The organism is Paenibacillus sp. sg306046, from assembly GCF_059821225.1.
Window position 1 is genome coordinate 1 of sequence record NZ_JCAMRT010000003.1, and the last position, 57,671, is coordinate 57,671.

Below are 57,671 nucleotides of genomic sequence, written 5' to 3' on the forward strand. Positions count from 1 at the left end.
GTTCGATAGATTCTATCTAGAGTATACCATACAGGAAAATATAGTAACGTTATTTTAGGTTCTTTGTACTAGCAGATCATCGTACAGAAGAAGCACTCGATCCGAATCTCTCCGCGCCAGTCGCTGCTGGCTGTGGGCGCGGTCCAGCGCGTTAACACCAGCTCTTTCGTCATTCACTCATCCATGTGAAATCAAACGATTTAACGACTGTACAGATAAATCTTTGTGGAAAGGGCTCAATACGGTATAGATATCGTTTTGCCCAAGTCCTTGAAAATTATTTTTAACGAAGTTTGCAAGCGTTCCCGACGGTCCTAAATCAATAAAACGCTTCTTCTCCCCGGGCGGCAGCGATTTCAAGGCGCTGCGAAAGCGAATCGGTTCCCTGACGACATGCCAAAAATAGTCCGGCTCGAAATCGCTGACGTCTCCTCCCGTCAGACCCGAAATAATGGGGATCTCGTGATTTTTGAACAAAATGTTGTCTATGTAACGTTTGTAGGGCGAAGCTGCTGCATCGATCCACCTGGAATGGAAGCCGTAGTGAACCGGCAGGTTTTGGTATGGAATTCTTCTTTCCTTTAGATAAGCTTCCAGCTCCGAAAGCCCCCCCGCTTCCCCCGATACGACGAAATGAGATTCGTAATTAAGCAAGGCGTATTCGATCATAAATATGGATGGGTGCGTGAACGCCAGGCGATCGAAGGTTTTACCGATCTGATTTTTATCTGCGTAAAGCTCATTAATGACCGATTTGCCGGAAATATGGTAATAGCATTCATCCAGATGACGCATCCAATGGCGGAACACCGGTTGATGATGATATAATTCCCTGCCCATCTGATAGTATTGCGATCCTTGACCGGAAAACAAAAAGATGTTCGTTTTTTCCATCTGCTTATCACCTCTGGTTTAACGAAAATGCAACGCGTTTTTCTGCTTCGCCCTCATTCGAAAAGCAACAAAATGAGGCATGGAATTGTCTCTCCTATTTGTTCTGGAAAAATAAGAAACTCCCGGTTAGGACAGTTCGGATATCTGAACCGTCTTAACCGGGAGTACGCCATCTCGTGCTTAATCCATCACAGTTACCTTATTCCCGTGCAGCTTTTTGGCTTTGTTTTTAAAGGTTTGGAGAAATCTGCCGGTCATCCCTTTTCCGGCATACAGTTTTTCACAAAATTCGTAAATCGTCTCGGAGGCCTGAGGCTCGGATAGCAGCACCATATGATTGGAGACATCAATATCAATCATGTGCAGGTTAGGGAATTGCCGCTCCCACTCCTCCCAATAGTTAGCGCGATCCAAAGCGGACGAATCCTCTATTGTGGAGAAATAGGGCTCCAGCTCCCCAAAAATCAATCCTCGTTTATTACGGAAATAGTAGCAGGTCACCGCATCGGCGTCGGGAAGCGGCATGACCGAAAACCGGTCAAACTGATAAGCATGCTGGATCTTGATGTTGGCCTCGATCATGGAAACGATCTGTTCCTCGGTCTTTGTGAGCCCACGGCTGTTTCCAAGCTCAATTAGCTGTTTGAGCAGCAACTCTTCTCCTACGTTCAAATCGAGTTCATCCCGATGAATGAGGGTTTGCACGAATTTCTCCGGTTCTTGAAAATGCTTGGACGCCAGTGCCAGATTCACGGCCTGCAACACCGCTGACTGTCTGGAGATAGCGCCTTGCTGAAACTCGATGCCATAAGGCGAATCCAGCATCACAACGGTCCTGACGGTTTTCCCCAGCTCCTGTAATTGACGTATGACCTCATAGGCCAGAACGCCGCCCAAGGAATATCCCCCCAGATCGTAAGGCCCTTCGGGTTGGACCGTTTGAATAATATGCGCATAGTAAGCGGCCATCGCACCAACCCCTTGCAATGGAGACCGATCCGTCAGCCAACCTCTGGCCTGGATGCCGTAGAACGGCCTGCGGCTTTTTTGGGCAAGCGTTTGATACATTTCCACTCCGCCAAGCCCTCCGTGAAACCAGAAGACCGGCGCTCCTTCGATGCCTTTATGAAGAAGAATGAGCTCGGGAAATTGCGTCCAACCAGCTGAGGTCGTAAGGCTCGTCGGCTGCGTCAGTTGTAACAGTTGCTCCTTGTCATGCGGGAATACCTTGTCCATAATGTCCTGCAGTGTCCTGCATTCCAGCAGTCCGGCCAGATCGAAATCCGGATTAATTCGATTTTGCAATTGCTGAAGCAGCTGCATAAGCAAAATAGAGTCAAGCCCGTATTGGTTCAGCGGCGTATCCGGATGTATGTCATCCGGCGCCATCCCCAATATGCGGGATACGATATCCGTAACACGACTGTTTACAGAAGCAGACGCGGTTTCAGCAAGGCTGACACGCTCTTCTTTAATTGAGCGCCCGGGCTGTTCGGCAATTGCTTCAGTCACAGGCTTAGGTCCGGGCCAGCATCGTCTGCTCTCAAATGGATAGGTGGGCAAGGAAAGTGTACGGGCTTCTTCCCCCTGATGGAGAAGCTCCCACGGAATTTTGCCCCCCTTCGTCCAATACAAGGCCAGCTCCTCAAGATTCGGTTCCGCCAGAAGCGCTTCTACCTGACCTTCCCCGGTCCTGCTTTCCCCATTGCTTTTTGTATCCCCCACAAACATAGAAATCGAGGGACTCGTTCCCATATCCTTTTCAAAAGCCGGGTCCTCGCTTAGAGCGTTGAGGAATTGCCGGAAGCCATGGATCAGCTCCTCCCTGCTGCCCGCCGCAAACGCCAGCCGCGATTCCATCGGTTCCCTTCCAACCTGCAGCGTATACGCGAAATCCGCCAAAGAAAGCTCCGGCTCATTTTCCGCGAATGCAAGCATCTGCCGGACAGAAGCCTCCAAGCGATCCGGATTTTTCGCCGAAAGCACCACCAGCTGAGGTTTGGCGGACGACGCTGCCGGAACGCTTTCCTGGGCAGGGACATATTCTTCGAGTACGACATGAGCATTCACACCGCCAATGCCATAGCTGTTAATGCTTGCCCGGCGCGGGAGCACCTTGCCCCCGGTATCGGTTAATGAGTCCCAATCGTGATGCTCGGAGGTCATGCGCAGCGAGCTTCCCTCTAATGAAATATGCTCATTCGGAGCTGTAAATCCCGGAATCCCCGGAATAAGCTTATGCCTTATTGCCTGAACGGATTTAATCAACGCCCCCATGCCCGAAGCGACTTCCCCGTGACCAATGCCCGGCTTCAAGCTGCCGATATAACATGACCGCTCCGGTTGTATTTCAGACGGGAAGTACGAGGCGATCTCCTGATAACCCGATTTCAGGGCATTAATTTCAATACCGTCTGCGATCGGAGAAGCAATCCCATGCGCCTCGATGTAGGACACGGTTCGCGGATCGATTCCCGCGCTCTTGAAAGCCTGATTCATGGCCGCTTTCATTCCTCCGGCATTGGGAGAAGTCAAGGACATGCCCGAGCCGCCGTGGGAAACTCCGGTCCCTCTAATCACCGCATAAATCCGATTGTTATCTGCTATAGCTTTTGACAAGGGCTTGATCAGGACTGCACCGACGCCTTCGCTCCGCACGAATCCGTCTGCTCCGGCCTGAAACGATTTCGCCTTTCCTTCGGGACTCAAATAGCCCATAGCATCGAAACCGGTGAACCCGACAGGAGCTAGCAGCAGATTAACGGCGCCTACAAGCGCTTGTTCGCATTCCCGGTCGCGAATTGAGCGGACCGCCCGGTGCAGTGCCACGAGTGTGGAAGAGCAAGCCGTTTCATAGTATTCACTCGGCCCCTGCAGGTTCAGCGTATACGAAATCCGGTTCGGAATCAGGGATGGGACTACCCCGGTCATTGCCTGCGGATCTCCCAGTGAATTGGACACCGTGTTCATATAATCCCCTGGACCGGCAGCGACGAAGACGCCTGTAGGGCGCCTGGTTAAAGATCTAGGAGCAATGCCTCCATCCTCAATCGCTTTCCAAACCTGCATCATTAACAGCCGCTGCTGCGGGTCCATGATTTCCGCTTCTCTCGGAGAAATACCGAAAAACAGCGGATCAAATGCGTCGACGCCATCAATGAAGCCTCCCCATTTAACGCCGGTTTTCATTTGTCCCTCCGCAAGGCCGCCAACGTTTTCTCTCCAGTCCCAGCGCTCCTTCGGAATTTCTTCGATGCAAGATTTTCCAGCCACAATGTTGCTCCAGAACTCATTCACGTTACTAGCCATTGGGAATAAACCGCTCATTCCTACGATCGCAATAGGTTCGGCCGCCGCCGCTTGTGCAGACTGCATGGGCGGAGCTTCTTCGATAGCCGGTCGGGTACGCCGCTTCTTAAAATGGACTAACTCTTCCCTTACTTCCATGTTTACCTCTTCAGTTGGTTGAGGCTGTTGCACTGCAGCAATCATCGGCTCGGCTATCGCATGCGTTTCTACAATAAAAGAAGCCTGATGCTCTTCCAGCAAATAACCGGCAACATCGTTCAGCGTTGTATGTTCAAAGAATAAGGTAGGCGTCAAATCAAGCTTGTACTCATCATTGAGCATGTTGGCAAACTGTGTCAGCGATATGGAATCGAATCCGTAATCGCTTAATTCCGAATGAATGTCAATATCCGCCAACTTGACCTTGAGCAGCTTGGAAACGGCCTGCATTAAGGCCGACCGGATTTTGTCCAGCAGAACCTCGGGATCAGCCTCGCGAGTGACATGGGAAGCGGCTTCGGATACTTTAGACGGTTTAGTTAAAGAGAGCGCTGACGGAAGCATTCTGGCCTTGATGCGCGACAGTATGCCTGCCATGACAACGACCTGAGCTTTCCCCGAAGCAAAGCCACGGTACAATGCCTGGATGCCGGCTGAAGTTGGCATCGGAACGGTCCCCAAGCTGCGCAGCATGATGTTCTCCACTTCCGCATCGACGCGCATCCCCCCCTCCTTCCAGAGCGGCCAATTGACGGCGAGCATACGCCCATGCCTCATCTTCCCAACGGCCAGTACATTGCGATACGCAGCATAAGCATCCATGAAAGCGTTGGCGACGGAATAATCCGTCTGGCCCGGATTCCCCGTCACCCCGGCCACAGAAGAGAAGGCGATCAGGAAATCCAGCGGCATAGCTTTGCTGGCTTCGTCCAGGTTCACCAGTCCGGCTACCTTGGATGCCATCACTTCCCGCAGCTCATCCACTGTTTTCTTGACGATCAGATTATCGCGAATGATCCCTGCCCCGTGAATGATTCCATGTAGGGCTCCGTACTCTTCGCGAACGCGCTCAAGCAGACTCGAAACCTGTGTTTTGCTCGTGACATCCGTTTGACTGTACGCCACCCTGGCTCCAATTGCCCGCAGCTTATCCAACTCGGCTTCCTTATCCTTGGCAAGCGGAGAGCGTCCGGTGAGGATCAATGTCGGTTGCTTCACCTTCTCCGCAATTTCTTTTGCAAAGAGGATACCGAGCCCGCCTGCCCCGCCTGTGATCAGATAGACCCCGTTATCCTTCCATGGAAGAGCCGCTTCTTGAGGCATAATCAGCTCATCCCAACCCGCGACCCAACGTTTGCCGTCCCGGTATCGAATGTGCGGATTCGACGGATACCGGCTGCATTCCATCAACTTGACCGCAATATCGCCGGCATTCGCTTCGATTTCAATGATTTGACCGACCAGCCTGGCGTTCTCCGACTGAGCTGCCTTCAGCAGACCAGCGAGTCCGGCAAAAAGCTGGTGCTCTTGATCAGAGGGAATAACAACCTGTACAAGGACTTTATCCTTCGGCTTATCTCCGAGAACACTCTTGATTTCTTCGAATACCCGGGCCGAGTAGGTCATGAAGCGTTCCGCAATGTCCTCCTGCCGAGAATCCAGTTCAACAAAGCGAGCTTCGCCAATTTGGTTATCCAACTGCGCCCTCATAGCCGGATCGGTTTCGCAAAGGAACACAAGATGCTTGACATACGCTAGAGATGCGGCAGCCGGTTCTATGGCATGTTCCTTCCAGACGGGTTCCAGCATCAGCACTCCGGGAGACTCCGCCGCTCCGGATGACGAACCGGCTTCCCCGTCAAGAATGCGGGTTGAAAATCCTTTCATCCGCACATGGACGGTACCGTAATCGTCGCATAGGTCGATGTCGAGCTTCTGAACCTTGCTGCCGGCCTTATTGCCTTCACTATACCGAATGAGCGCCCACATATCGGTAGAGCAGCTGTCGAGCACTTCAAGCTCCTCCAATGCGAAAGGCAGCCCGGGCTTCAAAGCCTGGGAAGCATGCGGATCTGTGCTCATCATGAAGGCAATCGTCGCCTGCAAGGCCGAATCCATCAGAGTCGGGTGAAGGCTAAACAACTCTTTGGTCCCCAAAGCACTGGAAGGAATCGCCAGCTTCGCCAGCACCCGGTCCGTTCCGACGTACACGTTCTCAATACCTTGATGCGCCGGGCCGTAATCAATGCCCATGGCCTTATAGGTGTTATAGATCCGGTCGGGCGCAATGACACCTTGATTGCATTCAGCCATCAGCCCTTTGACATCCAATTGCGGCAATGGTTCCAAGACGCATCGTACAGCGCTTCCCTGGCTATGCAGCACAGGCTCCGCGTCCAACTCCGCTGCATCGGTGTAAATTTGATAGCCGATCTCACCGTTGTTTTCGGGGATAAGATCAACATGCACCTGAACCGGTTGTTCGCTTATTGTAATAGGCCGGGCCCAAACGACGTTCCTGATCCGTACAGCTGTCCGGCCATTCTCCAAAGCGGCTCCGGCCTGCTCTACAGCTGCCCGTGCCATTTCCAAATAAGCCACGCCAGGCAACACCGGCTGCCCTTTCACAACGTGGTCCGCAAGGAAAAACTCACGTCCCGTAAAGACCGAGCTGAAGCGCACACCAGTAAGATCGGACGTATTCCGGTGAAGCAACGGATGAATCGCAGATGACTTCATAATTTCTTCGCTTACGCCGGCTTCGGCCGAAGCTTCGATCTCGGGCACCCAGTATGGTTCCCCGGCAAAAGGATAAGCAGGCAAGCTTATGCGTCCGGGTCCATCATCGCCATAGAAGGCGTTCCAGTCCACTTGCAGTCCTTTCACCCATAGCTGGAGAAGCTTGGCATGCTTTCCTCGCTGAATCCATTTGGAAACCGCTTCCTGTATTTCCTCATCCGCATCGAACATTGACATCGTTTCCTTATTGCGCTTGACCCCTCCGCGAAACAGATCGCGGACAGGAGACCTGCCGTCCATAAAATCGGTCAGCTTATCCTCAAGCTCCTTGATCGAGCCGACGATGACTGCGAGGCGTTCTTCCATCGCTTCGCGCCCGACCTGAAGCGTAAACGCGACATTAGCCAGCTCGGCATCGGACAATGCTCGTTCCCGGATCGCGGACAATAACCGCGCTGCCTGCTCCCGAAGCCTGTCTTCATTTTTGGCCGATAAGACGATCATTTGCGGGCCCGTAGCAATTTGTGGAAGTGAAGCTTTCCGCTGCTCCGGGACGTATTCCTCGATAACCAGATGGGCGTTGGCCCCTCCCGCGCCAAAGGAAGAAACTCCCGCTCGCCTCGGAACCTCTTGGCCGCCCACCTCGGGCCGCTTCCAATATTCTGCTTTATCCTGCACGACAAAGGGGGTCCGGCCGAAATCAATGTTGGGGTTCAAGCCATTCCCGTGCATCACATTTTTCACTAAAGTCTGATGCTTGAATTGCAATAGCACCTTGGTCAGCTGAGCGATTCCGGCTGCCGCTTCCGCATGGCCGATATTCGATTTCACGGAGGAAATCGAGCAGTATCCCGTTTCTTCCGTATATTTGCCATATACATCCGTCAACCCTTTGATCTCGATAGGATCACCGAGCGACGTCCCGGTCCCGTGTGCTTCTATACAGCTGACGGTTCTCGGATGAATCCCGCTCTGCTGCAGCGCCGTTTCAATAGCGAGAGATTGGGAGACCGGACTCGGGACGGTATAACCGTTCGTTCTGCCTGCATGGCTGACGGCAGTTCCTTTAATAACCCCGTATATAAAATCGCTATCCTTGATCGCTTCCGGCAAAGGCTTGAGGAGCACGGCCCCGACCGCCTCTGCCGGAACATACCCCGTCCCCCCTTCCGAGAATGCCCGGCAACGTCCGTCCGAGGCGCTGAATTGGCCTTGGGCCAACGTAATATATTTGCTTGGATGCAAAGAGAGATTAACCCCGCCCGCAATAGCCATGGAGGATTGCCCGTTCCGAATACTTTCGCAGGCCAGGTGAACCGCATAAAGCGACGATGAACAAGCCGTATCGACCGTTAGGCTAGGGCCGGTAAAGTTCATCACATAAGAAACCCGGTTGGCGATGGAAAACATTTGGCTTGGCGCCATATACGCAGCCTGCTTGGCGCGTCCGGCTGCTTCTGACATAAACAGCTGATAGTTATTGAAGGTAGCGCCTGCAAATACGCCGATTCGATTCCCGTATCCGTCACGTTTCAGCGACTCCCTCGTGTATCCGGCATCCTCCATGCAGCTCCAGGCGATCTCCAGAAACAATCGTTCCTGCGGGTCCATATACATGGCCTCAAGCGGCGAAATGTTGAAAAAGAGCGGATCGAAATACTCGATGCGGTCCAGAAAGCCGCCCCATTTGCTGTAGGAGAGCCCTTGCATCACGGCTTTTGTCCGATCCGGCTCGAAGAAGCCTTGCAGCGGCCAACGATTTGGCGGAATTTCTTCGATGCAGTCTCTTCCATCCACCAAGTTACGCCAGAATTGGTCCAAGTTATCCGCCTTCGGATACTTACCGGCGACCCCGATAATTGCAATATCCGTATGTGTGCGGATGTCACGAGCAGATGGAGCCGCATTTTTGGCAGCAATTCTCGCTGAACGGGCAGAACCTGAAGTAGCCGTAGCGCCGGGCATCGACGCTTCCTTCAAGCTCCGCACAGCTGCTTTTGGCGCCGTTCTCACCGTCTGTAAGGATATCGTGTCTTTGTAAGCCTCGGCCAAATAAGCGGCCATCGCCTTGACGTTGTTGTACGTGTAAAACAGCGTCGCGTCCAGGCTGCCTACCCATTGTTCGATTTTCTTGTTAAGAGAAACGATCATGAAGGAATCCAGCCCCAGCTCTTCAAAGGATGCGTTATCCTCCAGCCTGTGGCCCGGAATTCCGGCAACCTCTTCCAGCAGCTTTTTGAGCCGCTCTGCTGCAGCGTCCGCCAGCGCTTTCGAATCGAAGTCTCCGGAAGGTTCGTTTTTAACTGCAAGCGGCTGCTCGTTCTCTGCCGGGTACCGCTCGATCTCCTCCATCCATAGGCATTCCTGCTCGTCGTATTGTTCTTCGCCTGCTTTCACCCAGTAAAGCTCCCTCGCGAAAGGGTAGGTAGGCAGCTTCGCCTTGCAAGGTCTGATCTCGCCGAACAGCAGGTTCCAATCCATGTCATATCCCTGACAGTAAAGGTCCGCCAGAGCGCAAATCGTTTCCTGATACGGGTCCTTAACAGCCAGCACAGTCCGGCTCTTCGCAACAAGCTCGCGGGCATACTGCCGGATCGCCCCTTGGCCGCTGAAGTCTCGTGCGACTCTGCCCTCAAACAAGTAAGGCAGCTTCTCCCCACTGCCTATTCGCTTTAATGCTTGTAGAGTGTCTTCACGATCCTGAACGACAATGGCGCAGCGATGGTTGAAATGCTGCCGCCCTGTTAGCAGCGTATAGCTGATGTTCAGCAGTTCCTCTTCGCTGAGCGCCTTACCTTGGAGCAGCTCCGCCAAATCCCGGACCTTCTCTGCCAGCGCCTCCCCGGTTTTGGCCGACAAGGCAAGCAGATAGTAAGGAGGACGCTCTGCGTTCGCACCGCTCTCCTGTCTCCGGTAGCTCTCAAGCACCATATGGGCATTCGTTCCGCTCATTCCGAAAGCATTTACGGCGCCGATCCGCGGTTTCCCTTCTTCGGCAATCCAGGGCTTCCCTTCCTTATTGACATAGAATGGACTGTCCGTCCACAGGATATATCCGTTTTCCTGCTCGCAGTTAAGGCTGGCGGGAATAAATTCATGACGCATGGCGAGCACCAGATTGATGAGGCTGACCAGGCCGGAAGCGGCAAAGCTGTGTCCAAAATTCGTCTTGGAGGAGGTGAGCGCGCAAAAGCGCTCTTTGCTTGTAAACGCTTTAAACGCATCGTTCAAAGCATTAACCTCTACAGGATCTCCCAGCTTCGTGCCCGTCCCGTGGGTCACAATATACGCGATTTCTTCGGGATTGATTTGATACTGATTGTATACTTCTTTGTAAAGATTGGCTTGAGCGACGCCGCTTGGGGCCGTAATCCCGTTCGTTTTGCCGTCGTAATTGACGCCGCTGCCGCGGATGACCGCATAGATCGGGTCTCCGTCCGCTTCCGCTTGCGACAGCCGTTTGAGCACGACGACGGCGACCGCTTCACCGGGAACCGTGCCGCTGGCCCGATTGTCGAACGCATAGCAATTGCCGTCCTCAGACAAAATGCCCGCCTGGCTTATCCCGGCAAAGGCATCGGGTGTAAGCATCAGATTGACTCCGGCAGCGATGGCCGTGTCGCTTTCTCCGCTGCGCAGGCTCATACACGCCTGGTGGACAGCAACCAAGCCGGATGAGCAGGCGGTATTGATCGCCATATTAGGGCCCGACAAGTTCAGGAAATAGGACAACCGCGCCGCCAGAATCGCGCTATGATTGGAGGTTATGCTGCCTTTGTCTTTCACCAGCAGGTGATAATCGCCATCCTCCACGCCTACGAACATGCCGATTTTGCCTGTTTTCAGCTGATCCGGCCCGTACCCGGCATCCTCCAACGCCTTCCATGCCTCTTGAAGCAGAAGCCGTTGCCTTGGGTCCATTGTTTCCGCTTCCTTAGGTGAAATTTCGAAGAACATCGGGTCAAATTCGCCAGCTCCGGGAACCGTACCGCACCATCTGCAGTTGACTGTTCCGGACTCCTCATCCCCGTCCCGATCATAACGCCGCCAATTAAACCGCTCTTCGGGCACTTCGCTGACCGCGCTTTTCCCTTCGGCAAGAATCGCCCACATCTCGTCCAGATTTCTGGCTTCCGGAAAGCGGCCGCTCATCCCTATGACTGCAATCGGCTCGTGAACGAGGGCTCGATTTTCCTTGTGGGCCGACTTGCTTTCCCTGAATGCCCGCCATTGTGTTGTCGGGATTGTCGGGTTCGCAGAAGGAACGGAAACGCTTGGAGTAGCCGTCTGTTTTGCCGAGCTTTCCCGATAAAATTCCTTTACCATTTCCCTTTGTTCATCAGCAAAGTAACGAATCAGCTTGGCGATCGTAGAATGTCCAAAGAACAACGAAGGCGTAACAGCGATCCCGTAGTGCCCGGCCAACAAGGCAGCGAACTCTGCCAGACGGATCGAATCGAAGCCGAAATCGGCCAGATTTTCCTCGATATCCAGCTTATCATGGGGAATTTTCAGCATCGTGCTAACCAACGCTTTAAAGTCCCATTCCAGACACTGCTCCAGGTTCAAGCCCTTCAGCTCGACACGCCAGCCCTTGCCCGCAGCAACATTCGAAGCGTTCGCGTCAACTGGCGCAGCCGTATCCAGGGAAGGGCTAAGATTGGCCAATCCAAGGAAGCGGTGCGCACGGCTGCGCTGTCCCGCCAGCACCAGATGCTGTACAGAACCGCAAGAGAGCATTCGTTCGAAGATGTCCAAGCCCTCTTCGGCTTCAAGCAGACGCTGGCCGCTTGATTTCAGGTACATCTTCATATTCTCATGATCGCTAAAGCCCATGCCGCCATCTTTCCAGAGCGGCCAGTTAATAACCAACGATCGTCCGTTCAAATTCCGCTCGGTCCGGTAAGACGCATAGGCCATTTCGAAACGGTTGCCGACCGCATAATCGCAAGCCCCGAAATCTCCTAATATGGCTGAAGAAGAGGAGAAGTAACAGATAAAGTCCAGCGGATCTGCTTGCGTTTGCTCATCCAGCGCCAATGTTCCTGCGATTTTAGGGGCCAGTACGTTTTGAAAATCGTCGATTTCCTTATCCAGAATCGTGAGGCTCCCCGATACTCCGGCTGCGTGAATAATCCCATGAATAGGTCCGAAACGATCTCTAGCCGTTTCCAATCCTTCCTTCATCTGCTGCTCATCGCAAATATCCGCTTGCACGTATAAAACCTGGCTGCCCAAGCCGTTCAGTCGATTGATCCGGAACTGCTTGTCCTCATCTATCGGCGATCTCCCCGTAAGGATTAGGTTGGAAGCATATTTTCCGGCCAAATATTCGGCAAACAGCAGCCCCAGGCCTCCGCAGCCGCCTGTTATCAGGTACGTCCCCCCTTGCCTGAGCAAGCTGTCGCCCGGCTCGACTGCGACCGGCTTGACCCGGCAAACATGCCGCTTTCCTCCAACGTACAGCACGCTTTGCCCATGGCTTACGAAGAGCTCTGCCCCTAGCATCTGCATCGCATCCTTCACGGCCGCTTCCCGCTTCCGTTCCGGAGCTCCGTCTCCGCGCTCAAGTATCGCTACGGTCACCCGCATGTTCGGCAGCACCAGGCTCAGCGAACGTTCAAAACCAATCCACGAATCCAGATGGCAGCGTTCCAGCGGGTTCTCATACAGACCGGCAAGCAGTAAACGCTCAGGCTTCATACCTGTGGCGGCCATTGCCTTTAGCAGCCGTACAATCGCGGAATAGTCCTGGACGTACTTGGCCTCTTCGACAGCCCATGCATACAGTACGGCATCGACCTTTCGATAATCTTCCTTAATACTGCCCATCGCCTGCTCATACGAAGCTTGATCCGCATCCGAAATGCAGTACTCCTGCGGGGCGTTTTTGGCATAGCCTGTGCCGCTTGAAATGAAAATGATCTCCGTGTTTGCTCCAAAAGCCTGCACAGCTTCCAAAGCGGCCAGCTTGCTGTCCATATGGGAGAGAAAGCAAACTACAGTCTTCACTTCTCCGACGGAACTTTCGTCCAACGCCTGCTCATCCCATACCTCTTTAAATGTCATCAGCTCGTACGGCTCATCCGTTGTACGGGTACGGTCATCTGGCGTTCTCTTGTCGATTGAAGCTGCCGAAGCCTTCGCCTGCTGTTTCCCGTTTCTGATCCGCAAGCCTGCTCTCCCCGACACAGTACGTCCTGATGATGCTTTTTTCTCCAATATCCAATAATGTTCTCTTGCAAATGGATACGTCGGCAATGAGATGAGGCGCGGCATCAAACCTTCATATAAATCGTTTCCGTCAATCTCATAGCCTTGGCAGTAAAGAGCCGCTGCCGCATAGAGGGTTTCACGGTATTTGATCGAGTCGCTCCGTAACGATTGAGCCTGGCTCAGAAGCTCCTTAACATAGTGCTGGAGCAAGCTTTGTTTAGTGAAATCCCGGGGCACCTTCTCCGCGAACAGGTTCGGCAGGCTTTCCTTGGCGCTGATTGCTCCGCTTAAAGCGTATATCGCATCCGCCCGGTCTCTTGCTACGATGGCGATTCGGTGGTTGAAATGCTGCCGGCCCTCCAGCAGCGTATAGCTGACATGCAGCAGCTCCTCATCCCGCGAGTTTTGCAGCATGGACGCCAAGTCCCTCCGTTTATCTTCCAGCGCCTCTTTCGTTTTGGCCGAGATCGCCAGCAGGAAATATGGAGGTCTGCCCGAAGGAGCTTCTTCCGATTGCGCTCCGGAGTAGCTCTGCAGCACCATATGTACGTTCGTACCGCTCATGCCGAATGCGCTTACGGCGCCTAGCCGGCCCTTCTCTGCACGGCTTGGCCATGGCCTGTTCGTCGTATTAACGTAGAAAGGACTGTCCTTCCATTGGATATGCTCGTTTGCCTGCTCGAAATTCAAGCTTCCTGGAATCGTTTCATGGCGGAAAGCCTGCACAAGGTTAATCAAGCTAACCAAGCCTGAAGAAGCGAAGGTATGGCCGAAATTCGTTTTATTCGACGTAATCGCACAATAGCCCAGCTTCTCCGTATAGCCCTTGAATGCGTCATGCAGCGCGTGTATCTCAACTGGATCTCCCAGCTTGGTCCCCGTACCGTGCGTAACGATATAGTCGATGTCGCCCGGATCAACCTTATATTGATCGTAAATCGATTTCAGCAGCTCCGTTTGTGCGGTTCCGCTGGGAGCGGTAATGCCGTTTGTTTTTCCATCGTAATTCATGCCGCTTCCGTGAATAACCGCGAGGATCGGATCTCCGTCCGCCTCGGCTGAAAACAAAGGCTTGAGCACGACGACGGCAACGGCTTCCCCGGGAACCAATCCGTTAGCCCGCTGATCAAAGGTAAAGCATTGACCGTCTCTGGATAGCATGCCGGCCTGGCTCATTCCGATATACGGCTCGGGCGTAAGCATCAAATTGACCCCGGCCGCAATTGCGGTATCGCACTCGCCGATCCGCAGACTAAGGCATGCCTGATGCACAGCCACTAGCCCCGAGGAGCAAGCTGTATCCATCGCCATCACAGGACCGCTCAGATTCAGAAAATAGGACAGCCTTGCCGCCAAAATTGCGTTGTGATTGGATGTAATACCGCCTTCTCCCTTGGTCAGAAGCTGGTAGTCTCCTTGTTCCGCACCGACAAACATGCCGATTTTCCTATCCTGAAGCTTCCTCGCTCCGTATCCCGCATGCTCCAATGCCTTCCAAGCCTCTTGAAGCAGCAGCCGCTGCCTTGGGTCCATCGTTTCCGCTTCCTTAGGCGAAATTTCGAAGAAAAGCGGGTCAAATTCAGCTGCGCCCGGGATACAACCGCACCATTTAGAGTCGGTTTTGTCAGGCGTTTTACCGTTCTCACTGTAATAGGTCCGCCAATCAAAACGATCGGCGGGAATTTCTTTGACCGCACTGCGGCCTTCTGTAAGGATCGCCCACATCTCCTCGATATTTCTGGCATCGGGGAATCGTCCGCTCATGCCGATGATGGCAATAGGTTCGGGAACATCTTGCGGCACGTTTCTTGCCTTAGTTTTCATCACTCGGGACTCACGGCTCACGGACGGTGCGCGGACCGGAGCCTGCACAGTCTCTTCAAAGTAAAACTCCGAAACGGCATTCCGATGCTCTTTCATTAAATAGCGTGTTACCTGTTCAATCGTCGAATGTCCGAAGAAGATGGCCGGCGAAATTTCGATTCCATAATGTTTGGTAAGATGGGCTGCCAAATTGGCCAGACCGACCGAATCAAAGCCGAAATCCGCAAGATTTATTTCGATATTTAGACGATCCAGAGGAATTTGCAGCAGGCTGCCGATTGCCTCCTTCAAGTCCCATTCCAAACATTGCTCCAAGGAGAGGCCCTTCATTTCCGGTCTTCGTCCCTTTCCCGCAGACCTTCTCTTGGCGTATACCGCCAAATCGGTATCCTCTGCGATCCTGTTCCTTTCCGGACGGAGCTTATCGGGTGTTCTGTCTTTCTCTGCGATAAAGTAGCGTTCCTTGGCAAACGGATAAGTCGGCAGACTGATACGCCGGGGTTTATTCTCCTTATAAAGCCGATTCCAGTCAAAGCCTAACCCTTGTACCCAAAGCTCCAGTATATTCCCGTACTCGCCACGCTCCATCCATCGGTCAACCGCGTTTTTCACGTCCGACTCCCATGCCGCTGCGGCTTCTTTATTTGGTCTGGCCTGTCCTCTGTACAGACCTGCTGTGTACAGACCTGCTGTATCGTCCCGAATTTCCACGAAACTCTCCAGCTTGGCTTGCAGCTCAGTCATCGAGCCCGCAACGAAAACGAGCCGTTCCTCCATCGCCTCGCGCCCGACCTGGAGCGTGTAAGCGATGTCAGCCAGACTGCTTTCCGGCCATTCCTCCGTGCGGATTGCCTCCAGCAGCTGCTCCGCCTGCTTCTTCAGCCCGGCTTCGTTTCGAGCCGACAGCGGAATGATCGCCGGATTTTCATGCGTAATGACACAACGAGGCTGGCTGACTTCTGCAGGCCTATACTCCTCCAGCAGCACGTGCGCGTTGGAGCCCCCCGCTCCAAAGGATGAAACGCCTGCGATTCTCGGATGTTCCCAGCTCTTGCCGTTTAGCTGGAGGAGCGGCCTTTTCCATTCCTCCAGCTTTTGTTGAACGACAAAAGGCGTTTTGGGGAACTGAATATTCGGATTCGGTACCTTGGCGTGCAGGCTGGGCACAAGCATCCGGTGCTTCATTTGCAGGACGATCTTCGTTATCCCGGCAATGCCTGCCGCCGCCTCCAAATGGCCGATATTGGATTTGGCGGAACCGATCGTACAAAATCCGGTCTCATCCGTATCTTTGGCAAAGGCCTGGGTCAGTCCGGTAATTTCAATGGGATCGCCCAGATCGGTCCCTGTTCCGTGAGCTTCCATATAAGTGACCGCCCTGGCATTAATACCGGCCTTGTCCAGAGCGGCTCGAACGAGCTCTCCTTGCGCTGCCGGATTCGGCACCATGTAACCGTTGGTTTTCCCGCCGTGATTAATGCTTGTGCTTCTGATCACCGCATAGATAGGGTCCTCATCCGCAATGGCGCGGGCTAGAGACTTCAGCACAACAACGCCGACCCCCTCGCCGGGTACAAAGCCATTGGCCCCTTCTCCGAAGCTTTTGCACCTTCCGTCCTTCGAAAGCATCTTCTGTGCGCTCAGAAAGTAATAGTTCGACGGGTGCAGATACAGATTCACCCCGCCAGCGATCGCCATTTCGCATTCGCCCAAATAAAGATGCTCGCAGGCCTCGTGAATCGCAGTCAAAGAGGAGGAGCACATCGTATCTACCGGCATGCTGGGTCCGTTCAAATTCAGGAAATACGATACCCGGTTCGCCACAGAGCTGAACGATGTGTAGGGATGACCGGACTCCCCTTGCTCCCGCAGCTGCGGGCCGTACAGATCGTAGCCGGTCTTCGTAATCCCGGCAAACACGCCTACACGGCGGCGATGCCTTACCGCAAGCAGCTCGCGTGTATATCCCGCATCTTCCAGCGCCTCCCAGCAGGACTGAATGAACAATCGCTCCTGAGGGTCCATCGACATGGCTTCGCGGGGAGATATGTTAAAAAATAACGGGTCGAAGTCTGCGAACGATTCCAGAAAGCCTCCCCATTTGCTGTAGCTCATGCCCTGCGCCACAGCCTCCTGAGGATCCGAGTCATAGAAGCCGTCTAAAGACCAGCGTTCCTCGGGAATTTCAGTAATACAATCTTTGCCGGATTTTAAATTCTCCCAGTACGCCTTCAGGTTATTCGCTTGAGGATATTGTCCACTCATACCGATGATGGCAATCGGCTCTCGGACGTTGCGGCCCTGCTCCGCTTCAGGTTCAGGCTCTGACTCTGGCATCTTGGAAATAAAGCTGGAGGGCCGCTTCTTCCGCTCTTTTAACGAAACCAGTACAGGGAAATCCGCCTGGTGCGCCGGTTGATGTGCCGAAACCGGAGAGCCATCGGCGGCTGGACCCGGAATCTCCCCCGCTTGCTCGCCGAGTCCGGTCCATGCGACGCACTTCTCCGGCAGCTCCGCAATGAGATATTCAATCAATTCCCCCAACGTCTGATACTCGTAAAATAACGTTTTGGAAAGCTCACCGAAAATAGGCTCCAGCCTTCGGTTTAACTCGTTTATTATAATCGAGTCGATGCCGTAGCTTTCGAGGGGTTCTCTCAGATCAAGTTTGGAGGCATTCATGCTTGTTATCTCGCCGAATAGCTGCTTGAACCGATGACCGGTCCGCTCTTGAAGCAATGCCGGTTCTACTGCCTGCGTGCTCTTCACCACATTGCGGCTCTTCGGCTTTTCGGCTGCATCCGAAAGCAGTTTTTTCCTTATGTCTGGTACGTTCCCCGAGACGACAAGCACCTGATCGCGGCCGGAGGCCAGTCCCTGGTAAAATGCCTGAATGCCGGAACCTGTCTCCATCGCAGTCATCCCCCAGCTTCGCTGCATCAGGCGTTCCGTCTCCTGGTCCACCTGCATGCCGCCTTCTTTCCAAAGTGACCAGCCGACAGATAACGTCTGTCCCCGGCGCCGTCCATCTGCGGCAAGCGTATTGCGATGCTTCGCATATGCATCCATAAAAGCGTTGGCTGCGGCGTAATCGGCCTGTCCCGGATTTCCAAGGCTGCCTGCGGCTGAAGAGAAGCAAACGAAGAAGTCAAGCGGAAGCGCTTGACTGGCAAGATCAAGATTGACCAGCCCCGAAACTTTCGGGGCCAGTACCTCTTGCAGTTCCTCCTCGGCTTTTCTCAGCAAGAAGCCGTCACGGATCACACCCGCGCTGTGGATAATCCCATGCAGACCGCCAAACTCCTGCTTGATGCCTTGGATCAGCTTTTCTACCTGGTCCCTGCGGGCCACATCCGTTTGCCTGTAAGCAATCTCCGCGTCAAGTTCTCGTAATCTGTCAAGCTCCATCTCCTTCTGCTTGCTTAATGGGGAACGGCCGGTAACAATAAGAATCGGCTGACGGACCCGACTTGCGATTTCTTTGGCAAAAATAAGTCCCAAGCCTCCTGTACCGCCGGTAATCAAATAAATTCCCCGGTCCTTCCACGGCACAACAGCCTCTTCCCGCATGGAGGAGGCTTCCGTAACATCCTTCCACCCTGCGGCCCATCTTTGTCCCTCTTGATACCGGATTTTGCCTGCCGTCATGCTCCGGCTGTCCGCAACGAGTCTGACTGCCAGCTCTTCGACCGTCACAACCGGCTCCACTTCAATCCATTGCCCCCGTATACGGGGGTTTTCCCAATGGGCCGTCTGAAGGATCGCATAAAGACCTACGAATAACCGCTGCTCCTCCTGATTAGAAGCCACAAGCTGGATCAGCACGCCGCCCCGCGGTTTCTCTTCAAGCACTCTTTTGACCACCGCCACGATCTGCACAGCAAGAGCTTGATACCTTGCATCAAGCTCATTGAATGTATCCTGCAGCGCTATAAGCTCTGCTCCTTTCATCAGATTTCGCATGCTTTCCCTGTCCAGCTGATCCAGACCACAAAGCAGGACAAGATGCCGCACATGATCGGGTGTCCCCGCAGCTGTCTCTGCCCGTTCTTCTTCCCAATCAGGCGCTAATAGCAAGGTTCCGTTAGGCGCCGCAATTTCATTCGTATTGAAATCTGATAGAAAGTCCGGTATCCTCATCCTTTATCGCTCCCATCTTTATTTTAAATCGTGCTGAACGAAAGCCTCCTTGTTGGCCGGAATCGGTATTCTGGTTCTTAATCCCTTCATTCTTGCGAATCGCTTGCCTTCGTGGTCATAAAAATCCATATCGAGCTGCTTATCCTTGTCACTGTGACGATAACTTGCGCTGAATTTGATGATCACCCATATTTGCCTATCGGCTGCTCCGGTTATCTCAAGCTCTTGCAGCGCAAGAGGCGCCACCGGCTGAAAGAAATCGCTGCTGCTTCCATATTTCTCAGCCATCATTAATGCGACGGACGCCTGTAGAGCCGAGTCTGTCAAACAAGGATGCAAGATAAACCGACTGTCCGTATTTCGGATGGAAGCAGGCAAACTCAGCTTTGCCAAAACCTGCCCCTCCCCGACAAACAGCGCCTCCACGCCTTGATGCTCCGGGCAAAATACAAGTCCTTTAATTGCGAATGATCGGTACCACTCTTCTCTGGTAAAGGAGATCAGATTGCATTGAGAGCGTAAGGCGGTCCAATCGAAGGTTACAGCTTCTGCCGCCGCTATAATCGTTGCCGTTCCCTGATTGTGAATGATTGTTTCTTTACCGTTCTTATCTCGTTTACTATAAATCTCATAGGAAATCTCTTTGTCCGATTCCGGGAAGAGGTCAATGTGGACTTGATCTTCACCGATATGCATCGGGCTTGCCCAAACGACATCCTTAAGCCGGATTCCCTTGCGTCCCTCCCATAAGGAGCTGCCTGACGTTTCCACGGCGGCCCGCGCCATTTCGAGATAAGCCATCCCAGGTAATAAGGTTAGGCCGCGCTCCGCATGTGAAGCCCAAACATATTCACTGCCGGAAAATGAAGAGCTGAACCGTACACCGGTAAGGTCAGACGTATTGCGGTGCAGCATAGGGTGGATGACGGCCATTTGCTCAGTAGCCCCGGTTCTGGGAATGCTTGCCTGTACGTTCTTGTCCCCTGGCACCCAGTACCGTTCGTCGGCAAAAGGATAAGTCGGCAGCGAGACGATCGCATACTGTCCGGCTGCGAATAACGGTTCAAATTCCAGCGCATACCCTTGTACAAACAGCTCCGCAGCCATGGTTAGCCGTTCCAAATATTCGCCAGGCTGCGTGATGTCAGAACATTCCTGTATGCACTGATTCCCGTAACGTTTCAACGCGAGCTGTTCAGGGCGGTCATTCTCGTACTGCTCCGAGGCAAAAACTTGCGGCACCTTGCCGCCCTTTAGCCATTGCTTCAACAATGAGGCAAGCTCATCCTCATGACGGACAACAAAGGCGATCCGGCTGTTAAAGTGTTTTCTCCCCAACAGCAAGGTATAGCTCATATTGCCGCAATCCAAATGCCTGTTCTGTTCGCTGTATTCGGCTAGCTGATTCACTTGCTTACGCAGCTGCTCCGGAGAACGGGCCGATAATACGAGGAGGTATCCCGGCTTTCGGGTATGCCGTCTTGTCATTTCCGGCGCTTCCTCAATCACAATGTGAGCGTTGGTGCCGCTGAAGCCGAAAGAGCTTACGGCCCCGCAACGCTTGACATTCGGTTCGGTTTTCCACTCCTTGAGCCTCGTATTTACGTAGAACGGGCTGTCCTGGAATGGGATGTTCGGATTTCCCGTATTGAAATTCAGCGAAGCCGGGATCTGTTTATGCTTCATGGATAGCAGGATTTTGATCATGCCGGCCACTCCCGCAGCATGTGCGGCATGCCCGATATTCGTCTTGATCGACCCTATTGCGCAATAGGCTGTTTTGTCCGTATATTTCCGGAAAGCTCTCGTCAACGCTTGATACTCGATCGGATCTCCCAGCCTGGTGCCGGTCCCGTGCGCTTCAATCACCTGGATTTGATCAGGATCAATACCGAACGAGTCATATACGCCGCTCTCCAGCCTTTCCTGGGAATTGGCGCTCGGCGCCGTAATCCCGTTGGTCGTACCGTCCTGGTTGATTCCCGAGCCCCGTATCACGCCATAGATATGGTCACCGTCCGCTATTGCATCGTGAAGCCGTTTCAGCACGACCACACCGACGCCTTCACCGGGAACGAAGCCGTCCGCCCGTTCGTCAAACGTATAGCTGTGTCCTGTCGGTGACAGCATTCCCGCCTTGTTCGTACGCAGGTAATACCAGGGGGTAGACTGGACGAACACGCCGCCGGCCAACGCCAACTCGGTCTCACCTGACCACAAGCCTTGGCTGGCAAGATGGATGGCGACGAGCGAGCTTGAGCAGGCCGTGTCAACGGCTATTGCCGGACCCTTCAGGTCCAGATAATAAGCGATCCGGGCCGGGGTCACCGATCCGGCGCTGCCCCAGAACGCTTGCGGCGGTGCATCCTCGCCGACCAATTGCGCGTAGTCACCTGCGCCGCCAAGGCATCCCACGTATACGCCGCATTGGCGTCCTTGAATCCGTGCCCCGGCATAACCGGCGTCCTCCAGTGCCTTCCAGCCTTCCTCCATGAACAGCCTCTGCTGCGGGTCCATGTAGCTGGCTTCCAATCCGTTAATATTAAAGAAGAACGGATCGAATTTATCAATATCGTCAACAAATCCTCCGCGGTCGCAGAAGTCGGCATCCTTCGGATAATAATCGGAAAGCTCCCAGCGCTGCGCTTTCTCAATAAGCTCTGAGCCCTCTGACAGATGCTCCCATAATTCATTCACCGAGCTCGATTTTGCAAACCTGCCGCTCATTCCGATAATCGCTATAGGCGCCTTCTCCATGGGGGCAAACCGCTCCGAATACGTATTCGCTCCAGATTCTTCCTTACGTTCAGAGATCGTCTCGAAATCTGACTGTCGTCCGCCGATTTCGCCAGCCGCCGCCGCAGTTCCCGCCAATGGCTTGTAGGCCTTGGCGACGCCATCCCGGTGATCCGCTAAAATATAAGCGGTAAGGCGGTTGACCGAGCTATAATCAAACAAGCTTGTCGTATCGAGTTCAATCGAAAGGGATTGATTAAGAACCTGCACCAAATGAACGCCAATAATCGAATCCAGGCCGTAATCGGCGAACGACTCGTCTGCATCAATATCGTTTTTGCCCACCTTCAAGGCTTCCGACAGCTTCTGAGTGATCGTCTCCTTCACATGTTCTGCCAGCAATTGATCTGTCATGCCGGTCTCTTGAGCCGCTTCTGCAAGTTGGACGACCTGTCTAAGGCTCGGCTTCGGCAGCTTATCTTGTGCAGACTGTGCGGCGATGTTCCTGCCGCCCGAGGTTTCTTTAGCCATGCCCGCTTCCCCAACGTTTGCTTTACCCGCTTGTCCGGCTTGTCCCGCTTGCTTACGCCGTACAACTCCATCACTTCCGGCCGCGATGATCTGTTGTCCCAATTCATGCGCTTCCTGCGCCGGGAAAAACACAGGTCCGAATCCTTCGGATTCCAATACCGCCTGCCAGGTTGCGGGATTTAACCCCGGACATCCCGTCATGCGTAACCCGGCATCCTCGTACAGCCACCATCCCTCCAAAAGTCCGAACGTCAGATGGGTTAACAAACCCGGACGGCTAAGCTCATTGATCAGCACCATACCGTTATGCTTTAATAGCGCTTTGGCATTCCGCAGCGTTTGACGAATATTCCGGGTTGCGTGAAGCACATTGGTTGCCACCACAATGTCAAATAGGCCCGAAGGAGTGCCCGGTCCCCCGAACGACGGAGCTTCCACATTGAAAATTTTATAGGTCAAAAACGGATTTTCGGGACCGTATTCCTTTTCGGCATAATGCAAAAACGCTTTGGAAATGTCGGTGTAGCAATATTCCTCGATATGCGCCCGATAAGGCTCCAGCTTCCGGAACAGCATGCTGCTGGTTCCCCCGGTGCCCGCCCCGATTTCAATGATCCTCAGCTTGGCATGCGAATTTTCCGTCAGTCGTTCTTCGATATATGCCAGCAAAGTATCGGCAAGCGCTTCATTAAAGTAATCCGCGACCGGATTGTTTTTGTAGATCCCTTCCACCAGGTTCATCGAAGAATTGGGGAACAGGATATCTGTGGCAAGCCTTCTTCCCGTCAATATTTCCGGTAAAGCGCGCAGTGCGGTTTCGGCCAGTTGCGTCCAGGATCTCAAATTGGGGTCATCGAGCCAGACCGATTTAATTCGTTCCCATTCGTTCCAGGCGGCATCCCGATCAGCCCTTGCGATATCGGCCACATCATAGCTTTCACCGTCCCGATACAAATAACCGTTCTGCTCCAGCACCTGAATGCTTTGCTTGAGCCATCTTCCGTACATAACGGCAAGCCCGTTCTGTGCCTCCTCACCTGCCGCTGGCGTAACCTCTTTCCGGAATAATCCCAGAGACGAAAGCTCGCCGATAAGTATCCGCGAGAGAAGCTCGTCCAGCGCCTTATGCTGACTCATTCCGTGCTTCATGCGTTGAATTTGCGCATTTCTTTCGGGGATACGCTTCCTTATATGGTGATCATGAACCGAGATGCCGCTTGCCGGGCGGATATGGATACGCTCTAGAGGGTTCATACCTTCGATGATCAACGGCTTCGTCGTTTTCAGCATCGCCAGCTGATCCAGCGGTCCGGAAACGAGCATTTCCAGAGCATCCATTCCTTCAGCGGGCTCGATGAGCCCCATGCCGATTCGAGCAAGCTGCCGGACATCCTCCGAAGCGGCAGCCTCGTCGCTGCTCCAATACCCCCAATTCATGATCTTCACCTTGCAAGGCCATTCGCCGGACAGCCTATGCGCGAACGCATCCTTAAAGGCGCTTCCGGAAGCATAATGGCTTTGCTTCGGGTTTTTGATAAACGCAATCAAGGAGGAGAAAAACAACGCGAAATCGAGCGGCTCCTCCCGAAAAACCTGGGCCATTCGAACACTCACATCGACTTTGGCCGAAAGGCCTGCTCTGAACTGTTCCTCCTCCATATCCGTCAGAGCCGTATCCGATAAAACCATGGCTGAATGAACGATCCCGTTAACTCTTGAATAATGCCGCTTGATTTCAACATATGCATCCTGCAAGGCGTTTAAATCGGCTGCATCCGCAGTTATGTAGCGGGGCTCCGGACCAAATGCCGCTATCCTGGACAATTCGGACTTTATGCCGGCATCCATGGGTCTACGGCCGATCCAAACGATATGAGCCTTATAGGTACGGACCATGTATTCGCTCCAGGCTTTGCCGATGCCGCCCGCCCCTCCGATGACGACGTACACGCCGTGATTTCTATACAACGCTTCCGCCTTCGAGGGCGCCTCCAAAGGAACCAGCTGCTGCCTGTACCACTCCCGGTTCCGGTATACCCAAGGGTATCCGCGACGATCGGCAGGCAGCGTAAACATCTCTTCTGACGGCCAGTCGCGGCCAGCCTCCAGGTCAATGACCCGCATGCTCCAGCCCGGATACTCCTTCGCCATAGAGCCTGCCAACCCGTGAAGACCTGCATGTATCGGGTTCACCTCAGCTTTCGCGACAACGGCTTGCGTATTGAAGGTGATAACGGTCCAGCCAAGCTTTCTGCTTCCATACCCCAGTCCGATGAGCGCTTTAACCATCCTGAAGCATGTAAGAATTCCACGTTCCTGCTCCCTTATTACAGCATCGTCCGTTACAGAGTATAGCGGGGTTTCAGGCGCTATCCATACGAGATGATCAAGCCAGCCGTAGGCCCGCAGCTTATCGGCAATCTCATCGACGGTATCGCCCGGCCTATGCTCAAAGAAATGGGCATGCGGATATAACTGCTGAATGGCTCCTCTTCTGTTTTCATTCCCGCCGGCAATCCATATCCTTTCGGCCGGTACCGGAAGCCTTTCATTTTGCGCCAAAGAGACCGTATCCCATACCGGACAAAGGATCAGATTACCGACGGGCGTTTCGCCAGCAGACTCGTATCGAGGCGATTTCGGTAAATTGCCGGTTTGAAGCTTGCCTTCCACCGCCCTCGTTGAAAACCCTTTCATCCTGACGCAAACATCGCCTTGTTCATCACATAAATCAATATCGAATTTAAAGGTTGTATCCCCTGCGCCATTGTTCTCGCTGCTTCGTACCCATGCCCACATGCTTGTCTTGCAGGCTCCCCATATTTCAAGCTCCTGAAGAGCAAAGGGCATCACCGGCTTTAGTTCGGCAGGCACGCGGTCTCCGGTATTCAGTTGAAAGCCGATCGTAGTCTGTAATGCCGAATCCATCAAGCTCGGGTGCAAGACAAACCGGTCTAACGTACCCGATACCTGGGCGGGCAAGCGCAGCTTAGCCAACAGCATCCCCGCTCCCCTGTGAACCTCTTCAATCCCCCGATGAGTTGGACCGTAATCCATCCCCATCGCTTTAAACGTTTCGTAGAATTGCGCGGCGGACAACGATGACTCGCTGCAGCGAGTCTTTAAGGAACTGATGTCCAGAGCCCGGTTCGGTGCAGCCGTAACCAGCTGGGCGCCGCCCTTGCTGTGCAGGATCGGCTCCCCATCGTCTTCGCTTGGAGAGGTGTAGATCTCGTAGGCGATGCCTCCGGTATCTTCGGGCTTCAACCGGATATGTACGGCAGCCGGCTGTTCCCCTACTGCAATTGGCCTGATCCAAACGATATTTTTCAGCCGAATCCCGTTGTCACCGTTACGTTTGTCAACTGTCGCTTGCTGAGCGGCAATCCGGGCCATTTCAAGATAGGCAACGCCAGGCAATATTCGTTGCCCTTGCACGACATGATCGGCCAAGAAAAACTCGCTTCCGGTAAAAGTAGAGCTAAACCGCTGTCCGGAGAAATCCGACGTATTCCTATGCAGCATCGGATGGATGGATGCTCCGGCTGCCGCAGCGGCCGGCGCATGTGCAATGCTTGCTTCCGAGCCGATGCCGGGAACGGGAATCCAGTAACGGTCCCTTGCGAAAGGATATGTCGGCAGACCGGTCCGGCGAGGCTTGATCTCGTCATACAGCAAGTCCCAGGTCACTTCTGTACCGCGAACCCACAATTCTGCGAGCTTGTCCATATGTTCGTCATTCCTGGACGGATTGACGGCTGCTCTGTTTTCTTCCGGGGAGAGCGTAGTATTGTCGACCTTGTTGGACTTGACCTGTCCTGTATAGACATGCCCCTTTCGATCCCGATTGTGCAAAAATTCTTCGAGACCCCGAATCAATTCCGGAATATCCCGAACGACAAAAGCGGCCCTCTCCTCCATAGCTTCCCGCCCAACCTGCAGCGTATAGGCTATATCCGCTAAAGCGATTTCTTTGACGTTCTGATCGGATTGATCCGTAACGGCTATTTCGGAAAGGATGGCTGGCTCGCGATGAGCTTCCAGCACGTCAGGGTGGTAATCAATTAAATAATCGGCTACAGAAGCAACGGAGCCTCTGTGAACGAATTCAACGATGTCCATCTCGACGAGAAATTGCTCCCGAATCGCATCTTTCAGCTGCCTGATATGAACAGGCTCTATGCCGTAGTCAGCCCATTCCACGTCCATCTCGATCGCTTCTTCATCCACATGGATAATCCCGGCTAACATGCCGCGGATTTTATACTGCAGCATTTCCGCAACGGCCGCCTTCCCGTCTTCCTCAACCTGCGAATGGCTGCCTGCAGGAAGCTCCTTAAGGAAGGCGAGCAGCTTCCCGGCATAGTCGTTCAGTCTTTCCTTATTTCTTGCGGACAGCGGGACAATCGCAGGTCTGGCTTTGTCATGGCCGATCCCTGTAGCTTGGGCGGGCCTTCGTGTTTCTACGTATTCTTCCAATATTAGATGAGCATTGGAGCCAGTCGCGCCAAAGGAGCTTAGTCCGGCCCGCCGGGGGCAAGTCACCTGTCGACCGTCTTCTGCAATTACCGGCTGCCTCCATTCTTCCGTTATACGCTGCACGTAGAAGGGCGACTGCCCGAAATTGATGTGCGGATTCAATTCCTCCGCATGCAGCGACGGAACAAGCGTTCTGTGATAAAGCTGCAGCGCGGCCTTCTGAAGGCCAATCACGCCTGCCGCCGATTCCGCATGTCCGATATTAGATTTCACGGAGCCGATGGAGCAAAATTTTCGATCCTGCGTAAAGCTTTCAAAGGCTTTGATCAAGCCGTCAATTTCAATGGGATCACCCAACGAGGTACCTGTACCATGGGCTTCAACGTAGCTGATCGTCCGCGGATCAACTCCCGCTTCCTCAAGGCAAGCCGCAATAACATCTCCCTGCGCGACAGGACTTGGCACCATGATCCCGCTGACAGTCCCGACATGGTTGATAGCACTGCCTTTGATGACTGCGTAGATGCGGTCCTGATCCTCAATGGCTTTGTCCAGCGGCTTTAAAAGGACTGCCGCAACGCCTTCCGCTGAAACGTAGCCGTCGCCGTCCTTGCCAAATGTATTGCAATAACCGTCACTTGAATGCATCCCCCACATGCCGTAGGTCATATATTTAGCTGGGTGCAGGGATAAATTGACTCCTCCGGCCAAAGCGACCTCGCTTTCGCCGCGCTTAATACTCTCTATAGCCAAATGAACGGCGGTGAGTGAAGAAGAACAGAGCGTGTCCAGCGTCAAGCTCGGACCGTGGAAATTGCAAAAATACGACACCCGGTTGGCAATCGGTCCGCTCGTTAATGACAACGGAAACGCCTGCCCTTGGGACAGCGCCTCCGCACCGATAATTGTATAGTCCTTATGCATAACACCTGCGAATACTCCCACATCGCGCCGGTTATTCCGGCCTCGCGGTGCAACCAGCGTCTTCGGCGTATATCCGGCATCCTCGATCGCTTCCCAGCACGTTTCCAGAAATAACCGCTCTTGAGGGTCCATCGTTTCCGCCTCGCGGGGAGATATTCGGAAAAACTTCGGGTCGAAGCAATCCGCTTCGTCAATAAATCCTCCCCACCTGGACATCTCCTTCCCGGATGGCGATTTGATGCCCTCCATCCGTGCCCTATCCCAGCGGGAGTCCGGAATTTCGCTTATGCAGTCCTTCCCTTCGAGCAAATTAGACCAAAACTCCCCAAGGCTTCTTGCTCCGGGATACCTTCCCGACATCCCGATAATGGCGACATCTCCTTGATCACCGGGAATAACGGGCTTCACGCCAGGCTTCCGAGCTGAAGCTATCGTACTGTCAGATTCAACGGCTGCGTCGGCATGGAGCAACGGCGGTTGCGGCTCGGCAGCCAGCTGACTGAATTGCGCGCCATGACGCTTCCTTAGATAGTCCGCCAACTCGTCAATGGTCGTATATTCAAACAATAAAGTAGGAGAAAGAGACGTCTTGATCCTGGATTCGATCGCCCGAACAATCCTGAGCAAGCCCGGTGAATCCAACCCCATCTCGTAATAACCAGCCTTCGTATCAATTTCGTCCACAGGCTTATTCAAACTATCTGCCAGCAAGTGCTGGAGAAACAGCTCAATTGAATCAGTTCTTGCGTGGTCTGCGGATACGTTCCCGATAGATGTACTCCTTTCCGGATTAATTAGACCGGCCTCGCGAACAAGCTTGCCAGCGAAATTTTTTAATTCCGCGACCTTCCTTCCGGCTCCGTTAAAAAACTCCATCGTCCACTGCATAAGCTCATTCTTCTGCAGCATCGAAGAGGCCCGAACTCTTGTCAGGCAGCGCTCTTGCAGAAGCTCGGAGGCATTGAACGCCTCGTAATACAGGGGCAGAAACAACCGGCGCTCCTCTTCGGCCGCTTGGGTGAACAGCCCCCCGGAACCTACACCGCTGCCGTCAATCAGAACGGGATGGAACATGAACTGCTCCGAACCCGGCTGAGCTTCACGGCCTAGCGCTACCTCCAGCACGACATCCGCATCCGTCTTATAAATCTTACCTTCCGCCTTCATGAAACCGGTATGCAGCAGCTCCTGCCTGCGATATTGCTCATAAATCTCATGCAAGCCGAGGCTGTTTACCGCCGATTGCTTGATCACGTTCATATCCAACGATTCTTCGTAGGATACCGGATCAATTTGATGCATTTCGGCAGTGGCGTAGAGTGTGGTCTCGGGTTCTGAAACGCCATTGCGCTGATTACGTCCCTCCAACCGGATGCTCCACGACCTCTCGGAACGCTCTGTACAATAGATGCCCAGCATGACGGAATGATTAGGCCCGGCAATAAGCGGTTTATAGATGGTTAAATGGCGCAGCTCAAGCCGGTCAAACCGGTAGTGATGCTTTCTGAAAACCTGGTACAGAATATCAATATAGGCCAATCCGGGCAACAGAGCTTGTCCATAAACGTGGTGATTGCTTATCATCGGGTTTTGGGCGGACACGTTAAATTGTTCGTTAATCATCGGGTTCCCTCCTATCCGAATGTTTCCCAGACCATTGCCTGAACGTGTTCCCGCTTTTCCTCCGCGTCGATGTCCCGGTGCTGCCTCCGGTTTAACGCGGGAAGCGGTATGGGCTGCCTCACCGTAGGTTCCTCATCGGAACCGGGCCATTCCTCTACAATGACATGGGCGTTTGTCCCTCCGTCGGCAAAGCAGTTGACGGCAGCGATCCGCAGTAAATCGGTCCATTCGGTATTTTCCCTGTTAAAGTAGAACGGAGTCGTGCTCATATCGAAATGAGCCAGCGGCTCCTGCCCGGATAAGAACGGCACCATCCTTCTATGCTGCATCATCAAAACGACTTTAATGAAGCTTGCAATGCCTTCGGCACACAGCGGATGCCCGATATTGGGCTTCATCGAACCCAAGCCCAGCGGCGACGTACCGCTGGAGCGGTATACGGATTGTATAGCCTTAAGCTCCAACAAATCGGTCACCCTCGTACCGGAGCCGTTCGTTTCGACATAGCTGATTTCCTCCGGTTTCCGTCCGCTTTTGCGCAAGGCCGTCTGCAAAACCTCTTTGTGAGCCTTAATGTTGGGCGTTGCAGGTCCCGCAGTCCGGCCATCGTTATTGATGGCAAGCCCGCGAATGACAGCGTAAATCCGGTCCCCGTCTGCAAGCGCCTGCTCCACCGTCTTGAGCAGGACCATTCCTGCGCCTTCTCCCAGCACGACTCCGCCTGCACGACGGTCGAACAGATGGAAAGCCGGGCCCGGGCTTAAAATTCCCCGCTGCTCGAATATCCGATGCGCATCATCCGTCGCAAGCAGGCTGGCCCCGCCTACAACCGCTGCGTCAATGTCTCCGGTGTATAAAGCTTGTATGGCCATATTCATGGCGACTAAAGCCGAGGAGCAAGCGGTATCAATAACAACACTCGGTCCCCGAAGATCAAAATATTGCGAAATATTGGCGGCCAGATAGTTTTGCCCGATAGCAACAATCGGGTTGCGGGCGTTGCGCAAGCTCGCATTCTCCGGCTGGTGACGGCTTCGCGCGCCAAGGTAGACCCCTACCGGCTTACCTTTGATTTCCTGCCCGGAATAGCCCGCGTGACATAAGAGCTTAAGACTTTCCTCCAGAACCAGCAGCGCCTGCGGGTCCATAGCCTTGGCGTCCTCTTCCGGGATTAGGAAATAAGACGGATCGTAGCTGGTGATATCGTGAAGCAGTCCTGCATAATATTGATTGGAATTCCCCCAGCGTTCGAAGGGAACAGGGCCGATCGCCGACCGTCCTTCGGACAAAATCTTCCAGTACTCCTCCAGCGAGTTCGCTCCCGGAAACCGGCAGGACATGCCGACGACGGCAATGCCCGATGGGCACGCGCTTTGAATTGCGCCAAGCTTCCCTGCATCGTTCTCAAGGACAACTGCTGATGCTGTTGGAGTTGCAGTCCGCGCGGATAGATCCGAATTTGCGCGTTCGGGCGCCTCCAAGACCTTCGCCAGCTTAGCGGAATAGGTGCGTATGAGCCATGCCGCCAGCGATTCGATGTTCGGATACTCGAATAAAACGGATGGATCGAGATCCTCGGTTATCCGCTGATTCATTTTGCGCAGCAATTGGGCAAACATAATCGAATCTACGCCATAGTCCTGAAAAGCCGCATCAAGCTCAAGCCTGGAGACATCAATCCTTAATTCCTCGGCCAGCAGCTCCAGCAGCCAACCTTGTGTTCGGCTCAAGAGGCTTTCCGAGTCGTTGTCAGCGGGCTTCACGCCTGCCGGTGATTGCCGCCTGACGACTGGCAGAGCCTCCGGAGCGGTACGCTGCATAAGCTGGCCCGGCTGCCACAAATCCGGATTTACCACTGCGGGCAGCACGACAGGTCCCATCCGACCGGACAAAACATGATCGAGCAGCTGAAGCCCCTCGTCATTGGTCATGCTTAACAAGCCCGTCTGTTCGTAAGCTCTGCTTCTTACCTCGCCCATCCCCGTTTCTTTCCAGCTCGGCCATTGAATGCTGATCATTGGACATACGCCGGCTGCTGCCTCCGCAAAATAATCCATGTAAGCGTTTGCCATGCAATAATCGCTTTGCCCTGCTGCCAAAGCCGGAAGGATCGAGGAGACCGAGGAGAACAGGACAAAGAACGTTAAAGGCTCGTCCTTGACGCTTTGATAGAGCGTCTGCAGTCCGGAAGTCTTCGGTTCCAGCACCTGCTGAATGCTGTCTGCGGATTTCCTGATGAATGCAGGAGTGTCAAAATCGATCAAACCCGCGCTATGGATAACGCCTCCGATTGGACCCATCGTTCGTTTAACCTCTTCGAGGTGGCGGCGCAAACCTTGCTCGTCCGTTAAGTCCGCCGACAAAACGGTCACGTCCACATGTTGAGCCTCCAAAGCTTGCACAGCCCGGATTTTCTGGGCTATAGAGGAATGCTGCCCTTGATATAAGCCCCATTGGTCCCGGGGAGGCAGATTCTCCCGCCCTGTAAGCACCAGCTTCTTAACGCCATATCGCTTGATGAAATGGTCCGCGCATAGTAACCCGATTCCCCGCGTCCCTCCCGTTATCCAGAGAACATGACCGTCCGGGAAAAGGAACGGTTCGTGACCGGCATCCCGCGTCTCCAATTCCGCAAGTAAAGACCGGTAGCGCATCCCGTTCCGGTAGCCGACCTCGGCATCCTGGCTATCGGCGGCAAACTCGGAAGCAATCTGCTCCGCTGACACGGCATCGCCGGAAGAGGAGTCGATATCCATATGCCGCGAGCTTAAGCGGCTGTATTCGCTTTGCAGCATCCGATATAGTCCGGCAAGATCAGCGCCGGACATACGGACGGTTGCATTGTGCAGCGATTCGAGGCCTTTCGAGACGCCAAGCAGCGTCAAGCCTTCCCTCTTCCCATGTTCAATCAGCCGCTGAAGCCACTCCAGCCACGCTGCACTCGCTGCCTGATCAATTCCTCCGCTTCCGCAGCCAATCAAATCGATACAGCCCGCATACAGGTCCCAATCTTGCATCTGAAACTGACGGAGCTCCTGCGCCAGGTCTTGAATATCGAGAATCCGGCTTCTTTCAAAATGCCCGGATACCCGAACAGCCAATGCCATCGTTTCCCTTGTTGTCAATATAGCTACCGTTCCGCTCACCGGCTTGGTTGGAACGGTCCCGCTCAGCTCCCACTGCTTGGTTAAAAAGCATGTTCTTCGGATTTCCGATCGTTCCTGTCGTCCCTGTCGTTCCTGTCGGACAGGAATATCCCTTTCAGCTCCCGCCTGCGCGACAATTCCGGCCTGTATCTGATCCAATCCGGGAACCCAGTAACGTTCACTTGCGAAAGGGTAAACGGGCAAGCTGATCCGGCGCGGCTTGTTCTCCCCATAGATCTTGGTCCAATCCACGTGCAGCCCCTTCACCCAGAGGCTTACGAGCTTGACATATTTTTTGCGCTGCATCCATTTGCCAACCGCTTCCTCCAGCTCCTCATCTCTGGTGAAAACAGCTAATGCCTCTTTATTGCGCTTGACCTGACCATAATAAACCCCTTCCGCCTGACCCCCGTCTTGTATATATCCCTGCAGCTTCTCCTCCAGCTCCTGCATCGAAGTCACAAGGATCGCAAGCCGTTCCTCCATCGCTTCCCGCCCCAATTGAAGGGTGTAAGCGATATCGCTAAGACGGGCATCGTCGAATTGCCGCTCGCAGATCGCGGCCAGCAGCCGCCGTACCTGCTCCTTCAGCTGAGCTTCACTTTTCGCGGACAACACAAGGATAGCCGGATTTTGGGCGTTTACCTGTGCAGGGTAGGCGCTTTCGTCACGGGGGACATATTCTTCAATCACCACATGCGCATTCGAGCCTCCAGCGCCAAAAGACGAGACGCCGGCGACTCTCGGATACTCTCGCTGTACCCCGTTATTCTCCAGCACCGGTCTTCTCCATTCAGAAAGCTCCTGCTGTACGACAAAAGGCGTATTTGCGAAATCAATGTTCGGATTCAGCACCTTGGAATGAAGCGAAGGCGCCAATTGTCCGTATTTAAGCTGTAGAAGCACCTTGGTCACGCCTGCTATTCCAGCCGCGCTTTCGCAATGTCCGATATTCGATTTGACCGAACCAATGGAACAGAACTGCTTGTCCTTCGTATATTGCTCAAAAATTTGGCTTAAGCCCGCCATTTCAATCGGGTCCCCGAGAGAGGTTCCGGTGCCGTGCGCCTCCACGTAGCTGATCGACCTCGGGTCGATCCCCGCTTCCTTGAACGCACGTCCGATGACACTTGCTTGGGCATTGGGATTCGGAACCGTATAGCCGTTCGTTTTCCCTCCGTGATTGATAGCCGTCGCTTTGATGACGCCATAGATGTTATCCCTGTCGGCAATGGCTCTGGACAGCGGCTTGAGCAGAACGGCTCCAACCCCTTCACCGGGCACATAGCCGTCGCCTCCATACCCGAAGCTTTCGCATCGGCCCTTGCCGGAAATGAATTTCCCCTGCGAAAGAAACAAATATTTATTCGGATGAATCGAAACATTCACTCCGCCTGCGACCGCAACCTCGCATTCTCCCCGCTGCAGGCTGTGACAAGCCAAATGGATAGCCGTCAGGGAGGAAGAACACATCGTATCGACGCTCATGCTGGGTCCGTGGAAATTACAAAAATACGATATGCGGTTGGCGATGGAAGCCGGAAGTCCGTACAGTGCAACAGGCTTACCTGACATTTGCTGCTGCGCTCCATACAATTGATACTCCTCATACATGACACCTACGTAGACGCCCACGTTCCCCTCCAGGCCGAAACGGTTGTTCAAGGCAAGGGAGTCCCGGGTATAGCCCGCATCCTCTATCGCTTCATAGACGCATTGCAGAAACAGACGCTCCTGCGGGTCCATCAATTCCGCTTCCTTGGGAGAAATATTAAAGAATAAAGGATCAAATCGGTCGACCCCTTCAAGGAAGCCTCCCCACTTGCTGTATGTTTTCCCGGACTTGTTTCGGTCCTCGTCATAATAATGGCTGTAGTCCCAACGGTCCCCGGGGATTTCGGTAATGCAATCTTTGCCGCTTCTTAACACATCCCAAAATTCCCGCATATTGCTCGCTCCGGGATAGCGGCCGGAGATGCCAACGATCGCTACATCGAATTCCCGTGCTGCCTGCGCCTCCCGTTCTGCGGCCATATCGGATGCAAAACGCGGACGCTTTCGGCTCGTCAGCACCGGCGGCAGCGGCAGCGGCTTCGCTTCGAAAACGGGCGTTTCCTGGGGCAGGTCGGCTGCCGCCTTGCTTCCCGCTCCCAGCAGCTCCACCATTTTGTCCCGGTAAGCGTTAAGGAAATACCTGGATAAATCACGAATCGTGTAATATTCAAAAAATAAGGTTTTGGATAACGAGCCAAAAGTCTTCTCAAGCTCATTGGTTAATTGGGTTGTCATGATGGAATCAATGCCATAATTCTCCATAGGCGCATCCGCATCAATTCGCTGCGCCGGAAGCCTCAGGACGCCGGAAATCCGCTTTTTCAAAAACTGCGCCGCTTGCTCCAGCAGCTCGTCGTCTTCGCCGTCCGGTGCCGAAACCGCTTGTTGGGCCGGTTTCGAGTCCACGGCAGCAATTGCGCCGTTTGCGGCACGGCGAACACTCTGTTTTTCGGTAAGCCGCGCATAGAACAGCCCTGGGTCGCCTTCCGCAATCAGCACTTGGTCCCTGCCCGACGCTAACGCCCGGTAGAAAGCGCGCATGCCCGTATGCTTATCTATAGCGGACATTCCCAGCTGCTGCAGCATCAGCCTTTCGGTTTCGGCGTCAACGTGCATCCCGCCGTCCTTCCACAACGGCCAGTTCACGGATAACGTCTGACCGCTCCGCAGGTTTGACCTCTTAAGCCCGTTACGGTAGCCTGCATAGGCGTCCATAAAAGCATTGGCCGTGCAATAGTCGGCCTGACCCGGATTGCCCATAGCTCCGAATACCGACGAAAACATAATAAAGAAGTCGAGGCTCATGTCCTTGGTTGCATGGTCCAAATGAACCGCCCCCGCAACCTTTGGCGCCAGAACCTCGTACAATTCCCCGGCTGTCTTTTTGAGGATGTAGTTGTCTTTAATGACGCCTGCGCTGTGAATGATGCCATTCAGGTCTCCGAAATCCGCCTTTAGACTTTGGATTAGTTGATGAACCGCCTTGTCGTTCGTTACATCCAACTGTCTGTATTCGGCTTTGGCCCCCAGTCTTTGCAAATCGTCAAGCTGCTCCTGCTTTTCCGCACCTAAAGGTGAACGGCCCGCAAGAATCAAGGTCACCTGCTTGGCTCGACCAGCAATTTCATGGGCAAACAGAAGTCCCAAGCCTCCTGTGCCTCCTGTAATCAAATAAACGCCTCCGTCTTTCCACGGGGCGCTTTCCCCCACCTCGGATTCGGAAGCGGTACCCTTCTCCCAGCTTATCACTTGACGCTTGCCATCTTGATAGCGTACCCTGTCTTCTTCCGGAAGGCGGCCGTTTGCTGCCAATTTTTCCGCTAATCCCTCTGGAGCTAAATCCCGATCGACCTCGATAATCTGGCTTGCGAATTTTGGATTCTCCAGCCGCGCTGTTCGGAGAAGACCGGATAATCCGCTGAAAGACTGCTCCTCCTCCCCTGTCGCAATCACAACCTGGACGAACACGCTGCCTAAGGAGCCATCCTTGAGCAGGCTTTGAATTTCTTCAAGCAACTTTACCGCATAGGCTTGAAACCGATCCTTCATGTCTCCTTGCCCGGCTTGCCAATGAAGAACGCGGCACCCGCTCATCAATGTCTCCAGCTGTTTCCCGACGTCTTCGTCCATTTCACAAAGCACAACAAGATGCTCATCATAGTTAGGCATCACGGCTTCCGCTTCAAGCTCCTGTTCCTTCCAGGACGGATGCAGCATGAAAGTTTCCTTATTTGTCCACGTATGAAGCAAAGCGGCTTCATCAACAGCCCTCCAGGATAAGCCTCTCAACCGTACACATAGCTTACCTTGTTCGTCCATGAGGTCGATATCGACTTTCTCTACTCTTTCTCCCGCGCTTGTACCGCCGTGATGCTGGACCAATGCCCACATGACAGAATCACAAGGGTGGAAAATGTCAAGCTCCTGCAAGGCAAACGGCAGAAACAGCCTTGCAGATGCCTTATTACCGTTAGCCGACCCGCGTTCCGCAAAGTTCGAACCCGCCATCAGAATCATAGCTGCCTGTAAGGCCGAATCCATCAGGCTGGGATGCAAATGAAACATTTCACCGGTATTGCGGAGCACAGGAGGCAGGATCAGCTTTGCAAGTACGCGGTCAGCTCCTGTAAGCACCCTTTCGATTCCCTGATGCGCGGGTCCGTAATCCAGTCCCATCGCCCGGAACATTTCATAATAGTGGGCTGCCGGAATCGGTGACTCTGTACATTCAGCCATTAATTCCTGAATCTTTACGTTGTGGACTTCTTTAATCGAACGGAGCACGGCATTTCCCTGGCTATGGATGGCGTTCTCTGCGTCGCTCCCCTCGGGATGGGTGTAAATTTCAAATAAAATTTCTCCATGCTGTACCGGAAAAAGCCGAATATGCACTTGAACCGGTTGTTGCCCGACCGCAATAGGGTGGGACCACACGACATTGTGCAGGGAAATTCCTGTCTTGTCTTTGTCCAACTGGCCGGCAGCCTTGTCAATAGCCGTCCGTGCTATCTCCAGATAAGCTACCCCCGGCAAAAGCTTCTTCCCCTTCACGACGTGGTCCGCCAGAAAAAATTCTCCGCCAGTGAAGGTTGAACTGAAACGCTGTTCCGAGAAATCAGACGTGTTCTGATGCAGCAGCGGATGGAGTGCAGAAATTACGCCGTAACCCGCCGCTTTACTGCCGCCCTCCTCCTCTTCCTCAGGAATCCAATAGCGCTCTCTGGCAAACGGGTACGTCGGCAGATGGACGTGCTGCAAGCTGTCATCAGGAAACAGCGCTTTCCAATCCACCTCATGCCCCTTGACATACAAGGCCGCCAATGCCTCCAGCTTCGCACTGTAATCCTCACTGCTGAGTCCTTCGGTCGAGCGCAGCTCTTGCACAATGGCCCTGCCGAGCTGTTCAAAAAGAGCTTGATCGGGAGCGCCTTTGAACGGAACATGATCTTTGAAATACCCTTCGGTCTCTCCTTTGTCCAAAACCTGCCCCAATTTCTCCCGCAGCTCCTGCACATCCTTGACGACCAAGGCTGCTCTTATCCCAAAATGCTCCCTTCTAACGAGCAAAGTCGCGCTAATATCCGCAAGCGTCTGCTCCTGCCCGTTCCGGTCAAGCCAACTCGCAAGATCCAGTATTCGTTGACGAAGCACTTGCTCTGTTTTAGCCGATAAGCTGATGAGGCAGGCGGGCAGCTTCGTGCCGGCGCCGGACGCACTCTCGATCTCAGGCGCTTCTTCGACCACAACATGCGCATTCGTACCCCCGAAACCGAAGGAGCTTATTCCTGCACGCCGTGGAAAAGCTTGCTGATCCTCTCCCCGCAGTTGCTCCCAGTCCCGAAGCTTATCTACAATGTAAAACGGACTATCCTCGATGGAGATGCGGTGATTCAGTTTTTGGAAATTTTGCAAACCCGGCAGCTGTTTATGCTTCATCGACAACAGAACCTTGATCAAGCCTGCAATTCCAGCGGCCGATTCCAAATGCCCGATATTCGTTTTCACGGAGCCCAAGCCGCAATAGCTTGTGTTCCGCTCCTGCGCGCCAAGCATTTGAAATGCCTTTAGAAGCCCTTTGAATTCCAAAGGATCTCCCTTCGGAGTTCCTGTTCCGTGGGCTTCAATATAGCTGACGCTTTCAACCGGTACCCCGGCTCGCTTATGCGCTTCGGCAATGACCTCCGCCTGAGCGTCGGGGTTCGGATAAGTCAGCGTATGCGTTCTCCCGTTATGGTTAACGGCGCTTCCTTTCAAGACCCCGTATATCGGGTCTCCGTCCTTGAGCGCTTGCTCCAGTGGCTTTAGCAGCACGACGCCTGCGCCTTCGCTACGTACATAGCCGTCCGCGCTGTCGTCAAAGGTTTTGCAGGAGCCGGTTCGAGACAGCATCCCTGCTTTGGAGAAGGAGATGTGGCGCGATGGCGTCAGGATGAGACTGATTCCACCGGCCAACGCCATCTCGCACTCTCCCAAGAGCAACGATTGAGCAGCTGAATGTATGGCGTTAAAAGAGCTTGAACAAGCCGTATCTATTGGAAAGCTCGGACCTTTAAGGTTATAGTAGTGAGAAATCCGGTTTGCAATGACAGCCGAGGCCGTTCCGATCGAATGATACGTTTCAATTGTTCGTTCCTTGCTTTCCTGCAGCCCTTTATAGTCAAAGTTAAATACGCCGACATAAACGCCAACCTTCTCTCCTGAAATACGAGAAGGCCGAACCCCTGCGTCCTCCAGACAAGACCATGTCAATTCCAGCATAATCCGCTGCTGCGGATCGGTCGCCTCTACTTCCCGTGCAGAGAGACCGAAAAAGCCCGGATCGAAGGCATCTACTTCCTGTATAAAGCCGCCCCACTTGCTATTGCTTTTGTTTCTTTCCTTCTGGGGATCTCCCCAATAGGCTTGCCAATCCCAGCGTTCCTTCGGGATTTCCTGAATGCTTGAACGTCCCTCAATCAAATTCCCCCAAAACTGTTCATAGTTCCGGGCGCCCGGAAAACGGCAGGCCATGCCAATAACGGCAATATCTTTTTTCAGTGAAGATTGATTGCTCTCCCTTACCATAGATCATCAACCTCTCTTATTAAAAAATTTATTCCATAGCGACGGCTGCCATTTGAAAGCTGCTATAACGCTCGTTTAACAGCCTTGCCGTTTCGATCATCAGCTTTTCGCCGATTTCATCCGCGTGCCGGTTGCGCCAATTTTCCAGCTCCGTCCCTTTCACCCATTGGTTAAAAGCGCCGAGCGCCGGGCCGCATTGAATTTGGTAATCGACCTTGCTTGCTTCATTGCCGCTCAAGGCGAGCCGGGTGCTGTAAGCGAAATACCATTTGAAAATCAAGACCATTTTAATTTTCGGATTCCGTTCCGCCCTTTCAATCACGTGAGGAGGCTGGTATGCCTCAACCTCTTTGTATACGCTTTCGAAACTGCGTTTGAAGTACTTTTCCTGAATTTGAATCTTCGTTATTTCATCAATGTCATCAATCGAGTTGTATTGACGGTATAAATCGTATAATTTATTTGCCCTCGCAGGAAAAAACAAGCCCTTCTTCAGCACCTGGACCTTGGCGCCCATCTCAAACATATCCCCCGCCGGAGCATACTCTGTATCCTGAACATTCATTTGCTCAAGCAGCTCCTTTACTTGGTCGCTGGTAGCCGCTTCCACCGTACATTGGTTGATCGAACCGGTTACAATGAAGTCAGCCCCTAGCGTAAAAGCCGCAGAAGCCGCTTCAGGCGTACCGATTCCGCCGGCCGCCCCTACCCGCACCTTCTTGGAATAACGAAACTTCATCATCATGTCATCCCTTAATTTAAGGATGGACGGTATTAACGCATAAGCCACCGCGCCATCGGTATGGCCGCCCGAATCCGCTTCCGCGCAAATATCGTCCGCTACGGGAACCTCTTTTAGCATCATAGCCTGCTCCTGCGAAATTTGGTTTTCTTCCAGCAGCTTTACAACGATTCGTTCGGGGGCCGGACTAAGGAACACTTCGGCGACCTCCGGACGCGAAATTTTGGCAATGATTTTATTGGAGGACACTACCTTCCCATTGCGTTCGCGCAGCAGCCCCTTAGCCTGGTATTTCACCAGTGCAGGCGTAATCGTCATAAAAGCCGCGGCTTCGATGACCTTTACCCCGTATTGCAAGTAAAGATCCACCGTGTTCATTTCGATTTCCGGCTCGGAAGGGTCGTGCACCAGATTCATGCCGTAGGCCTCGCCGTTGACAAGCTCATTTTGTATAAAGTAAATCGCATCGGCAATTTGAGGCATTTTTAAGCCGCCGGTTCCGAAAAAGCCCATCATTCCGGCCTTCCCCATGCGAACAACCAGCTCTTTGGAAGCAATTCCTCGATACATTCCGCCGGCTACATAAGCGTATTTAAGCTTGTAGTCTTTTCTAAATTCGGCGCTTCCCAGCGAGGCAGGCAAGATTTCTCCCCACCCGTTCCGGACAGGTTTCGCTTCTTGTGCCGCGACCGCAAATGCTTCCTCTGCTTCTTCAACAACCCGGGTTTCTTGCTCGGGGACCTCGTCTTCCACGACAAGCGGCTCCGCTTCCGCTTGAATGCGCCCGATTAAATCGGTCAGCACCTTGCCCGGTCCAAGCTCTTCAAAAGCCATGTCCCCAAGCCCCGTTAAATAGCGGATGCTCTCGGTCCATTTCACGGAATTCGTAATCTGCTTGACGAGATTGCCTTTCACATCGGATGGCTTGTATGGTCTGGCATAAACGTTGGAAATGACCGGGATATCCATCCGCTCGAATTCATACCGGTTCAGGAAGGATTCAAACTCGTTTGCGGCTTCCGCCATATAGCGGGAATGAAATGCGCCGCTTGTCCTGAGCGGGATATACATTTTAACAGCCTGAATCTGCTCGAACGTCGTTCGGGCTTGTTCGATATCCGCTTTCGGACCTGAAATGACGATCTGAAACGGACTATTCAGATTGGCAATGTCTATCCTTGTCAGGTGATGCTGCGTGATGACCTCCCTGATTTGTTCCTCGCTTAACCCGACGACTGCAGCCATTCCGCCGCCCTCTGCCCGGCTCATGAGCTCGCCCCGTTTCTTCACTAACATAAGTCCGGTAATAAAATCAAAGGCTCCCGACGCCAGAAGCGCGTTGTATTCGCCCAGACTATGCCCGGCAACGAAATCCGGCTTTCTGCCGAATTGCTCCAGCTTCTTAAAGTAGCTGAATGCATTTACAGTATAGAGGGCAGGTTGGGTATACTGCGTTTGATTCAATTTCAAATCCGGATCTTCCAAACAAAGTGTCCTGATCGAATAGCCGAGTGCTTCATCCGCCTGCAAGGTCAAGTCCTTAAATTCATCAAAAAGCGCTTCACCCATTCCTTTTCTTTGGGCGCCCTGCCCCGGGAAAACGTAAGTAATCATGTATGCATCTGCCACCCTCCCATTAGATTCATACAGGTACATGCCAGGCATTTTGAAATGCCCTCCCAGACGAAATCATGAATTCGAAAAAACAAAAAAATGCCTACGGCACCCTCCCTAGAGAAGGCTCGATAAGCATGTACACTTGATCCTGTGTAAAATTATGACCCTTACACTTCTTAACGCGCCGAAACGTCGATTAAGTCGAAGTAAGTTAATAGCCTAACAACTAATTACTATATTAGCATATATATTATTTTTTGCAAACTTTTTAAATATAGACACATATTATACAAATTATGAAGCAAGCGTCCAGCTTTCGACAAAAATCTCAAACATTATGTAGTAGTATATTTACAAAGATATAATGGAGGTTCAATGTCATGCTGTGGTATGCGCTATTTGTCAAAACAGGATACGAATCCAATATTAAAAAATAGCTCGATAAGCGATTTGGTAGCCGTTTGTTGTATAGCTTCATACCCAAAAGGAAGGTTCCCGAGAAACAAAATGGCGAAAACTGAAGCAAGATCAAGTAGTTCTATGTATACGGCCGAATAAGAGGTGCTTGGTTCGGAATAAAGGGGTTAAATCGAAAGACCTGTCTCCTTTCCGATCCGTTGATCACGCCTTATTATGGCAAAGCATGCCAAAGTTCATTCTCCCCATCCTGGTTAACAAAAAATCAACCGGCTAACCTTGTGGGGTCAGCCGGTTGATAACGGTGAGATCATTTCCTCCACCTGAACGTTTTGCGCCCGGTTGATCAAGGAAGCAGCGGCTGAAATTCCCCTGTTACCGGTTGCTGGCCTTGATGCAGCGTATAGCCTTCCTCCCGTTGAAGATCAAATTTCTCCATGATGGGCAGATCGCTGGCCGAAAACAGATAGGCGTCCTCCAACGCAACATGCTCATGCCAGGCCCAGTTCGGCACAACGAAGAAATCCCCTTGCGACCAGTCGTAACGAATTCCGTTAATGATGGAATAGCCTGACCCTTTAAACACCTGATAGATCGAGGAATGCGTATGCCGATGCGCTTTCGAATGAAACCCGGCCGGCAGCTTGTGCATCCAGGCCGCAATGTTCGGATTTGCTGTATGTCCATTTGAAGGATTCATAAATTCAACCGCATATCCATCATAAGGATCTGGCGCAAAGCGTTCCATCCCTTCCAGCGCGGCAAGCGTTTTCGACCATTTATACGAGCCCACCGGAGCAATCTTCGGCTCCCGGTCTGCAATCGGCCGCATCATGCCGCCCTCGTAGTTACCGGGACTGTAGTGATCCGCCACACTTGGCTGCTCGATTTTTTCAGGATGACTCTCGAAGAAGGTGCCGCCGATCGCATAGATGGTCGGAATGTCCAGGCAGTCCATCCAGATCATCGGCTTATCGCCAAGATGCGCATGACCGTGCCAAAGTCCCTTCGGCGTTGTAAGGAAATCCCCCTCCTCCATGAAGAAGCGCTCGCCCTGGACGATGGAGTACGCGCCCTCCCCTTGCATAATAAAACGAAGCGCGCTCTGCGTATGACGGTGGGACGGCGCGATTTCGCCGGGCAGCAGCAGCTGGACAGCCGCGTAAAGGGTTTGCGTTGTGGACGCCCATCCCCACGGCTGACGGTTGGTCAAGCCGGGGTTTTGCAAATAAATGGCACGGCGTTCTCCCCCGCGGTCTGGTGTAAAAATTTCACGAGCTTCCATGAGCTTGGCATAAAGCGTTTCCCATTTCCATAAATACGCGGCAGCCTGTGGCGTAGGCTCCTTGTGCATCAATGCGGGAATCGCATTCCACAGCGGACCTAAATGATACTTTTCAATTTCCCGGTTAAAATCCTGAACGGCTTCACTTTGAAAAAAATCCATTTTCTCTGCCATAGCTTCGCACCTCATTTAGCAAGATTTAGGATCATCCGTTTATTGATTAGCTTGAAATTGAGCGATATTTCTTTGAATTTGCTTCAGATGGACATGCAGATGCTCGATGAGCAGATGGTCCACGATAAACGACATCGGCTTTGTGCCAAAGCGCGGATTCCGGCTCGGAGATTCCAGCTTCAAGTCATGTTCGCTAATGGAGCCAAGAACGTCCTCCACCTGCCGCTTCGTTTGCTCGAAGCCTTGAAGCACCTCGGAAACGGTTCGTTTGTGCGCCTCGGCTACAGCGGCAAGTCGCCCCTCGTGCTGCAAGCCGCGTCCCCATTCCGAGCCAGGCGCCTTCAAGGTGGCCTGAAGCTCGTTCAACCAGTATGGAACCGCTTCCTCAAGATGTGCGAGGACTTCAAGAACCGACCATTTATCTTCCGCCGGTTTGAATCTGATGGCTTCTTCGGATAGCTGGGCCGACACGTGCATAATCTGATCTGTTGTTTCGTGGATGGAAGCAATGATTTGTTTCAAATTCCTGCACTCCCTTCGCTCGTGAGCTTCACGGTGTTTTGCAAAACGCCAATACGGTCGATTTCGATGCGCACGACATCGCCATCCTTCAGAAATACTTGCGGCTCGCGAGCGACGCCTACACCGCCCGGCGTGCCGGTAAGAATGATATCCCCCGGCTCCAGCGTCATCAGATTGGATAAAAACTCAACCAAGTATTGAACGCTGAACACCAGGTTTGCCGTGTTAGAGCGCTGGCGCTCTTCGCCGTTAACGGTTAACACGACTTCGAGGCCGGACGGGTCCTGCAGCTCATCCGCGGTAACCAGCCAAGGCCCCATCGGAGCGCTGCCCTCGACCGTTTTCCCTTGCAGCCATTGCAGCGTTCTTCGTTGGATGTCCCGGTAAGTCACATCATTGACAATGGTATAACCCGCAACGTACTCGAGCGCCTCCTCCTGCGAAACATGTCTTGCCCGCTTGCCGATCACAAAAGCAAATTCCGCTTCATAATCCAGCTGCTCCGAAATCGGATAATAGGGAATGTCGTCCTGCGGTCCGATAATCGTATTGCTGAACTTGGCAAAAATGACCGGAACCGGCGGAAGGCCGCGTCCCATCTCCAAAATGTGCTCCCGGTAATTGTGGCCGACGCAAATCATTTTTCCGGGATTCAGCACAGGAGCTTCGATTTTGACGTCCGACACTTGATACTTGATTTTATAGGCTGCTTTCACTTCGTTACTCGTCACATAATCAATGGCTTGTTTGGCGAAAGCGATGCTTTGCCCGCCTCCCTGCAAAAATTCCACCATGTTAGCCGGAACAAAAGCCTCGGCGATCTGAACCGAACGAATGAGGCCATCCGCTTCAAGCATTGCACGGTAAGCGTTATGCAGGTCAATGACAATCGACTCCTCCAAGCTGCCAACCCGTGTATTTCCTTCGTAGCTAAAGCTGATTAATTTCATCTTGTTTGCACCTCTGATCTATAGTTTGTTGACATCATTTGTTGATCCAGCAGCCACTCGCAGATTCCGTCAAAGCTCAGGGTCAAGGGCGAGCCCCAGTCTGGTAAACTGCTCCGCTGGACAATGCTCGTCCCGCATCGCTTCGATCAATTGCTCCGTATAATAGGAAACCAGCCGCTCATCCGCTACAGGCGTCTGCTGCGCGTAGTCGGATTCGAGATGAAATAAAGGCGACTCCTGAAAACGCTCCGAAAATCTGAACGGCTGCCCGGTCTGACTCGTCGGAATACGGAATACAGGGTAATCCGTGTAGCTCAAAAATCTGCCCGCTTCGATCTGTCGCTCGATCCCGGTTCCATGAAAGCCTCTAAACGCTGTCGGCATAGCTGTGTAAGCATAACAAGGGGTATTATCCGCCCAGGCCGGCGCTCTGAAATACGTATACCGTCCATCGGTAATGTTCACACTCATGCCAAACATCCCGTACAACGCCCGCTCCCTGATTTTGTCCGTTGAGCCGTCCAGCAGCCCAAGCAGCGAATGTCCCCTGACAGTCGCAGGGATCTCCAGACCGAAATAATCCAAAATCGTCGGCATAAGGTCGATATTTTGCGTCAATGCCTGAATGCGCTTCTGACCATTCGGAATGCCCGGAGCATAAACCATAAGCGGCAAATGGGCGATCTCGTTGTAGGCGTGCATGAAGTTTTTACCTGTCCATTCATGCTCTCCCAGCAGCAAGCCGTGGTCGGTCGTGAAAATAACAAGCGTATCGTCCCACAGGTTTTGCTGATCCATGACATCCAGCAGCTTGCCGAGCCAGCTGTCAATCATCGTCAAGTTGGCTGCATAACGTCTGCGGAGCTGGGCGGTCGCTTCTTCCGGCTCCGTTACCCGGCCGTAGCTTGGCCAATCGTACCGAGGGCCGCTATACTCCTCTTGATACCTGTCAACGTAATGCTGCGGACAATCAAAAGGTTCATGCGGATCAAACGCTTCGACCATCAGGAAAAAGCGGTCTGCCTCCCGATTTTCCTCCAGCCAGCGGCAAGCGGCCTGCATCGTTCGCGGACCCGAGTAATCCTCTTCCTGTGCAAACAAAGCGCGATTCTGCTCATACTGCGGACAAATCTGCCCATAGTAGGAAGCCGGGAGCTGGGGCGAATTAACCCGCGATACCCACGGATCGGTCCCCTGTCCCCGGTGAAAATCCCAGGTATCGAACGTCTGGCAGTAATTTTCTCCCCCTCTGGCAAAATAATGATAATGGTCGGTCACCATATGCGAAAAGATACGGTCCTCCCGCAATACTTGCGGTAAAGTCACATCAAAAGGCTCCAGGCCGCCCCAGCCTCGCTCCAGAAACGCCAGCCGCCCCGTCATCACATCTCTTCGAGCTGGCATACACGGCAAGGAGCCAGACCAATGCTGGTCGAAAATGACCGATTTTGCGGCCAATCTTGAAATATTTGGCGTCTGGACCCAGGTTTGCTCGTTGTAAGCCTCCAGCATATGCCGGTTCAAGGTATCCAGCAAAATTACAATCGCTTTCCTCCCCATCGCTGCTTCTCACCCTCTTCGAGAAATGAACAATCTGGAATCCTTCGTCCTCGGGACCACGTCCGATGTCCGCATGTACCATTCCAGCAAGGCCTGCTCCAGCTTCCGCCTGATCGGCTCATACGCCGGAAGCTCGTAGACGTTATGCAGCTCGTCCGGGTCCTGCTGCAGATCGTACAGCTCGTGTCGATCCGATGTGCGCCGAATCAGCTTGTACGCAAGCGAGCGGATCATCGTCGTGCGGCATACGCTGGCCGGATGCTCCTGCTGCTGCCTTCCTTTCGGCCAATACGGATTGCCGGGCTGGATCACAAAGAAAGCATCCGATACCTCTCCGCCTTCAAAGCAGTGAAGCTCCCGCAAATCATAGCCGCCTTCAGCGTATACATACCGCTCCGGGTCTCCGGCTTTGCCGTGCAGCTGTGGAACAAGCGAGCGGGCAAAATGATCATGCCGAGGTTCAATGCCCGCAAGCTCCAAAACCGTTGCCATGATATCAAACAGCTCCACCTGCTCCTTCACGACATGACCTGCCCGGCCGCCCGGCGACTGAATCAACAGAGGAACCCGCGTCAGACAATCCTCCATACCGGTCGGCCATTTCTCAACGAGACCGTAATCGCCTGCATAATCCCCGTGATCCGAAGCCACAATGACCGTCGTATCGTCCATATAACGGCCTGCCTCTAGCGTATCCATCAGTCTGCCGAATGCCGCATCCACGTGACTGATCATACCCAGATATACCGCATGCACACGCTCTAACGTGTCATCCGTAAGCTGATCAAGCCTGCGATAGCGTCGGATCAGCTGATGAAACGACGGCTTCTGTTCGCCGGTGGCTGCCCGCAGCTTAGGCACGTCCTCCGCCTTGTACATGCTGTAGTAAGGTTCCGGAATGACATAAGGCGCATGAGGAGCCAGCGTAGGCAAAAAGATCATAAACGGCTGTTCCTTCGCCTCAGCGGACTGTAAAAAGTCGATCGCCTTCTGAATATACAAGTCCGTTTCCGTCAACCTCGTCTCGCTGACATCAGGCTCCATCAGAAAACTGTAGTAACGCGGATCTGACTCGGCAAACGGGTTTTTCTTGCCAAACGTTTCCCGCTTCGTTTGCCCATAATCCTGTACGGCCTCTTCACCCAGCACCTCCTGCAAATATTCGGAGGAGTACAAGTCATTTTTCCCAAACCATTTGATCTGGTAGCCCTGCTCCTTCAAATATCTGAACAAGCTCTGCTCATGCGGCTGCAGCAAATGCCAAAGCGTGCGATGTCCCGCTACATGCGGATACAGCCCTGTCATCAGGCTGCAGCGCGACGGTGTGCATACGGTATTTTGTACATGGCATTGCTCGAACCGGACGCCCTGCTCGGCAAACTGATCGAGGTTCGGCGTTTGCACAAACGGATGGCCGTAGCAGCCCAAGCTCTCCGCTCTCAGCTCATCCGGAAAGAAAAAAACAAAGTTCATGTGCGACGGCGTCATCGGCAGCCCCCCTTTCTTAGTTCATGAATGAATCTCCGTGTGATTCACATTGTAATCGCTATCATTCGCTCGTTAAACCTTCTTTTTTTGACTTTTGTCAGGGCATTTTTTTAGGTTTTGCGGCTTCCTCTTGTTTTTCACCTGATCGCTGCCCAGCCTGTAGTAAAAAATTGAACCTGACAAAGTAAAAAACATGACTCTTATTCAATGATTAGTAAGCGTTTACAATAAAGGGGCGATCACTTTATGCAGGATGAGGAGAGATATCCAATGAATCGTACGCCATCTACCTATCGCAACCACATGCTTCCCGTCGAAGAACGATTGGACGACCTGCTGTCCCACATGACACTTGAAGAAAAAATCGCCCAGCTAAGCTGCATCATGTGGAATCCACAGCTTACCGATGATCGGCAGGAACAAAAAATGAAGCATGGAATCGGCCAAATCTCCACCATCTTATTCGGGAAATTGGCTGGTCCGCTTCCAGTCGCGCAGCTCATTCAGCACATTCAGCAGCAGGCGGTGCAAAACACGAGATTAGGCATTCCTGCTCTATTCCATGGAGAAGCTTTGTCCGGGGCCATGATGCCAGGGGCTACGAGCTTCCCGCTAGCGATCGGCCTTGGCGCAGCCTGGAATCCGGAGCGGCTTAGCGAAATGGCGGAGGTGGTGCGGCAGCAATTCCGCTCCGTTGGCATCCGGCAGGCGCTTTCCCCTGTCCTCGATGTAGGCCGCGACCCGCGCTGGGGACGAATCGGCGAAACGTTCGGCGAAGATCCGACGCTGATTGCCAGTCTGGGTGTCGCGTACGTCAAAGGCTTGCAGGGCCAAGCCCTGCACGAAGGCGTATCAGCCGCAGCCAAGCATTTTCTGGGATATTCCATGACTGAAGGCGCACTGAATATGACCGAGGAGCAAATCGCGCCGCGAACGCTTCGCGAGGTGTATGCCAAGCCCTTCGAAGCCGTGATCCGCAAAGCGGGTATCACGTCGATTATGAACTCCTACAGCACGCTGGATGGGGAACCCATTATTGCGTCGGAAGCGATTTTAACCGATTTGTTGCGCGGAGAACTCGGATTCAAAGGGCTTACCGTATCGGATTATCGGTCGATTGATAAACTCGTCACCTCTTTCCGAACAGCTGCCACCATGAAGGATGCAGGCATACAGGCGCTCAAAGCCGGGATGGACATGGAGCTGCCCCACATTAATGGATACGGCGTTGAGCTGCTGGAGGCGATTGAAGCCGGTGAGCTGGAGCTGTCTTACGTGGAGCGATCCGTCCGAAGGGTGCTGGAATTGAAGCTTCGTCTCGGGCTGTTCGAGCAGCCGTATCCGGAGCTTGAGCGAATCGAAGCCGTCTTTGGCCAGCCTGCTCATGATCAGCTGGCACTGACGATTGCCCGGGAATCGGTCGTGCTCGTGAAAAATGAAGGCGGCCTGCTGCCGCTGCCCGGCAGCTTGAGGAAGGTTGCCGTTATTGGACCCAATGCGAATACGCTGCGCAATTTGTTCGGCGGCTATTCCCATCCCGCCAGCAAAGAATTATTTTTTGGCATGGCCAAAATGGTTGGCGTTGAAGTGACCGATTCATCCGTTTTACCCTATGAGGCTCAGCTGCATGAGCTTGAAACCGACTACTTGCCCAAAGCTTATCCCCACATGACGACCCTCTATCAAGAGCTGCAGAACAGACTGCAGCAGGCAGAGGTTACGTATTGCGAGGGCTGTCCGCTTGACGGCCGGCAGCAAGCCGGGTTTGCAGAAGCCGTATCCGCGGCAAAGCAAGCTGATCTTGTTATTCTCGTAGTCGGAGGGAAAGACGGGTTCGGCAAGCCGTGTACGACCGGAGAAGGGAATGATTCTTCCCGACTGGGCCTGCCGGGCGTGCAGGAGGAGCTGGTCAAAGCGGTGTATGCCTCCGGCACTCCGATCGTTCTCGTGCATATGAGCGCCCGTCCGCTCAGCAGCCCTTGGATCGCGGAGCATCTGCCGGCCATCCTGGAGGTATGGCATCCCGGGCAGGCGGGGGCGCAGGCGATCGCAGATATTCTCCTCGGCGAATATAACCCGGGGGGCAAGCTGCCGGTTAGCGTAGCCAGAAGCGCAGGTCAAGTGCCGGTGTATTATGCCCATCGCAACGGGAGCGGCTACGAAGGTCGCGGCGTCGATTTATTCGTCACGAAGGACGGCTATGTGAACGAGTCGCTGGAGCCGATCTATCCATTCGGTCACGGCTTATCGTATACGCAATTCGCTTACTCGGAATTGAAGCTTTCTCGCGAGCAGGTAAGTCCTGAAGAAGAAATCACGATTAGCTGCAAAGTAACCAACACGGGAGCAAGAGCCGGCGACGAAGTGGTCCAATTGTATATTCGCGATGAAATAGCTACGATAGCAAGACCTGTCAAGGAACTTGCCGGGTATCAGCGACTCCGTCTTCAACCGGGAGAGAGCAAACATGTGTTCTTCCATGTGGCGATGAAGCAATTGTCCTTCCTTGACCGTAAGATGCAGTGGATCATTGAGCCTGGAACGATGTCGGTGATGCTTGGCGCTTCCTCCCGTGACATCAGGCTGGAAGGCACATTTGACATCATCGGCAAGCCGACAGCTGTGGGAGAAAACCGGGAATTTTTCAGTCAAGCCGGCATTCGATCCTAACGTAAAAGCAAGTAAAAACCGCCTCGCAGGCTGAGCTGCATCCCCAATGTTAGACACCATCTAACAGTTGGAGATGCAGTTCAAACCTGAGGCGGTTTTCTGATGCCTCACCTTAGACCTCGTCGTACCAAGCCTGCTCAGCTAACGCAAAACGATCCTCGGTCTTGACGATCCATCCCTTTAGCTCTGCATGCAGTCTTTGCAGCTGGCTGCGATAAAATTTATTATGCGCCAGATTCACCTGCTCGTAAGGATCTTGATTGAGATTGTACAGCAGCCACGGCTGATGCTCCAGCGCGATGTATTTCCAGCCGTCACGCGTAACTACGCCTCTGAACGGACGGTCGATCCCTTCCTCGAAGGGTCCGGGCTGCATAGCTTGCGGAACCGGCAAGCTGATGTAGGCGCTCTCCGGCACGGCGATTGAATCGGAATAGAGCGACGGGTCCAAAATGAGAGGTGAATAATCGAAGCCCTCCATACCCTCAGGCGTCGGAATACCGCATAAGCCAAGTGTCGTCGGCGCTATGTCCACATGGTTGACCAGCGCATTCGACCGCTTCGGCTTGTAGCTTCGACGGGTCGGTCCGCTCACAAGAAAAGGAATGCGGATGGACTCCTCCCAAGGCGCCATCTTGCGAAATTGACCGTGTGCGCCATGCAAATCTCCGTGATCGCTAAAAAACATCACATAGGTTTCTTGATCCACACCAAGCTTCAATAACGCCTCCCGAATCCGACCTACATTAAAGTCCACCCGCTCGATGGCTGCATAATAGCCGGCCAGTTCGACACGAGCGCGGTCCTCCACCCCCTGAACTGCCGGTACATTGGGATTCAGCCGAATACCGGCGGGCAGATGCCGCTTCATGTCCTCGGCAGGCGCTACATAAGGATCATGCGGAGGTTGCACGGAAAGCACACCGAAGAAAGGCTTATTCGCGCTTGCCTGCCCTCCCTCAACCTGCCGCTCTATCCAGTCGATGCATAAATCAGTCAACGCATCCGTCTCATAACCGGGCAGTCTGACCGTTCGCGGCTGTCCATCCTCTCCATCCGTATGAACATAGCCATGAAAAGGCTGATTATTATTTTCGTAGGCCCACCAATCCTCAAACCCTCCCCTTCTTTCCGGAGGGATGTATCGAATGCTGGCCTGGTTGGAAGACGCTCCAAGGTCCAGCTCCGGGCGATTCCCGTCCAGATGCCATTTGCCAAACCAGGCTGTCCGGTACCCGTGCTCCCGAAACGCATGAGCTACGGTTTTCACCTCGGTCGACATCGGAGAATGAAGAGCCGGAACGGTGGAGCGATGCGGATACTTGCCCGTCACAAGCGAGCCGCGGAATGGCGAGCAAAGAGGCGTTCCAGACAGCGCATGCGTGAAGTTTACCCCTTCCAGCGCCATCCGGTCGAGATTCGGGGTGTTGACATTCGGGTCCAGTCGATGACTCATCGCCTGCGCGCGCATCTGATCAACCAAAATCCAGATTACATTGGGCCGCTTCATCGTCTATGTCTCATCCTTCCATTGGCCTGATAAAAAGCCGGCCGAATCCACCTCCTGACGAGATCGGATTCGGCCGCAATCGGATAGGCCCTGCGTCTAATTCACTTTGCGCAGCTGTTTATTTAGCTTCCTTATAATTGCTGATGCCATCCCACTGCGGGAAATGGAAATCCTTCAAATCGACTTTGGCTCCCTCCGCTTTTGTTTTAGCGACCGCATCCTCCAAGTTTTTATTCAGCTTGGCGGTATGCTCCTTGAGCATTTCCTCCACATTTGTCGTTTTGCCGTTTAAGATCATTTGCAGCACTTCACCTGTGTTCGGCTTCATTTTGTCCTGCACCAAATTGCCGATTTTGTTGGAGACGGGCACCAGCTGCGGATTACGGGCCAATGGGTCCGGTCCGAGTATCCAAGCATCGTTATGCGCCTTAACGAACTCTTTGAGTTCAGGGAACGGATAATTGCTTTCATCCGCATTCACGTCCGGCATCGGCGTTAATGAAATCCCTTGCTTCATAAAAATGTTATAAAATTCCTTGGAGGCAATGGCTTCTTCAATAAATTTCCCAACCTCTTTGGTATGCTTCGTATTTTTGGCTACCACATAGCTTCGTTCCGGAACAGCAAGCGTATAGCCGTACTTCGGCGTGCTTCCGTCCGGAGTCGGCGTGTAGGCCGAACCAAAGTTAAGCTTCGGATTCAATTTTTTCAAATTCGCCAGTCCCCAGCGGCCGTTTAACAGGAAAGCCGCCTTCCCCTCGGCAAACAGCGCCTCCGCTTCCGTTGTTTTCAGCATAAAGGAAGAAGGAAGAAAGCTCCCGTCCTTTTTCAAGGTCAAAAAGTAGTTGACCGAATCCACCCAAGCTTTGGAGTCCAGGTCATATTTGCCTTCGATAAAGTTGAATCCGTCAAACGGGCTTTCACCTTTACTGGCCCCGACCGCAAATCCAGCGATCGCCAGCTGCGTGAAGCGAGCCGGGGTTCCTCCTCCAAACGTGACCCCGTAAACATCGCCTTTTCCTTGCGCCGTCACTTTTTGGGCCATGTCCCTGAGCTCGTCCCACGTCTTCGGAGCCCGCGGCTCCAAGCCCGCTTTAGTCAGTACATCCTTATTGTAGTACAGCATATAGCTAAGAGACGGACCCGTCACCGGCCATGTATAAATCTTTCCGTCAAACTGATTAACCCCTTCCTGAAACGAGCCCTCGTAAAATTGATTTTTCCACGTATCGGACACAAGTCCGGAAATAGGCTGAATCAATTGCTTGCCGACGTAGTCGGAAACCTGCGAGCCAAGCGGCAGCTGAAATACATCCGGCTCACTCCCGGAAGCAAAGGCGGCTTGAACGGCTGTATTATGGCTTTCCCACGGCGCATATTTCGCTTCTACGCGAATTTGCCCCTTGTACTTCTCGTTAAAGGATTTGACGATCTGCTGACCCGGGCTTTGCTCGCCATCCCAGGCGGAGTCCGCGCTCCAGACCTTTAAGACAACCTCGCCTTCAGCGCCCGTTTTAGCGCTTTCATTTTTCGTGTCCGGATTGCTGCTCCCCTGGGAGCAGCCTGCAAGCGCGACCGTAACTGCCAAAGCACCTGCTAGTGTGACTGAACCTGAACGTTTGAACATCGAACTTCCCCCTCGTCTCTTGATTCACCCTTTCGTAGGCTACATCTTCATTGTAAACGCTTTCTGATGAGGGATTAAGACAGTCATTTTTTACTTTCGCGGGTCTATTTTTTACTTTGCGCCTTATCCCGGTATTCGCCCGGGGTCATCGCAAAATCCTTTTTGAAGGTTCTTCTAAAATGCTTCTCGTCCCAATAGCCAACCTGCTTCGCAATCTCAACATTCGTCAGACTTGTATCTCGGAGCATCCGGCAGGCGTGCTTCATTCTGACCTCTCTCAAGTACTGGACAAACCCTTTGCCCGTTTCGATTTTAAACAACCGGCTGAGGTAAGAGGAGTTAAAGCCTGCCTGATCGGCCAGCAAGGCAAGCGACAAGTCCTCCATATAGGAGCGTTCAATCGTGCCCAGCACCGACTGCACGAGCTCTACGCCGCCGCCCAGCTCGTTAAATCCGACAGCCGTTTCCTCCACCGCTGACGGTTCTTCCTTCCGCCGGGCCAATAGCTCCTGCAGGTTCATCAATACGGCGGAAAGCTCGTCGTTGTTCACCGGCTTTATTAAATAATCAACCGCCCCCAACCGCATCGCCATCCTGGCATATTCAAATTCATTGTACGCGGACACAATAATAACGGGCTGCTTGAGCTTCCGCTCCCGCATTTCCTTCATCATCTCAAGTCCATTCATGCCAGGCATGTTAATGTCCGTAATCACGGCATCGAACTGCCCTCCTGCCAGCTTGTCCAATGCCTCCCTGCCGTCAGCGGCCGAGTCTGTAACTGTAAATGAAACGCCAAGCCGGGCAATAATCGTTTTCAGCCCCGCACACATCCAAAACTCATCATCAACGACCAACACATGATGCATCGCTTTCTGCCTCCCCGTCCGCGTCCAAGGGTAAACGGATTTCGGCAATCGTTCCCGTCTGCGGATCGTATTCGATGCCAAGCCTTCCTTGCCCGTTATAATTTAAATATAGCCGCTGGCTGACATTATGCAAGCCTACATGACCGGCCAGCGGCTCGTCGCCGTCAACAGCCTCGTCTGCGCGGCGGGCAAGCTTCTGCCTGATCTCCCGCAAGCGCTCCGCTGAAATGCCTACTCCGTTATCCCTGACGCGTAAAACAAGCTCGTCCGTCTCCGCTTCAAAAGCCGTGATCCAAATGTCTCCTGGCGATGATTTCGGGATCAAGCCATGCTCGATCGCATTTTCCACCAAAGGCTGCAAAATTAATTTGAGCACCGGCTGCTCTTCCAGCTCGGCCGGAATCTCAAAGTGACAGCGGATTCGCTCCGGATATCGGACCTGAATAATTTGAATATAAGCTTTGACATGCTCCACTTCCTGGCGCAGCAGCTTATATTTCTCGGTGTCCACGCTGTATCGGAACATGTCGGCCAACCCTTCGCTCATAATGGCGACTTCCTTCACCTCATAAACTTCGCCCACGCATTTGATCGTATTTAAGGTGTTATGCAAAAAATGAGGGTTGATCTGCATCTGCAATGCTTTCAGCTCGGATTCACGGTTTAACAGCTGAAGCCGGGTTTGCCTGATTTCGGACAAGTACACTTCTTCCTCCAATTCCTGAACCTGCTCCAGCATATGGTTAAAGCGCCGTGTCAGCAAGCCCAGCTCATCCCCGCGGTCGATCGGCACACGTGCGGATAAATCCCCCTTCTCAACTCGCTTCATATATTCGGCAAGCCGAATCATCGGATTTGTAATCGCTCGACTCAAGTAATTCGCAATTAACACAATAAACCCGAGCGCTGCGCAAACGATGATCAAAATCGCCCACTTCAAGGTTTCGATTTTGCCGGACACCTCGTGGAACGGGACGGCCGCGACAATTTTCCAGCCTGTTGCTTTGGAGGTGGAGAAGCCAACCAGCGTTTCCATCCCGTTCACCTTGGTCAGCAAATACCCCCGATCCTGCTGAAACGCCGGCAGCTCATGAATTTGCTTGATCAGACGCTCTGCCTGATCGTCTCCCTTGACGCTAACGACAGCATTCCCCGCCTGCGAGATCATATAGACGGAGCCCGTGGTCCCGACCTGGATCGTGTCGATCATACCGGATAAAAAGTGCGCGTCAAAATCCAGCAGCAGGGTCCCGCTTTCTTTGAGATCGGAAACCTTGAATATTCGGGCTGCAAACGTCACAACCGGCGCCCCTTGGGCATAGTTTTGCTCATGAGCGGGAAGCAAACGAAAACCTTTCTGCCCAAGGACCTCGCGGTACCAAGGGTCATTTAAAAAATTAAAGCTAAGCTTCGGCAAATCTTTGCTGGCCGAGACGAAATTGCCGTGATCGTTCACCGCAAAGATGCCGCGGATATGCGTATTTTGGTTGGCAACGGTCGAAATCAAATTTCTTAGCGCCTGAAGACTAGGAATTAGCGACAAATCCGCCGGGTCTTCCCAATCCAAAAAAGCCTGCGTATCCGGGTCAAACTGAATAATCTTGATCAAATGAGTCGTTTCTTCGGTAAATGAGCTTATTCGCTCGTCAACCTGACGCGTTGTCTGCACCATGGATGCCCCTACCTCTTCGCCAAGCGACTCGGTTAACGTCAAATAAAAGAAAGCCGCTGTAAGGGCAAGCGGCACAATACTAATGCAATAAAAGGTCATCAGCAATTTAGGTCGAAGCTTAATGTGATTCGTCCATTGATCCAGCAGCTCGACAAATCTGTTCACTTGCGGTCTCCCCTATCCTTTGACAGCACCGGCAATCCCTTCAACGAAGTAGCGCTGGAACAGCACAAATATGACAATGATCGGAATGAGCGAGATGCTCGCCGCAGCCGCGGCGCCCGTCCAATCGACGGAATGCTCGCCGACAAACTGATACATGCCTACCCCCAGCGTTCTTAATTCCGGTTTACTTAGAGTAAATACTAACGGAATCAAGAAGGAATTCCAAGTGTACATAAACTGTAAAATTCCGGTTGTCGCAATGGTCGGCTTCGCCAGCGGCAGCATGACTTGAATAAAGGTGCGCAAAAAGCCTGCTCCGTCAATTTGCGCCGCCTCTTCCAGTTCTTTGGGGACGCCGCGGAAAAAAGCGGTAAACAATAAAATAAATAACACATGCGCGCCGCCGGCTTCCGCCAGGATGACCCCGGCCAGCGTATTATTTAAGCCGAGTGAGTTTACGAACGTGTAAATCGGAATAATCGTGTAGCCCTTCGGCAAAAACAATGTTGCCGCGACGACGATGAGCGCCAGCTTGCGGCCCGGAAATTCGAAACGCCCCAGTACATACCCGGTCATCCCGCATAATAAAACAACAATCAGAACAACGGATACGGACATGATGACCGTATTATAGAAGTACACCGAAAATTTCGCCGTTTCCCAGGCTCGTACATAATTATCGAATTGAAACGTTTTCGGAAAAATCGCTAGTCCACTGGAGATGTATTCGGAATTCGTCTTAAACGACGCCATGACCATCCAGATAAACGGGTAAATCCAAACCAGGCCTGTCCCGATCAACAGCAGGTGTGTGATGGGAACCATCAGCTTCTTCACAGGTTTTGCAGTGTCCATGTTGATCCCTTCCTTATCCCAAAATGTGAAAGCTCACGCCCCTAATGCTGCGCTCCGCGCTTCTTTCCGCCCGCCAGGCGAGAAAGCAGGCCAAAAGCGAGCGATACAAACAAAATCGCAAAGCCATATACGACCCCGGCCGCTGAAGCAAATCCGATTCTGGACTCCCCGCCGCCGCCAAATGCGTATCGGTAAATATAAACATCAACCATATCCGTCGCAAACGATGGGCCGCCGCCCGTCATGGACTGCACCAAATCAAACACATGAAGGGCATTCACCGCCGATAATAATACAATAACGGTACCGACAGGAATCAGCAGCGGCACCGTAACGAACCGGAAGCTTTGGACGGGCGTGGCGCCGTCTACCTTGGCCGCTTCATACAAG

Annotated in this window: 17 protein-coding genes (1 of these 17 running past the window's edge); 1 reads left to right on the forward strand and 16 read right to left on the reverse strand. The window is 53.1% G+C overall.

Annotation, left to right across the window (positions count from 1 at the left end; genetic code table 11):
- Window positions 1-177: 177 nt before the first annotated feature.
- The 10 genes from AC6ROY_RS03750 to AC6ROY_RS03795 all read right to left on the reverse strand — a co-directional run bounded on the left by AC6ROY_RS03750 (window position 178) and on the right by AC6ROY_RS03795 (window position 47,913).
- Entirely contained in the window at window positions 178-894 is a 717-nt protein-coding gene (locus AC6ROY_RS03750; protein ID WP_500098663.1) for an acyltransferase domain-containing protein, read from the reverse strand.
- Between the two features lie 180 nt (window positions 895-1,074).
- Entirely contained in the window at window positions 1,075-19,101 is an 18,027-nt protein-coding gene (locus AC6ROY_RS03755; protein WP_500098664.1) for an SDR family NAD(P)-dependent oxidoreductase, read from the reverse strand.
- 18 nt (window positions 19,102-19,119) lie between these two features.
- The gene (locus AC6ROY_RS03760) at window positions 19,120-29,394 is read right to left on the reverse strand and encodes an SDR family NAD(P)-dependent oxidoreductase (protein ID WP_500098665.1); all 10,275 of its coding nucleotides are present in this window, start codon (window positions 29,392-29,394) and stop codon (window positions 19,120-19,122) included.
- 11 nt (window positions 29,395-29,405) lie between these two features.
- Window positions 29,406-39,158, reverse strand: a complete 9,753-nt coding sequence (locus AC6ROY_RS03765; RefSeq protein ID WP_500098666.1) for an SDR family NAD(P)-dependent oxidoreductase — start codon at window positions 39,156-39,158, stop codon at window positions 29,406-29,408.
- A 28-nt stretch (window positions 39,159-39,186) separates the two neighbouring features.
- Window positions 39,187-41,514: an ACP S-malonyltransferase gene (gene fabD, locus AC6ROY_RS03770; protein WP_500098667.1), complete on the reverse strand. Its 2,328-nt coding sequence runs from the start codon at window positions 41,512-41,514 to the stop codon at window positions 39,187-39,189.
- 766 nt (window positions 41,515-42,280) lie between these two features.
- Window positions 42,281-43,393: a cupin domain-containing protein gene (locus AC6ROY_RS03775; protein ID WP_500098668.1), complete on the reverse strand. Its 1,113-nt coding sequence runs from the start codon at window positions 43,391-43,393 to the stop codon at window positions 42,281-42,283.
- Between the two features lie 39 nt (window positions 43,394-43,432).
- Complete coding sequence (locus AC6ROY_RS03780) at window positions 43,433-43,915, reverse strand: DinB family protein (RefSeq protein WP_500098669.1); 483 nt, start codon at window positions 43,913-43,915, stop codon at window positions 43,433-43,435.
- On the reverse strand, window positions 43,912-44,865 hold the full coding sequence (locus AC6ROY_RS03785; RefSeq protein ID WP_500098671.1) for a fumarylacetoacetate hydrolase family protein: 954 nt from the start codon (window positions 44,863-44,865) through the stop codon (window positions 43,912-43,914). Before AC6ROY_RS03785 ends, AC6ROY_RS03780 begins: the two co-directional genes overlap by 4 nt.
- Before the next feature lie 69 nt (window positions 44,866-44,934).
- Window positions 44,935-46,425: a sulfatase gene (locus tag AC6ROY_RS03790; protein ID WP_500098672.1), complete on the reverse strand. Its 1,491-nt coding sequence runs from the start codon at window positions 46,423-46,425 to the stop codon at window positions 44,935-44,937.
- Between the two features lie 9 nt (window positions 46,426-46,434).
- Window positions 46,435-47,913 carry a sulfatase family protein gene (locus tag AC6ROY_RS03795; RefSeq protein ID WP_500098673.1) on the reverse strand — a complete coding sequence of 493 codons (1,479 nt, stop codon included), beginning with the start codon at window positions 47,911-47,913 and terminating at the stop codon, window positions 46,435-46,437.
- 270 nt (window positions 47,914-48,183) lie between these two features.
- Between AC6ROY_RS03795 and AC6ROY_RS03800 the strand changes: the two genes are divergently transcribed.
- Window positions 48,184-50,583, forward strand: a complete 2,400-nt coding sequence (locus tag AC6ROY_RS03800) for a glycoside hydrolase family 3 N-terminal domain-containing protein (RefSeq protein WP_500098674.1) — start codon at window positions 48,184-48,186, stop codon at window positions 50,581-50,583.
- A 112-nt stretch (window positions 50,584-50,695) separates the two neighbouring features.
- Here the strand turns inward: AC6ROY_RS03800 and AC6ROY_RS03805 are convergent, their stop codons facing one another.
- The 6 genes from AC6ROY_RS03805 to AC6ROY_RS03830 form a co-directional block, all read right to left on the reverse strand.
- A complete protein-coding gene (locus tag AC6ROY_RS03805; protein ID WP_500098675.1) occupies window positions 50,696-52,093 on the reverse strand; it encodes a sulfatase-like hydrolase/transferase in 1,398 nt (465 codons plus the stop codon).
- Window positions 52,094-52,211: 118 nt separating this feature from the next.
- Window positions 52,212-53,720, reverse strand: a complete 1,509-nt coding sequence (locus tag AC6ROY_RS03810; protein WP_500098676.1) for an ABC transporter substrate-binding protein — start codon at window positions 53,718-53,720, stop codon at window positions 52,212-52,214.
- A gap of 104 nt (window positions 53,721-53,824) precedes the next feature.
- Entirely contained in the window at window positions 53,825-54,589 is a 765-nt protein-coding gene (locus AC6ROY_RS03815; RefSeq protein WP_500098677.1) for a response regulator transcription factor, read from the reverse strand.
- Window positions 54,567-56,426 carry a cache domain-containing sensor histidine kinase gene (locus AC6ROY_RS03820; protein ID WP_500098678.1) on the reverse strand — a complete coding sequence of 620 codons (1,860 nt, stop codon included), beginning with the start codon at window positions 56,424-56,426 and terminating at the stop codon, window positions 54,567-54,569. Before AC6ROY_RS03820 ends, AC6ROY_RS03815 begins: the two co-directional genes overlap by 23 nt.
- A 12-nt stretch (window positions 56,427-56,438) precedes the next feature.
- Entirely contained in the window at window positions 56,439-57,281 is an 843-nt protein-coding gene (locus AC6ROY_RS03825) for a carbohydrate ABC transporter permease (protein WP_500098680.1), read from the reverse strand.
- Window positions 57,282-57,322: 41 nt separating this feature from the next.
- Window positions 57,323-57,671, reverse strand: the 3' end of a protein-coding gene (locus AC6ROY_RS03830) for a carbohydrate ABC transporter permease (RefSeq protein ID WP_500098904.1). The gene runs 605 nt beyond the window's last position; 349 of the gene's 954 nt are visible here — the last part of the coding sequence; its start codon lies beyond the right edge, outside the window — the gene reads right to left on this strand; the stop codon is at window positions 57,323-57,325.

Coding starts and splice junctions, on each gene's coding strand:
- AC6ROY_RS03750 (WP_500098663.1), bottom strand. CDS start 894: ATGGAAAAAACGAACATCTTTTTGTTTTCCGGTCAAGGATCGCAATAC.
- AC6ROY_RS03755 (WP_500098664.1), bottom strand. CDS start 19,101: ATGAGGATACCGGACTTTCTATCAGATTTCAATACGAATGAAATTGCG.
- AC6ROY_RS03760 (WP_500098665.1), bottom strand. CDS start 29,394: ATGATTAACGAACAATTTAACGTGTCCGCCCAAAACCCGATGATAAGC.
- AC6ROY_RS03765 (WP_500098666.1), bottom strand. CDS start 39,158: ATGGTAAGGGAGAGCAATCAATCTTCACTGAAAAAAGATATTGCCGTT.
- fabD (WP_500098667.1), bottom strand. CDS start 41,514: ATGATTACTTACGTTTTCCCGGGGCAGGGCGCCCAAAGAAAAGGAATG.
- AC6ROY_RS03775 (WP_500098668.1), bottom strand. CDS start 43,393: ATGGCAGAGAAAATGGATTTTTTTCAAAGTGAAGCCGTTCAGGATTTT.
- AC6ROY_RS03785 (WP_500098671.1), bottom strand. CDS start 44,865: ATGAAATTAATCAGCTTTAGCTACGAAGGAAATACACGGGTTGGCAGC.
- AC6ROY_RS03790 (WP_500098672.1), bottom strand. CDS start 46,425: ATGGGGAGGAAAGCGATTGTAATTTTGCTGGATACCTTGAACCGGCAT.
- AC6ROY_RS03795 (WP_500098673.1), bottom strand. CDS start 47,913: ATGACGCCGTCGCACATGAACTTTGTTTTTTTCTTTCCGGATGAGCTG.
- AC6ROY_RS03800 (WP_500098674.1), top strand. CDS start 48,184: ATGAATCGTACGCCATCTACCTATCGCAACCACATGCTTCCCGTCGAA.
- AC6ROY_RS03805 (WP_500098675.1), bottom strand. CDS start 52,093: ATGAAGCGGCCCAATGTAATCTGGATTTTGGTTGATCAGATGCGCGCG.
- AC6ROY_RS03810 (WP_500098676.1), bottom strand. CDS start 53,720: ATGTTCAAACGTTCAGGTTCAGTCACACTAGCAGGTGCTTTGGCAGTT.
- AC6ROY_RS03815 (WP_500098677.1), bottom strand. CDS start 54,589: ATGCATCATGTGTTGGTCGTTGATGATGAGTTTTGGATGTGTGCGGGG.
- AC6ROY_RS03825 (WP_500098680.1), bottom strand. CDS start 57,281: ATGGACACTGCAAAACCTGTGAAGAAGCTGATGGTTCCCATCACACAC.